Raw genomic sequence first — 57,671 nt, 5'->3', positions numbered from 1 at the left:
GGTAACACATGCGGGACAGCGTACAGTACGCAAATACGTCCTGAACGAAATCGCGCGTCGTTTTCGCCAGTCCGCCAATCTCGAATACCTTCTCCCACAGCTCGTCAAAGCTGCGGCAGTTCAGCTTCGCGCACAGGCGCTGAATAAAGGCCGATCCGGCCAGCAGCGTCTCATCCTGCGTGGATGCCTCAAGCTTCTCCGTATTCTCCGGCTCAGCATGGCAGCTTGCCAGGTGATGGTAGTCCAGATCGATGAACTGCGCCGGAATGCCTCGCTTGGCCGCTTCCTTAAGGGCCACGTATTCCGGCGAACATGCGAGCATCGGATAATAACAGGCATCCCTTCCCGCCTCGTGCTCGTACGTGTAATAGAGGGCGACCGGGGGGATCGTGGCTTCGTCGGCAAGCACCCCGATCAGCGGATTCCCGCTCTCCGGCCCTTCGATAAGGATCGACTCGGGCCGGTATTCATGGATCAGCTTTACCAGGTGGTGGCAGCAGGCCGGGCTATGGTGCCGGACCGGAAAGTAGACCGTGCCGCTGCCCAGATCGTGCACCTTGGCGTCAAACAGGCCTTTTAATGACGCGACATCCGCATCCGTCACCTGGCTTAACCAATCCATTTTTGCTCCTCATAATACCGGTTCCAGATGCCTTCATCCTTAGACCGCATCTTCACGACCTTCGAGAAATACGTTTTGAGAATCGACAGGTCCTTCTCGTTCTCCTTGGCGATTGTGCCGAGCATGTTCTGCACAAGCCGATCCAGCGCGATGTCCTTCCCTTCATAGTAGTACGAGGTCATCGCGCTCTGGACATACACGGACACGGCTTCCGCCGTGCTCATCGTTGCCTGCGGCGAATCCAGCCTATAACCCTCGCGGGTCATTCCGGTGCGGAGTTCCATGAAGGTCGTGGCCAGCAGCTCCACCACCTCCGTATCGATTTCGGCCTCGATGCCGCTATGCTGCAGCAGGCTGCGGGCCTGGGATTCGATGATTTTGGCCTCCAGCTTCACATTGCCGATCGGTTGATCGTCTCGAAGTTGAACCGGCGCTTCAGGGCGCCGCTCATCTCGTTGACCCCCTTGTCCCGGATGTTCGCCGTAGCAATGACGTTGAATCCGGGCTGCGCGAACAGCACGCCCCCTTCAAGCTCGGGAATGCTCATCACTTTATCGCTCAGGATGCTGATCAGGCTGTCCTGCGCCTCCGACGGACTCCGCGTAATCTCTTCGAACCGCGTCAGGATGCCCTTCTTCATGCCGGTATATAGCGGGGACGGCACCAGTGCCGCTTCGGAGGGGCCTTTATCGAGCAGCATCGCATAGTTCCACGAATATTTGATCATGTCCTCCGTCGTGCCGGCCGTCCCTTGGATCGTGTTCAGGCTGGTGCCCGATACGGCCGCCGCCAATAGCTCGCTGAGCATCGTTTTGGCGGTGCCCGGCTCTCCCACCAACATCAGGCCGCGGTTGCCCGCCAGCGTCACGACCGCGCGCTCGATCAGCACGTCATTGCCATAAAATTTGCGCGTGATTTCGATCGGCTCGCCATCAAGCATGGCAGGCTCGTCCCGCCCAATTATGAAGTCCCGTACATATGCAGGGGACAACAGCCAGTTCGGTGGACGTTTGCCCGTGTCCTCCTCGCGCAGCGCCCGCAGCTGCTTTTCGTATAATGTCTCGGCGGGTGGTTTCAGCATCTCCATCGTCAGGATGTCTCCTCTCGAATTAACAGATCGTACGTTCTTATTTGTTCCATGTTAACACAAGCCCTCTTTTTCTTTGTTAAAAACGCCAAAAAATAGTTGAAATGTCCTTCTTCCCGCAACAAGTCTAAGTCTAAGGAAATAGCTTGTAGCGTATTTTTATGAAATGCTGTTTTTCCATCAAATGGGATCATGATAATCTTTGAAGCGGAGATCATAATGCGGCTGTTATCCGAAGTATTGCAACTTGGCCAAAGTTTTGGACGAAAGACTTCCCCTCGGGTATGAGCAAAATGAATATCACGGATAGCGCTGGCCTGCATGCCCATTTAATGACGTATGATGCTGACTAACATAATCAACAAAAATAGCCTTAGCCGTTAGTCGGCCAAGGCTATGTGCATCCGGGCGAGCCGGAGCCGATTCGCGATTAATGATCCGTTGAGGCTAGTGATACGAAGAAACATTAGACATTATCTAATCGGTTATGAATGTGAATTATTATCCATTATGGCTAACGATGCAAGTTCTTGTCTCGAGCCAAGGACAAGAACTTGCATCGATAAAACAAAAAAGCCGCGGATTTCGCGACTTCGTATGCGTACATGTTAACCAGCGGCATTCCTGGACTGCGGACTGCCGCTGGTTTAAATTGAACTAACGTGTCCGTTAGCGTCAAGACATACTTGCCAGATGCTCCTTAAGACGATCCATGGTCTGTTCGGCACCTGGGACGGCATATGTTTTCACCTTATCGAATACAGCGGCACTTTCTTCAAAAACCGTGCTATAAGTGAGTTCGGTCTTACCATTGAGATCCTCAAAGATGGCTGTCGCCAGAAAATGGGGAAACACAGCATGTTTGATGACGATTCGCTCGGGTTTAACGACTTCGACAAAGACGTTGGTGTTGGGATAATCGACGCCATCAGGACCGTGCATGATAAACTCCCATGTACCGCCCGGTTTCATGTCAAACTTATGAAAAGTCGTCGTAAAACCTCGAGGTCCCCACCACTTCGACAGGTGCTCCTCTTTCGTCCAAGCATCAAACACAAGATCGCGTGGAGCATCAAATACGCGGGTGATCACAATCTTTCGTTCACCTACTTGCGTTGCGATTTTGTTTGTTGCGCTGTTTTGGTTCATGTCCATCCCTCCCAAATGAATTTGACTTTGACTTGTTGAAACCTATATCACTATGTAGCTTCCCTTGCGTTCCTTCCCATGTTTAAATAAGGGGTAAGTTTTACAGTCATCATTTTTTCAATCATAGCAAATAAACAATGCATTGAGTTCTTCCAGATTGCTCTCTTGAAGAGCCCAATCACTACATCGAAAACGCCCGTCAGGCCGCCTGAGAATTTCATTCTTGGGCGGCCTGCTTTTCGATCCGATGGATCTATGAATATTATATATTTTTGACATTTAACATTCTGATCGCATTAAGTATAGCGAGCACGGATACGCCCACGTCTGCAAATACTGCTGACCACATGCTCGCGATTCCAAATGCTCCTAGAATAAGAACAGCAAATTTTACGGTTAAAGCAAACGTAATATTTTGCTTGACAATTCTTAATGTTTTACGTGATATTTTTACGACTGTGGCGATTTTCGAAGGTTCGTCCGTCATGATGACGACATCTGCCGCTTCAATTGCGGCATCAGAACCGAGCCCGCCCATGGCAATACCGACATCGGCTCTTGCTAGCACAGGAGCATCGTTAATACCGTCACCGACAAAGGCAAGTGTGCCTTTTGCTGATTTTTCGCTAAGCAATTCCTCCAATTTATCGACCTTGTCGCCTGGAAGCAGTTCGGTATATGCTGCATCCAATCCAAGCTGGTTCGCTACTTTGATACCTGCTGCTTTACTATCGCCTGTCAGCATTACTGTTTTGCGAATTTTATTTGCTTTCAAATCTCCGATCGCTTGCTTAGCATCTTCTTTGATCTCATCCGATATCGTAATAAAACCTGCATAAGCGCCATTGACAGCGACATGAACTACAGTGCCTACGATTTCCCCTCTATTGTAAGGAATGTTTTCTCGCTGCATCAGTTTGGCATTACCCGCCATAACGGAGCGGCCATCAAAAAGCGCCTTGACACCATGTCCTGAAATTTCTTCAGCATCAGCTAATCTTGCGTTATCAATCGGTCGTCCGTAAGCTTGCTTAAGCGACATTGAAATAGGGTGATTGGAATAACTTTCTGCATAAGCAGTAATTTCCAACAGTTCGTCTTTGGACATTCCATTTGGTTGAATATCGGTTACATTGAATGTTCCTTTTGTTAAGGTACCTGTTTTATCAAATACAATAATTTCGGTATCGGCTAAGGCTTGAAGATAATTTCCGCCCTTAACCAATACACCCATTTTGGAGGCGCCGCCAATACCGCCGAAAAAGCTTAATGGAACGGAAATAACTAATGCACATGGACAGGAAATAACCAAAAATACTAATGCTCTGTATACCCAGTCGCTAAAGGTGGCTCCGTCAACAAAAAGTGGTGGAATAACGGCGATCAACGCGGCAACGATGACTACAATCGGAGTGTAGTATTTAGCAAACTTCGTAATGAAGTTCTCCGTGGTTGCTTTTTCACTGCTGGCATTTTCGACCAGATCCAATATTTTGGCAACGGTGGATTCTCCGTATTCCTTGGTTACTTTTATCGTTAAAACGCCATTTAAATTGATAAACCCACTTAAAATATCATTGCCTTTGGATATCTCTCGCGGTACGGATTCGCCTGTTAATGCAGATGTATCTACCATCGATGCACCGTCAATGATTTTACCATCGAGCGGGACCTTCTCACCGGCCTTTACAACAATAATATCGCCTATAGCCACTTCTTCAGGGTCGACCTTTACCAGTTTTCCGTTTCGTTGAACATTGGCATAATCAGGACGAATGTCCATTAACCCAGCGATCGATTTGCGCGATTTATCAACAGCGTATGATTGGAACAATTCTCCAACTTGGTAAAACAGCATAACTGCAACGCCTTCAGGATATTCTCCAATAATAAATGCACCAATAGTTGCAATGCTCATTAAGAAGTTTTCATCAAATACTTTTCCGCGCAAAATATTCTTTAGAGCTTTAAGCACAACATCGCCGCCGGCAATCAGGTAGATACCGAGATACGCCCAAAGCCTCCACGAATCAGCAACAGGGAATATCACCACAGTTAAAAATAAAACCAAGGCTGTGATTGTACGGATTAACCGTTGTTTCTCTCTCATGATTTAATCTTCACTCCATCTCCTTGCATACTATGAATGGCCATGATGATTCCTCACGGCCATTCATAGTACCGCTGGTTATTAAGCTTTCACTACAACGCCTGGTTCGACTTTTTTAATCGTTGCTTTAGCTTGTTCCACAACGCTATCAAATTTGTCGTCAGCTGCTTCAAGCACCAGCTTGCTGGTCATGAAGCTTACAGTTGCTTTGCTGACATCTTCTATTTTTGATACCGCTCTTTCCAATTTAGCTGCACAGTTAGCGCAATCGAGTCCTTCTAATTTAAAAGCTTTTCTCATAATAACTACCTCCCTTTTTATATTTATGCATGAACAATTGCTCATATTTAAATATATTGTATAATTTCGTTTTATTCAAGTGCAAAATGAATATTGTTTTAAAATCTGCTTGATGCAACATGCCTTCTTGCGGCCGATATGCTTCTTCCATCATGGTTTTTACTGACAGCGTGGCCAAGGATACCGGCAAGCTATCCGGTTCTAGGTAGCCCTATGAATCTGTAAGAGGCGATTACTTTCGTCAACAAAAAGAGAACGCCGAGTTAAGGACGTTCTCTTGGATATTCAGGTATATTGATTAAAATCTTAGGAAAATCCCTAGCGTGCTCCACCTCCATTCAAGTATGCCATATAGATGTCACAGTTGATAGATTATGCTTAATACGTATTCAAAACCCACCCATTAGGAGGCATCACAAAATGAACAATTTCAAGATTGAAAAGAAGCAAGCCTTTCGTGTCATCGGTTTTAAAACCATCCTAAACGATGGGACAAACATCCACTCTCCACAGTTTTCAAGCCAAAAGACATCTTTTTTCAAGAGCGTGATGGATAATGGTCAAATCGCCAGCCTTCGCCCTTATGCAGAAAGCCCTTATGGTTACGCCGCAGTAGCCAAGGAGAATGGTTATGTCAATTATTATGCGGGTGTTCAATCTTCCAAACCTCTGCCTGAACATGCTGTTGAAGTCCACTTCCCGGAAAGTGAATATTTAATTTTATCAGGAAGCGGCGGATTATCGCGCTTCGCATTTGATAAGTTGCAAGATCAAGCATTTGGCTCCCTTTTAACCGATGAGTACGAATATGAATATTCTGGGGCACCGATCGCCGAAGTTTTGCTTAATGGAAATCCGACGGACGCTGAAGTTGAAGTATGGGTGCCTGTGCAAAAACGGAATGTCAGATAAGGCAGCGCAACAGGCTTATTGACTTGCGTTAGCAAAAACATGCTAATGGCCACGTTTGGCGACGTCTACATGAATTTCCTCCCCGTTAACGTGCCGGCCGATCTTCTGATCGAGCAATGCTTGCGGGAACCCGGACAAAACCAATGATCGCACATTAAGCCCACCCTTGATAAGGGTGGGCTTAATGTGCGTCCAGAGCGTTATGGAATTTTGATTGTCTTTCAACTCACAAGGAATTCCCTCTGCAAAATCTCATGAGCTGCGTTTCAGCACACTTCTAGCCAATTCGATAAAGACCCTAAGCGATGGTGAAATCCATTTCTCTTGATGCCATAACATTTGAGTAGTAAATCGTATTTCAGATAAATCCCAGGGCAAAACGATCAGTTCCCCCCGCTCCACTTCTCCCTTGATCACCATTTCAGGCAGCAAGGCAATGCCGAGCCCCGTCATTGAGCATTGTTTAATGGCTTCTGCACTGTTAAACTCCAGCTCGGTCAAGCTGTCGGCCCCTTTTCTCAACAATGTGCGATAGAAATATAACCGATAAGAGCAGCCCTTTTCGCTTAATAGAATATGCTCTCCGTGAAAGTCCTCTATGCTTAATGTTGACCGTGAAGCCAACGGGTGGTCAGGGGAAACAACCATAAGAAAGGGTTCGTCTAGCAAAAGCTCCGTATGAAGGTCCGTAGATACGGCAGGTTCATCCAGCATAAAGACCACATCCGCATTTCCTTCTCGCAGGCTCTGTTTCAAATTGTGGCTGGACAAGGGCCGGAACAAAAGACGAACGCGCGGATAGCGCTCGCGAAAAAGCCGGAGCAATGCGGGCAACCGGTACGTACAGAGCACCTCGTCTGCACCGATTATAACGGTACCGGTCAACTCCCCCCTCTGGCTTGAGACATGCCGAGCCTCTTCAATATCATTTAAAATTTTGTTGGCATAGGGCAAGAACTGGTAGCCTGCGTCTGTTAACACTACAGTCTTGCCCAGGCGATCCAGCAGCTTGACCCCCAATTCTTCCTCTAAAGCTTTGATTTGCATCGTTACAGTGGACGGAACATAGTTCAGTGATTCCGCAGTGCGGCTAAAACTGCGGGTGGAAGCAAGCGTCCAAAATGTTTTAAGTTGGCGGATTTCCATTGGGAAAGCACCTCTTCATTCAAAATAAATGAACATAACAATCAAAAACGTTTCGTTGATTTGATGGTAATCCTATCGTAGAGTAAAAATCAAGCTTCACCCCCTAAAAACTTGTATTGTAAAGGAGGCTAAGGAAATAAAGATCCTGAACATTCTGGTTCGGCGTAACTGAAGCTGGAGGATTACGATGAAACGCTTGCCTTTCATGAGGCACTGTTCGGACAATAAGCGCGACTTGACTTACCCATACTTCGAAAAAAATATTATACGGGGAGAATCGGATCATGAAAGATTACGAAATTTATCCGCTCGGAGATGTCGAACTGCAATCGGGCCACATGCTGCCACAAGCCTTTCTTGCCTATAAAACCTACGGAACTTTAAACGCCGCCAAAAGCAATGCGATTGTCTATCCGACCTGGTTCGCGGGCCTGCATACCGATAATGAGTGGTTGATTGGGCCAGACAAAGCGCTCAATCCCGACAAATATTTTATTATTGTGCCCAATATGTTGGGGAACGGTCTGTCGTCCTCCCCTAGCAATACACCGGCCCCTTTTGACAGAGCGAATTTCCCGCTCGTCACGATTTACGATAATGTCCGGCTACAACACCAGCTCGTAACCGAGAAGTTCGGCATTTCGAAGCTTGCTTTAGTCGTAGGCTGGTCGCTCGGGGCGCTGCAAACTTTTCAATGGGGGGCAAGCTATCCGGAGATGGTTGAGCGAATTGCGCCGTTTGGCGGAACAGCAAAGACCAGACCGCATGCTCAAGTTGTTTTTGAGGCGTTGATCGCCGCATTGCAAGCCGATACCAATTGGAAGGATGGCTTTTATATCCGTCAACCTGCAGCTGGACTCGCCGCAATGGGGCGCGCTTATGCCCCTTGGGGGTTTTCTCAGGCCTATTATTTGGACCAACTTTATCAGGCGGAGGGATACCCAACGTTGAAGTCTTATCTGGAAGACTACTGGGATCAAGTGTTCTTTTCTTTCGATGCCAACGACTTGATTGCCATGCTCCGCACAGGGATACACGGGGATATTAGCGCCACTCCTGCAGACAACGGAAATTTTGAACAGGCGTTGAACCGAATCACCGCACATGCCCTTGTTATGCCGGGTTCGACCGATCTGTTCTTTCCTCTCGAAGACAACGCGTATGAAGTAGAGCATATGCCGAATGCTGTTTTCCGGCCTGTTGAATCCAAGTGGGGCCATTGCTTCGGAATCGGAGCCAACGAACCGGATTCGTTCGTAATCGACAACCATCTGAAACAATTTTTGCAGTAAATCATGACTTTCAAAATTTCACAACATTTTAACTGAACTCAGTTTGATTGACTGAGCTCTTTTGCCGCTTAGCGGAAAAGAAGTCATTTGCGCTATGCCCGGCGATAAAAAAGCGTTCGTCCCGAAAAAATAGTCGCAGGATACCGGCGGTCATGCCGATGCCCTGCGACTTTTCAGCGCGTCTTAGTTCATTTGCCTTCCTCGTCTGCCGAGGGACCGTAGAGGCCCGGCACCGGAATATCAAGTAGCCGCAAATAAACCCCGAGCTGCGCACGGTGGTGGACCATGTGGCTTAATCCAAAGGTGCGCAGCGCGATCGCCCGCGGTTGGCGCATGATGATATGGTCGCCGTTCCGCAAGGTCCATTCCTCGCCGAGCGTTTTCTCGTCGCATTCGGCTAACAGCTTTTCAAGCTTGACGACGTTCGCGTCGAATTCCGCCAGCACGTCTTCGCGTCTTTCCAAAGGTTCCCGCCGAAGCGGCACGGTTGAAAGATCGAATTCCGGGTAAAGAAAAATCGCGACTTGCCAGTTCAGCAGGTTGATCAGGTGCGTGGCCAGCCCGCTGAGCGTCATCGATTTCACGTGCGGCTTCCATGTCATATGCTCCTCGGGCAAGCGCTCCAGGATGCGGCGCGTCGCGGCCAGCTCATGCATGGCGTCTCCGATGATCAGTTGTTTCACCATAGATTCCCTCTCCTCCCTTATTTGGCGTTCTCCTTGCGGATAACGATACGCTCATTATAATCAATACATACCCGCTGCTCAAATTCTATTAGCTGACAAATCGACAATCTTCGACCATACATTTTACCAATTAGATAATCTTGTTATTCCTACCATTCAGTTTGGGTTTTGTTTTTAGATGCTGCAATTATCTACCATTACCACGCAGCAGTCTTTATCGTAACCAATCTGCAGCAGTTCATCAGCCTTAGAAGCAGATCTCAAACGTTATAGAGCCCCTGAGACATCGTAGATTCTATATGCAAAAGAAGGGTCCTCAACGGAGTTGTCAGATATTTATCTCGATGATGAACTGCAAACAATTCATTTTTCAACAAGAGGTCTTTGACAGACAGTGAAATCAATTTCCCCTGCGATAGGGGCTCGCTTACAAGAACATCCGGCAAAATCGTTATGCCGAATCCAGCCTTGGCAGCTTCGATCAATGCTAGGGAATTTACGCTTGTCCATGCAGGTTGCGCGGTATGTCCGGACAAATAAAGAACGCTGTCTAAAGTATCGCGGATGGCACTGCCCTTTTCACGCAATAATAGTTTTTCGGAGCAAAAATCTTGCAGAGTCAACTCCCTGCGAGTGATAGGATAGTCGGGAGAACACACAATATATAACGGATAGGAAGCAAAAGGGGTACATATAAAAGGCCCTTGGGGAGCCGTACCTTCAATCAAAGCGATGTCAGCTTTGCCGTTCCTCAATATTTCGATGGCATTTGCTGCGCTGACCACATCGACATTGATCGATATATCAGGCCAATCTTTTTGAAAGGCTTTCAATATTTTCGGTAACCAGAACGCTGCAATTGTAATACTGGAAACAATGTGCAGGGGGGCTTGTTTTTCCAAACAGTTGATACGTGCATCCAAGGCTTCGCACGTAGATAAAATCGGTATAATTTCCTCCAGCAAAAGCCGGCCGCTTTTTGTAAGCTGAACGCTTTTTGACAGTCGGTCAAACAATGCTGTCCCTGCCTTTTCTTCCAGTTCTCGTATTGCATGAGAAACTGCCGATTGCGTGATATATAACCTTTCCGCAGCCCTTGTAAAATTTCCCGTTTCTGCAACTGCCCGCAATATTTCAAAATGCCGAAGCGTCATCATAGATGCTTCTCCTCCCATGAATAAAACTAATCGTTATTGCGAAATATTATCATTTTACTAATCGATCAACAACCTCCATAATAACAGGGTGACAAGGAGGCGATCAGATGATAAGCGAAAAAACCAAACTATATATCTGGCTTCTGGGCATAAATTTGTTTATCAGCACATTTACATTTGGCGGTGGGTATGTTGTTGTTCCGATGATTCGGAAGTATTTTGTATCCGGAAAAAAACTACTCAGCGAAGATGAACTCGTCGATATGGCTGCCATTGCACAGTCTTCACCAGGAGCAATCGCAATCAACTTGTCAACTCTCGCAGGATTTCGGGTAGCGGGGATGATGGGCGCTGTAATCAGCTGTATTGCTGCTGTCATTCCATCCCTCGTCATATTGGCATTCATCTCCATCTTCTATGTTGCTTTTGCGGCGGATCCGTCAATCTCCGCAGTATTGAGAGGAATGCAGGCAGGCGCGGCAGCCCTTATCGTTGATTTCGTTGTTGATATGTGCAGTGCGATGATCAAAGAACGTTCTTTATTTCTTTCTCTGATGATTCCGGCGGCATTTTTGGCAAATTTTATCTTTGAAATCAATGTGGCAATTATCCTCATAGTGTGTTGTTTTATATGCATTGTGCGCGTGTGGCTTAACGAAAGGCGGCAGAAATAATGGGGGAATTATTGAAACTGTTATTGGTCTTTTTTCAGATCGGTTTGTTCAGTATCGGGGGTGGGTACGCAATCATCCCGTTCATTCAGGAACTGGCAGTTGAAAAATACGCATGGGTATCGCAAAGGGTTTTTACCGATATCATTGCCATTTCGCAAATGACGCCCGGCCCGTTAGCGGTAAACACCTCCACGTTCGTTGGCTTACAGATTGCGGGGATGCCGGGCGCAATTATCGCTACTTTCGGCTGCGTGATTTCAGGAGTCGGCATTTCTATTTTGCTGTATCGTTTTTTTCAAAGATTCAATAAATCCATCTATGTGTTTGAAGCTTTGAACGGCTTGAGGTCGGCTTCACTGGGGCTTATTATTTCCGCTGCTGCAACAATATTGCTATTGACGTTTCTTGGGACATCAGCAATAAGCGTGGCTGCTAATGTGGATTGGATTGCTTTAGGTCTATTTACAGGATCTTTGTTTGTATTGAGAAAATGGAAGATGAACCCGATCCTTCTCATGGTTCTGACGGGGATACTAGGAGGCATTATTCATTAAAAATCGTACTGTTAAAGGAAATAACAAGGAACGCTGTTTCTACCTTCATGAACCTTCAGAATATCAGCCTCGGATTTCGCGACTTCGCATGCGTATATGTTCTTGTCCCCCGACAGATGCCGTGATCTGGACGAACGCCAAGAGTGTTCCAGGTGCTCACACCGCTGTAAAGGGGCCACGCCTCTAATCTTTACGGGGTAGGCCCGATGTTGTGCGCGAATTCAGCAGCTCGGCAGCAATTTGCGTACGGTTCTTGAGTCCCGTCTTTTGCAGCATGGCGTTCAGATGCTTCTTGACAGCCGCTTCGCTAATAAACAACGATCCGGCGATTTCCTTGTTGGTGGACCCGCTGGCAATTCGTTCGGCCACTTCAAGCTCCCGCGGGGTCAACCGGCTCAGCAGAGAGTCCTCCGCCTTTCGCTGATCCGTATGATGATGTTCTTTCATCGAGCCATTTTCCGTTCTTAAACTCGCCGCCTTCTTCAAAAACGCGTGCAACTTGCTCCCACGGGTATCCAAGCGGTACGCTGCAGCCTGGATGCCGCTGCTGTAGATGTACGGGTTCTCTATGCCGATTACGGGTTCAAAGCCCATACCGATATGGGAATCCCGGAAAAAGGGCAGTGCCGGAGGGCAAGCGATAAGCAAAGCCCCCGATAAAACGTGCTCCATGATCAGATTAACGCTGTCCGAACGCAAATCGCGGCTTTCAGGGTCCATCACATCCACGGCATAAATGAATTTGCATGACTCGTTCCCCTGCGGACTGTGGTCTTCCGTCAACAACCGGAAGCAAGGAGCCGAAAGCGGGTTCCGTAGTAAATATGGCAGTGTATCGGCCCGAACGGACAGCATCGCCGCCAGCCCGAGAACGTCGCCGTCCGGCCCCCGCAGCAGGCGGAATGAATCCAGCCCCAATGCGGCCAATTCGGCCGTATTCCATCCGGCCAGTCGAAGCAGGCTCTCTTGTCCCGTTAACTCATAACGGAACCACTCATCGCTGTCCGGATCGGAGCATACGATTCTGGCCGTCTTGGCCGACGACTTCCGCCGTTCGATATACTTCTCCATCTCCGACAGCGTTTTCTTCATCACCGGCTCCCAATAATTTGCCGAGCTGCGATTGTACCGAAAATGCGCGCGCAGGATCGGATGGCCTGAATGGCTGATCAGCTCGTATATATCCGGAGCGGCGCTGGACCCTCCCGCCATTTTCAAGCTGATCCGTTCGTTAGAACCGCAGTCAGTCGCTCAAGGTACTGTGTAAACGTATCCGGCTGCCGTTCCCGAAAAGTCTGCCGGGCAGCGTCCCGGACAAGGTCATGCAGCTGCCATCCCCTCGCAGAGCTTCCGACAAAGGAAAGCTTGATCAATCGTTCGAATACTCCGTCGGATAACTCTGCCTCCATCATCCGCTGCAGCATTTCGAGATCGAAGCTTCGGGGAATGGATGCCGCATATACCAAGGATCGGAGCATTTCGTCAGGTACCTCCTCAAGCCAGTATTGCAGCAGTTCCGCGTGCGTTTCCCGCTTATCGCTGCCGCGGAATTGGCCGCTACCCGCGTTGACGGCGAGCAGCGACAAGGAAAGCGGATGCCCCGATGAGATCAGCCACAGCCGGTCGATCAACGACTCGTCCGTAACTCCCTGCCGCCGGAGATAGGTTCTCGCCTCCTCATACTGCAATTCGGACAGCGGAAGGGCGACGATCAGTCTTCTCCATAACGAAGACATCTTCCAGGGGCCGCCCAGCGGGTACCTCCCTGAAATAACGATCAGCAGATCGGACCGGAGACGGGGAAAAAAGGTTTCACGGAGCCATGGGTCAATGCTTCCGGCTTCCTCGTATTGATCCAATGCCAATACGACCTTTTTTCCCTCTGCGCTGCTGTTGAGGCGCTCCGTAATCCGTTCTGCAAGCACTGTATCCATAAGGCTTTTCCCAATATCGAAGTCCAGTTTCGACGCCAAGTCCTGCATAAAAAGGTTCGGGTTGCCCATACAGTCCTGCATGTCCATCAGCACAAACCCGGCCCCCGCAGTCTCCGCCAAGCGGCTAAAGCGCGTCAACAGCGTAGTTTTGCCTATTCCGCCTGTGCCGTGCACATTTAATATTTGCGCCGTTCCTTCGCTTCCGGCTTCCAGCATCCTGCTATAATATTGGCATTCAAAGGTTCTTCCCGTAAATTCCTCGGCGCCAAGCCTGATCATTACATCTCTTATCGTTTCCATGTTCGGTACGCTCCCGGTAAAATTCTTAGCCAAAAGTATACTATCAAAGTAACAGGATGGGTAGTATTCCCTTCCGTTCCTGCATGTTACCGTGTAGAGGAAGGGAGTGAATGTCCATGAATCCAACGGATCGTGAACGTCTGTTAAAGAAAGACCGAATCAGTGGATCGGAGATTCTGCTGCGTACCCTGCTCCTCGAAGGGGTCGAATGCGTCTTCGGATATCCTGGGGGTGCCGTGCTGTATATCTACGATGCGATGCATGGAAATCCGGATTTCAAGCATATCCTGACCCGGCATGAACAAGGAGCCATTCACGCCGCAGACGGATACGCCCGCTCCACCGGCAGGACAGGCGTTTGTCTGGCCACATCGGGGCCCGGTGCCACCAATCTGATCACCGGTATTGCAACCGCGCATATGGACAGCGTTCCGCTGGTCGTTATCACCGGCAATGTGGCTACGTCGCTGCTCGGCACCGACGCATTTCAAGAAGCCGATATCGTCGGCATGACCCAGCCGGTGACCAAACACAGCTATATGGTTCGTACGGCAGATGAACTGCCGCGAGTGCTTCGTGAAGCATTTCATTTGGCAAATTCCGGGCGTAAAGGACCGGTGCTGGTTGATATCCCGAAAGATGTGTCCGCTGAGATGACGGAATTTATATATCCGGAGGAAATATCCATAAGGGGCTACAAGCCGGTTCCCGACGTCCGACCGGATCAAGTCGGCAAGCTGGCCGCAGCCCTTCGGGGTGCCAAGAAACCGCTCATTCTGGCGGGAGCAGGCATTATCCATGCCGGAGCTGAACAGGCGCTGGCGGAGCTGGCTCAACACTTTGGCATCCCCGTGACGACAACGCTGCTGGGAATCGGGGGATTTCCTTCCGATGATCCTCTTTCGCTCGGCATGGCAGGCATGCATGGAACTTATGCCGCCAACCGGGCGTTACTGGAGTGCGACTTGCTTGTCGCTGTCGGTTCCCGGTTCGATGACCGGGTGACCATGCGGCTTGACGGATTCGCGCCGCAGGCGGTCATTGCCCACATCGACATTGATCCCGCCGAGATTGGCAAGCTGGTGCCTTCGTCCATCCCGGTTACCGGAGATGCCTGCACGGTACTTCGTGCGCTGCTCGATGAGCTTCGGGCAGATTCAGCTACGCACGGTTCCTTTCATGCCAGCCAAACCGCATCGTGGATTGCCGAACTGAACCGGATGAAAATGCTTCACCCTCTCCGCTACCGCGAGGATCAGCAGGAACTCAAGCCTCAGCATGTGATCGAGATGATTGCCGCCACAACCGGAGGGGAAGCCATTATTACGACGGACGTCGGGCAGCATCAAATGTGGACCGCGCAGTTCGGCCGGTTTAACCACCCCCGTACCCTGATCACTTCAGGCGGTCTCGGTACGATGGGATTCGGTTTCCCCGCAGCCATCGGCGCCCAAATCGGCAATCCCGGACGAACCGTCATATCGATCAATGGTGACGGCGGAATGCAGATGTGCGCACAGGAGCTGGCGGTGTGCGCCATCCATCGAATCCCCGTGAAGATCGTTGTGATCAACAATCGTACGCTGGGCATGATTAAACAATGGCAGGAGCTTGTCTATGAGGGGCGCCACAGCCATATCGATTTGTCCGGCAGTCCGGATTTTGTCAAGCTCGCGGAAGCTTATGGCATAACGGGGCTGAGGGCGCAGAACCCGGCGGAAGCACAGCGGGCGTGGCAGCTTGCCATGGATACGGAAGAGCCCGTTCTGATCGATTTTGTGGTCGATCGGGATGAGCTTGTTTTCCCTATGGTGCCGCAGGGGATGGCACTAAGCGATATGATAACGGGGGAAGAGATAACGAATGGATAGGCATACCATTTCTGTATTGACCAATGATCATCCGGGCGTACTGCAGCGGATCGCCAATTTATTCAGCCGCAGAGGCTATAATATCGAGAGCATTACGGTAGGCGGCTGCGAAATCGAAGATTTGTCGCGGATGACGATCATCGCCGCGGGCAACCGTCAAATGCGCGATCAGTTGATCCTTCAGTTGAGCAAGCTTATCGACGTAATCCAAGTCATTCCGCTTGATCTCGCTCCCAAGCTGTCGCTGAATTAATGCTCGTGAAGCTGAAGGCGGCACCTGGTCAGAGGCAGGAAATTATATCGATTGCGGAAACGTTTCGATGCACCATTGCCGATGTCGGTCTGGACGCGCTCGTCGTACAGGTTGTCGGCGAGACAGCACAAAACAACGCTTTGCTTCAGCTCCTGAAGCCGTATGGACTGCTTGAGCTGACACGAACCGGCGAAACCGCGATGAGCCGGCCATAGAGGGTATGACAAAAGGCAGCCATGGACGAAACATTCGTCCTTGACTGCCCTATGTTGTCATGAGTACAAACACAGAACCGTGCTTATGCCCTTTATTCTATGCTTTTCAAGGATTCAATCATATTGATTCGTGACACTTTTCGCCGCAGCAGTAAGTTCGAGAGAATCGTGAGCACGAATGCAAGAATAACAGCCATCAGCATGACAAACAGATTTAACTGATTCGGTATTTGCTGATGAGTGCTTGACAATGCCTTAACAACTAAGGAATACATATAGCCGCTAATCGGTAACGCTACAAGAACCGCAAAGGCGGTGAGGATGATATTCTCAAAGAAGATAAGCCGGTTTATTTTCTGCTTCGGATAGCCTAATACCTTCAATGTGGCCAGCTCACGATTTCTTTCATAAATGTTAATGGAGGATATCGTATAGATGGCGCCAAAGGAAAGAACGACGGCACTTATAATAAACATGATGAAGATAAAACTATTTTGCTTCAAAATATATTGCGCGGATTTCTTTAAATCATTGTTATCTGAGATCGTATCCGCCTGTTGATCTTGTTCGAAGAAATGACGAACGCTTGCAAGGTCAGTGGCGCTGCTGGCTTCTACTAATAGCGACGATGGTTTGTAGTCGATGCCAAAGCTCTGCAGATACGCTGGCGTAACATAAAACGACGGATTCGAATACTGAGTGGATATTTGCAATACCTTCATTTCGACCGTTTTATTGGAAAACTCCGGCGCAGTGAACTTGATTTGGATGCTATCCCCTTCTGCTATCCGATAGTTGTCGGCATACGATTGGGGTACTAGCACGCCGCCGTCCTTCAGAGAGACCTGATTGCCTTTTTCGTCGAAGAAACGAATAAGATTGTTTTCTTTCTCCGTAACAACTAACGTGGCTTTTTCGTTATCATCCCCTTTGATGAATTCCACGGGAAAGGTGGATAAATCATAACTGCTTGTAATGCCGATGGGTAACTGTAACGTCTCCGGAGCACTGTCTCTCGCATAATCGACTCTTAAATCATAGGTGTTCACCTTTTCAATTTGGTCGGCTACTTTTTGCAAGGATGTCATCGTACCAAAAGCTGTAATCAATAAAACCGTGCTCACCACAACACCAACGGAGCTCGCTAATGCTTTTGGTTTATTTAAGAATATATTTCTCATAATGAGCTTGTAGCTGTAGGAAATATGACTCCAGATCCCCGGAATTCTTTCGATGAGCAGCTTCTTCATCTTCTTGGGTGGTTTGGGACGCATCGCCTGAGCTGCACGTTCTTGTAGGATGGCTCTGCCGCTCAAGTAACAGGACAGGATTCCGAACGCACTTGAGAAAAGGATGGGTGGAATCACAGAAGTTAAAGATAGGGAGAAGGAAATGTCAGGCAGCGAGTAGGCTTTTGCATTCGACGCCTTTACTAATGGAATAAATACACTAGCGGCAGTGACACAACCTAGAATGGAGCCTATGATCCCTACCAGCACCGGGTAACCCATGTAATGAAGCATGATGTTTCTGTTTTTGACGCCCAACGCCTTCATAATGCCTACTTGATTTCTTTGCGAATCAATGATTCGCGACATGGTAAGGAATAGAATAATCGCTTCGATGATAAAGAGAACCAGTGGGATAACCTTGCTCATCAAGTTATTATTATGAATGGTTTGTTGTAGTTGAGAATAGCTGAACGTGCGCTCTTTACTTATTTGGTTTACGTAGGAGAGTTCTGCGGATTGTGCTTTAATAGTTTGGCCCAATTGGTCAATATCGTAGCCTTCCTTAGCATCAATCAAGATTTCATTATAGGTTAAGCCGCCTGCGATTTGAGGAACAGCAGCTTCAGCTATATACGCTACTCCTGAGGTTTTATGATCTTGAATTTTGTTCTTTTTGGCATATTCCACATTCTCGCCCAAGCCGCTAATGGTGAACGTCACATTTTTGTCATTCAAGCTGATCTGAATTTGATCGCCGACTTGGTACTGATGCTCTTTGGCATAATGGGAATCCAGCAAGACCTCATCCTGTTGGGACGGAATCCGGCCCTCAATGATCGTAGGCGTATTGATTTCATTATTTGCAGGGATCGAATGTATCTTTATCGCAGCTTTCAAATCTTCAAAAACCTGCGTCGCCTCCGAGGTGTACCGTTCTTCGATTTTGTTTATACCTTGGATTTCGCTTAATTTAGCAACGTCCTGCTTGGATATTTGGTCGTAGTAAACATTCAAGTCGCTTAAATTATGCTCTTTATAGTAACCCTTTGTATAATCGCTAAGATTATCGCTTAACGTAACCAATCCCGCATAGAAAAAAGCGCCCACTGCAATAACCAACACAAACGCAAGAAATTGTCCGATCGATTGTTTGATATCCCTTAACAATTTTAAAAATAACTTCATCATTACCACTCGATCCCTTCAACATTCTGTTTGTCATGATTGATCGTCACGCTTTCGATCCTTCCGCTCTTTACCTTAATAATTTTATCCGCCATAGGAGCAATCGCGGAGTTATGCGTGACCAAGACAACGCACTTCTTCGTTTCCTTGTTCAAATCTTGAAGAAGCTTTAAGACGGATTTTCCTGTAACATAATCCAAAGCCCCCGTCGGTTCGTCGCACAGTAAAAGCAACGGATTTTTTGCAACGGCTCGCGCGATCGCAACGCGTTGTTGTTCTCCTCCAGAGAGTTGGGAAGGGAAGTTCCTGATGCGGTCCTTTAATCCAACCTTGCATAAAATATCTTTAGCATCCAAATGGTTTTTACATACTTCCGTGGCAAATTCAACATTTTCTAGCGCGTTCAAATTCGGAATCAAGTTATAAAATTGAAATACAAAGCCAACTTTCTCAGCGCGGTATTCGGTTAATTTTTTTTCGCCCAACTTAGTGATTTCTTGATCGCCAACAAACACTTGACCTGTAGTAGCCGTATCCATACCGCCTAGGATATTCAAAATCGTGCTTTTTCCGGCACCGCTAGCCCCCAGTACAACGACGAACTCTCCCTCTGATATGGAAAAATCAACGCCAGCCAAAGCCTTGATCGGCACTTCTCCAACTTTATATTCTTTCGTTACGCTTTTGAATTCGATTAGCTTTTTCACTTCTTACATCTCCTCGTGATATATTGTACCTTCAGCAATCCTCGATCTTACTCGAAAAGGGCTCAACTAACTCGCATCCGTAACAATCTTTCTTGGTTGTCAGAGCCAATACGCAAAGCACCAACCCCTCTTTTTTGAATTGTACGTTTCATCGCCGTGTTACCTATACTTTACTTGGTACTGATTATTGCAAGATGTTGTTAATCCTATGGTACTGAATATAATTCGGTACTGTTTTGCAGATCATACCAAATTATGTTCGAAATAGCAAGCAAAATTAGGTAAACCAGCGTTTTCGGCGTTGGTTTCGTTCTACAAGTTCGACACGTCCCGCTCTTTCTCGTTTCGATTGATTTTCGTAAGCTCGTACCACCAGTTGGGTCCGCCCCCCCACATATTCCATAAGGAAAAAACAAAAATCCCCGTTTCCAGGGGATATCCATAAGATATAAAAAAGTATAAGCTTCGGAGATGCGGCTTCCTTATATCGCAAGAAAAACTTCCGCTAAATGCGGTCTCTCTTCTAAGAAAGTACGTCGATAGACGTTTTTCTTACTAACTGGTACTCACATTTAAGGGTTCGAATAACTGACTAATATCGGTTCTTTGCGCTTCACGAATCCTATCAACTGCCGGCTGCCCTCTAGTCTTTGTTCAACTAATGTTTTCCAATATTTTTGCATAGAACTACTGAATGTTCGTTCTCCTGTAAAGTATAGGCTGCATGTCCTTATTGTCGTAATCTGCCTGTTAGTTGAACATAAGCAGCCGATAACAAGACCGGCTGCCTTCTTCTTTTTGATTGAGCTATCGTTTTTCGCTAGCGTAATGACTTGATCTTCCATACTTAAGCGTAAAATAGCCCCGGCATACATATTACTTACTTGGCGATTCCCTTCCGCATTACGCCAATAGCGATCCCGCCTTAGAAACGGACATCCGGCGCTGCCGCCAACGAGATAGCCCGCTTAGTTCGTGTGTGCGATCGCACTGATTTCGATGAGCTGCTCCGGAAACGCCAAGGATGTCACGCCGATGAGACTGCGGCGGGTCTGTGTTGTCCCATGTATTCCTTGAACAGCCGGATGCACGGCTCGGCATGCTCTTGCGAGTTTGTCAGATAGACCTCTACATAAGCGAGGTTCGACTTCGTGACACCAAATCCCGCCAGCACGCGATCAAGATTTTCCAACGTCTTCCGGGTCTGCGCTTCGATATCACCCTGGCCAACGAACTTCCCTTGCATATCATGGGAAAATTGCCCCGAAATGTAGATGGTGCCGTTAACGCTGTAGCCCTGGGTGATGCCGTGATCCCAAAGATCGTGATTGTAGCTTTTGACATTAGTCATTTTTTTCTCTCCTTCAGTTCAAAGTAAGGTTAATATAAAATGAAAATGAATAAATAAACAGTACGCACTTTATTGATAGCTACTATCAGAAAGGATAGTGAAAAGATGAGTATGGCCGAATACAAAGGCAAAGTTAAAAACATTCAAGATACCCCTTTTGGTTATACATTGTCAGTAATTGGGGGGAAGTGGAAAATGGTTATTATTTATCTCCTCGCAGAAAACGAACCGGTTCGTTTTAATGATCTGAAAAGACAGATTGGAGCCATTACTTATAAAACATTGAGTTCACAACTCAAAGAATTGGAAGCAGATGGTATGGTGAACCGGAAAGAGTATCCTCAAGTTCCCCCAAAAGTCGAGTACCGTTTGACGGATAAAGCGAAAACACTACTTCCCGTTTTGGAAGAGTTATGTGAATGGGGAGTAAAAAACCAAAATAATTAACCCTATACTCTAAAGAATCGATTGGTTATTTCATGGGCGATAAAATCATGGTTATCGAGGATGAACGAAAAAAAACTAACTCATTATCATGATTGCCGTTCCAGCATTGCGTTTAACCATCGTGCATGGAAAAACGAACAGTCCGAACTTGTCCCTATTATTGTTCTAAGCAGGAAGTGATGCGATAGTTTAGCGGTGTACAACTATTGATGTCAATCGCCTCCTTGACTGCATCGTTTTGGAGCTGGTCAGAGCCTTTAAAGTTTTCGAAGGATAAAATGCATCGTTCACCAACATATTCTGATTCATCGCAGTGAACTGCCCTATTGGAAGCGAAAACGCTGCTCTCTAACGTTTCATAATGTCCTTTCGTTAAGCTTCCGGTAAGATTACTACAAGAAAGAAGACTGCCGGCAAGTTTCGCCAACAGTCCTTCTCTTCCAAGCAGTATACTCCTCATCCTATTCGCTGGACAATTCCTTGAGCGATTTGATTTTACCATGGGGATGCTGTTCTTGCTTTCGTGACTTCCAGGCAGCTTCTTTCCTTCTCTTCTGGTGAGCCATGACAGATATCCTCCTTTGGGAAATTGAGTTGTATACCGCTTCCTTATATTGTCATTCTTCGGCTCTGTTCATTCATAAAAAATGATTTCGTTTTTTTGGTAAAGCTGCCATAACGGCCGTTGCTCCGGCTGCTTCCGCAACTTTGGCTTGCTCGGCATTCATCACGTCCACGATGACACCGCCTTTTTGCATTTCCGCCATCCCTCTTTTGACCCGCTCTGTACCTGTATTTATTTTCACGCCTCCTATTGTTTTTGTTCGGCTTGTCGTACCCCACTCGGCCTGTATTGCTTTTTATGAAATTTCCCATGAATCAATAGATGTGCTGCCAAACCCGCGACAAGTCCCCAAAATGCGCCGCCGACGCCAAGCAAGGTCACATTCGCGGCTGTTGCTAAAAACGTAATCAATGCGGTCTCACGTCCCTTGGGATCCGTTAAAGCGCCCGCAAGACTGCCGCCAATTGTGCCAAGCAATGCCAATCCCGCTAACGTTGCGATAAAGGTAGCAGGAAGAATCAAAAACAGAGCAGCCAGCGTCACGCCAAAAATGCCGACAACAATGTAGAAAATGCCGCAGGAAATGCCTGCAATATAACGTTTTGCCGAATCTTCGTGCGCGTCTTTCCCCGTGCAAATCGCTGCTGTAATCGCTGCTACATTAAAAGCGTGCGAGCCGAATGGTGCTGCAAGGAGCGAACCCAAACCCGTTACGGCCAAAATCGGATTCGCGCTCGTCTTGAACCCGTCATTCCGCAATACGAGCATTCCAGGCATGTATTGGCCCGTCAAAGTAATGATAAACAGCGGCAACGCAACGCCCAATAAAGCATGTAACGAAAACTCCGGTACGACAAATACCGGTGATGCGATCGCCAATTGGATCGTGCTGAAATCCGCTTTCCCCATACCAATCAAATAAATCAGACCGATGACCAGTATGCCAACAATCGCATAGCGGGATGTAAACCGTTTTAACACGACATAAGCAGCAAACAGTACAACGACAAGCAATGGGTCAACTTTCGCTCCTTCAAAAGCTGAAATGCCAAACTGCAGTAAAATGCCTGCCAGCAACCCGGAAGCGATGCCAGGAGGAATAAGCCGGACGAAACGTTCAAACATGCCCGATAATCCTAAAACAATAAATCCTATGGCAGAGATCATGTAAGCACCAATAGCTTCCGGATAAGGGGTTACCGCTAAAGCCGAAACGAGAAAAGCCACGCCTGGCGTTGACCAAGCCGTAATAATCGGTTCCCGGTATCGATAACTTAGCCATATCCCGGTTACACCCACACCGATGGAGATGGACCAAATCCATGAAGCGGTCATTTCGGGACTTAAGCCCGCGACTTTTGCTGCCTGAAATACGAGAATAAAGGTGCCCCCGTAGTTGACAATGACAGATATTAGAGCGGCTATGGTCGGCGATATCAAATCGCGGCCGCGAAGCGAAGGGGTCGTTGTGTTCATAAGCGTTCTCCTGCCTCTCTCCTAATCGTCCTGGCGCGCGTTTTCGTTCCAGTAATAGCCTTCCGGCAAGTAACGTTGACCGAATACGCTGGTCCCTACCCTGATGATCGTGCAGCGCATCGTAGGGACGGATGATGGAAATGGGTTCCTCCTCGCTCAACCCTGTTATTTTGGCGACCTCCACATCTTCAGCACGCGTAAGTTGCTGCAATCCAAAATCACTTATGGGATCCGATACCAAAACTTTTTAACATCGTCTTTTCCTCCTTCTCTATGTAAAGACTGTACGGCAGTCGAATTGTGGCCTTGTATGCAGTGATGGATTCAGCCTGTATAACATTGCATGGTTAAAGAGCACTATGCCAGTATATCAATGAATGGATTTGTTATATATATCCAAAAACGATGTATTTGAGCAATCCAAAAAAGTGCGAAACTGGGAGCGGATAAATCGTTTGATTAGGATACGATGACCCTTCAGGCGCATCAAGGCGGATGAGGGACTAATTGAGGAAGGTATGTACCGACTTGCTGAAACGGTCTTATAGAATGTATGGGGATCCATTCATCAAGGCTATGCCGTAATGAACTTCGTTTCCTTGCTCAAAAATCAATAATAAAGCCACAAGTCTGCGATCAGGACTCGTGGCTCTTGGATATTATTTTACTCATGAACCCTTCGATCCTCTCCAGCGCTTCCGTCAGTTTCCGGGTAGAAGCTGCATAGGAGCAGCGGATATAGCCTTCCCCGCCTGTTCCGAAGACATGGCCAGGCACAACGGCAACTCCTGCTTCCTTCATCAGCTGCACGGCAAATTCCGCCGATGTCAGCCCCGTATTGGAAATGGATGGAAAAGCATAGAGAGATCCCGGCGGCTCGTGGCACGATAGTCCGCTGCTTCTGAGTCCGGCAACAAGCAGCTGTCTGCGCTGGTCAAAACAGGCCCTCATCATATCCTTATCCCCAAGCCCGTTCCGCAATGATTCGATGGCTGCGATTTGTCCGAGCACGGGCGCGCACATCGCGGTGTATTGGTGAATTTTCAGCATAGCTGCGATCAGCTCATGGTTGCCGCAAGCGTACCCTACTCTCCAGCCGGTCATGGCAAACGCCTTGGAGAAGCCGCTGATTACGATTGTCCGTTCCTTCATTCCGGGAAGAGAGGCAATGCTGGTGTGTTGCCCCGTATACGTCAGTTCTGCATATACTTCGTCTGAAAGGACAATCAGGTTGTTCGCCTTGGCGATCTCCGCAATAGGCAGCCAATCCTCGCAGGACATTACAGCTCCCGTAGGATTGTTGGGAAAATTCACCATTAGCAGCTTGGAGCGCGGCGTGATAACCTTTTGCAAAGCCTCGGCTGTGAGCTTGAACCCCTGCTCTGCCGCTGCCGGAACCTCTACCAGCACGCCTCCGTTCAGATGGGCAATCGGGGAATAGGCAATATAGCCGGGAGACGGAATAATCACTTCATCCCCAGGAGCAATAAAAGCCCGCAGCGCCAAATCCACCGCCTCACTGCTTCCCACCGTAACCAGGATCTCATCGGCGGGATTATAGCGGAGCCCAAACCCATTATGCAAATAACCGGCGATTTCTTCCCTCAGCTCCGGCAGCCCGGCGTTCGACGTATACATCGTCTCACCCTTGTTCAAGGCCCGGACGCAAGCGGCCCTCACATGCTCCGGCGTGACGAAATCCGGCTCCCCGACTCCAAGGGATATCATATCTTTGTTAGCTGCGCTCAGATCAAAAAAAGCCCGGATGCCCGATGGTTCGATTTCCCGCACACGCGGGGCAATAAGTTCATTCAACATGAACAAGCCCCCCGTTCCGGCTGCTTCGTTCCGCCAGTGAGACAGCGATAATCCGATCCAACAGGGTGCTGAAGGTCAGCCCTGCCGCATGAGCGCTTTTGGGCAACAGACTGGTCTCAGTCATCCCCGGCAGCGTGTTCACTTCCAGCACATACGGAATGCCGTCCAGCAGCATCATATCAATCCGTGCATACACACTGCATTTTAGTGCTTTGTAACTGGCCCATGCACCGGCGCGCACCTGCTCCAGGGTCTCCAACGGCAAGGCTACCACCTGTTCATCCGCCCCGCCTGCCTCGTATTTGGCACTATAATCGAACCAGTCTCCCTGCATCGCTTCAATCCCCAGGATGGGCAGCAGTTCATCATTTACAATGGAACAGGTTATTTCCTGTCCTTTAATGTAGCGTTCGATCATGACCGAAGAATCCTCGGCAAAAGCTTTCTGCACGGCACTCCGCAGTTCCCGGCTTCCGTTCACCTTCTCCACCCCGATGCTGGATCCGCCCGAAACCGGCTTCACCATTACCGGATAATCCAGCTGTTCTACAGCCTCCTCCGAGAAATCCGCCATGCTGCTCCAGCACAGCCAGTCGGGTGTCTGCACACCTTCGCAGCGCAGAATTTTTTTGGACAAATCCTTATCCATGCACAGGCTGCTGGACAGCACCCCGCTCCCGGAATACGGAATACCCAGCGTCTCCAGTGTCCCTTGAACCGTACCATCCTCGCCAAATGGCCCATGTAGAGCGAGCAGAGCAAAATCCAGTCCCTTCACGGCATCAACCAGTTCTTCCCGCTGCGTAATTACAATGGGAATGACTTCGTATTTGTTCGGGTCGAGATGCTTCACCATTTCTCTGCCCGTCATCAGCGACACCTCATATTCAGACGAAACTCCGCCCATTATTACGCCTACCTTCATCTTCAACACCTCTTATCCCATTAGTTGCCGTGCCACATTGCCGATCATCGCGATTCCCTTGCGAATATCCTCATCACTCACCCTGGAGAAACCAAGACGCAGCGTATTCTGTCCCGTACCATCCGTAAAGAAGATGTCTCCTGCGGTAAAAATAACACCACGCTCACGGCAGGCAGCAAGCAGCGCCCGGGTATCAAAACCTTCCGCAAACGTTGCAAAAAGATGCAATCCGCCGTCTCCCGATAATGCCGCAAAAGGAATATGCTCCTTGCAGCACTCCAGAGTCAACTCGTATTTCCGTTTATATTCCGTTCTTGCCCGCTTCAAATATTTCTCGAAATGCCCCCCCAGCAGATATTGATACAGGAGGGACTGATCTAAGGTCGAAGTGTGAATGCTGCGTGCCCGTTTGATGCTCTCCAGAACCGAGACTAGCTCCCGATCGGCCAGAACCCAGCCAACCCTCAGACCGGGAAACAGCACCTTGGAAAAGCTTCCGAGATAGACTACACTGTTCCCGCTGCCCGCCGCAGCAATAAGCGGCGCAACATGCGCACCAGAATAGCGCAATTCTTCGTTAAAGCCATCTTCAATCACCGGGATTTCATACTGTGTCATGAGCTTCATCAAGTGATGTCTTTTCTCAGGAGACATGACAATGCCTGTCGGATTATGATAGGAAGGCACAAAGTAGGCGCAGTCGTAGTCCCCCTCCTCCAATGCCCGTTTCAGTTCTCCCAGCTGAATGCCGTCCCGCTCCATGGCAATCCCCTTGATCTCAAAACCATGCAGCTTCAGATTCTTGATCGCCGTGTGATGTGTCGGATTCTCGCAGATCACAGCTCCGTTTTTCTTGTTCAATGCCGACAATACAATATCGAATCCTTCCGTAAAGCCATTGGTAATCAAGATATCTTTTCCGTGCATATCCACGCCCTTGTGCTCCATATACTGTCGCAAATAGTCTATTAAAGGTTTATAGCCTTTGGCGTATCCGTAATTCAGGAGCACGTTTCCCTCAACCGACATCCGCTCCATAAAGGCTCTTTTCACATGATTCAGATCGAACAAATTTTCATCCGGAGCGATGCTGGTAAAAGAAATCGTTCCTTTCTCCGCGCGAATGCCCCGCTTCATAATATCCATGTCCTCCGCCATTTCCGCATGTCCATTCAGCCGCGTTCTCCAGTCCAGCGTCCATGAGGGGGCACTGCCACTGCCGGCTGCAGCAATGGCTACATAGCTCCCCTGACCTTGCACCGCATAAGTAAACCCTTCATCCTCAAGACTCTCATAGGCGGAAATCACGGAGTTGCGGCTGACCTGAAGCAGCAGGCTGAGCTCCCGGGTAGAGGGCAGCTTCTGGTTGCCCTGCAAGGCACCCTTAATAATCAAATGCTTCATGTAATCCTTGACTTGGATATATACCGGACGTCCGGCAATGAGCTTGAAATCGTTGAACATCCTTCAATCGCCCCCCATAGCTATCATGGCACAGACGGTACATAATAAAAAGAACCACCGTCCCGGATTTTTCATCCGGTTGTGGTTCTTGGATGGGAGATGTATGAAGTACGGCTAAATATTGTGGACCGCACCGTGAGCTCCCGTAGAAAAACCTGCCTTCCAGTATGCATCGCATCCGGTTCGGCAGGTTCTCTCCGGGGGCCTTTTTCAGCCTTCGAGCAGCGTAATCAGTTTTTGCAGGAGAACAGGCTCTTCATTTCGGAATTGGTTGAACCGGAGCCTCAGTCGTTCAAACACTTCCTTATCTTCGCGAATTTCATGACGAATGTACTGATCCCTCAGCTTCAGCGCCCTTTGGGTTATATCCTTGTAGCCATCCGCAAGCTCTTCGTCGTACGGGATGATCCCCTCATCTACCAAGTACCCGATCCGCTCGCTCATCATTTTTTTGTGCTCCCAGAGCACATGAAGGTGCCTCACATCGCTACGGTCACCGAGCCGGGTATCGTTGCTCTCTATGGCATCATAGTACATTCGCAAATAATCGTATACTTTAATTCCGAAAGCTTCCTCGTTGTCAGGATTGTAATTGATCCGGTTTAAATGGGTCTCTCCGTTTAGGTAATCGCGCAGCTGATCGATTGCGGCCGTTTTATCGAAAGGATAAGGAGAATGCGGTTCGTATTTGTAAAAATACGTATGATGATCGGCCGTGAGCTTCTCCTTCAGAAGATGTTTCATGGACTGGACAGCATCCAGAAACTCCCGGAACGGGATCTGCAGATTACGGTATACCCCCGTATGGTCGAACATGGAAGCATAGAAGACGCTTTTGTCCCAGTCGAAGCCGTATAGGAAAAGATGATGAGGGAACGGCTCTTTCTGATAGGAGGCTGCCGTCGATAACATGGCTTCGTCCAAAAAAACAACGCAATAATAGCCGTTTGCGATCTGATCCGCGAAAAATTTGGGCCAGGCGTCCCATGCCAAACTTTCCAGAATCGTATAATTGACGGAGCAGGTAAGAAGAAACGGGTTGTTGAAATTCAGCTCATTGGGCTTGCCCCGGAAAAAATCGATATAGTACTGCCTGCCGTTCTCCAGAAATTTTTTGTTGCAGTGCAGCTGGATAAAGTTGCTGTAATACCATGGAATCGTTTCTTCGTGAATGCTCGTGATCGAAAGCGTGTAAGCCCACCGCAAAAATCCTTTAAGTGGCGGATGCAGCACCGGAAGCTGAACTGCGTTCATCTATTCTCCTCCTTCAGGCTAGTAATCGGGAATCGTGACCGGCAATGCATCCTGCGACCGAGCCCGACGCCCCTACTCTTTCTCCGAATGAGGGCTCGGCGTGCATTACCCCCAGCAGCCGGCTGACTTATATGTCAGAAAAGCCGTATCAACTGCTCGCGCTGCTGTATCCCTTCACGGCATGTTTCCAGAGCAGCCGTACAGCAGCAAAGAGCAGAAACGAACCGGCCAGCGCCAGTCCCGCATCGAGCCAGCTGAGCTGTCCCAGCAGGAACATCGGCCCGAAATTGGTAATAAGGAACAATGGAATGACGAAGGTCCCGATCCTGCGGACCCAGGCCGGGTAAATAGCCATGGGAAAATTGTTGGCGTCCCAGACGGAATGGGCGATCTCCGACACGGAGCCTGTCTGGACGAACCAGAATGAAAGCAGCGCCGGGATAATCATCAGGCAGTACGTGATAACAACGGAGACAAACAGCAGCAGGATAAACCCCGCGAGTTCCAGGAACGTCAGCGGAATATCCATGGCAAGCCAGCCGATACCGATCATGACGAAACCTACGAGAATATCGGGGATCGGCAGCGCCAGATCGACGTAACGCAAGGAAGCCATAAACTGGAGGGAAACCGGCTTCGTCAGCATCAGATCAAGCGAGCCGTCTTTGATATACTCCGGAATTTTCGTGAAATTTGTAAAAAACAGGCCTACATATATTCCGGTTACCACGGTGTGCATGCCTATAAATAGAAGCAGTCCTTCGGGCGGTATGCCGTCTATGTGAAGATCGGTCCGGAATACGACGAGCACATACAACAGCTTGGCGAGCAGGTAGACGGATTCCACCAGCAGACTCATCATAAAATTGCCCCGAAACTCCATCTGGGCGATAAGACAATTTTTGACGAACATGCCGTACAGGCGCGCGTATTTTCTCATGATTTTAAACATATGGAATGTCCGCTACCCCCCAACCGCCGAATATTTCTTCATGGAAACTCGCCACGTCAGACGGGAGAGCCAGAAGAACAGCAGAATCCATCCGCATTGAATGAGCAGCCCCTGGTACATCGCCACCGCTTCCGTTTTTCCGCTGAGAACATTGACTGGAAAATAAATCGTATACGGGAACGGCGTAAACTGAAGAGCTTTCACAACCGACTCCCCGAAAATCTCCAACGGAAACATGCCTCCGCTCAAAATATTGACGAGCAGACTTGTAATGACGAAAAAATAAGAGATTTCATGGAGATAAAAAGCACTCGCGCAGATGCAGTAGGCGATCAGGAAATTGAGCAAAAGCGCCCCCCAAAGCGTGACGGCAAACAAAATCAGCCGTACAGCCTGGAGCTCAAGCACGCCCCCGGCAGATGCGAACCAGATAATCCCGACTAGCAGCAAAGCCGTAATCCCGTAATAGATCGACTTCTGGCCGAAAAAGGAGACCAGCCGATACCCGAAGTAGCTAACCGGTTTGATCAAATACTTGTTAAGGCCGCCATTTTTGATATCGTCGGCAATCTGGTGCTCGAACTGGGTAGCGATCAGCTTGGACACCAATCCCGCTAAGATCGTATACAATATAATTTGACCGTAAGAATACGAGAACAGCGCCGTCTGGCCGGAATGCCGGTACACCGCCGTCCAGATGAAATACTGGACAAGAATCGGAAAGGCGGCCCCGAGAAGACCGAGAAAAAAGTGAAACCGGTATTCCATCGAATGCTGGACGCCCATCGAAAAAACAGCCCTGTACAATTTGCGCCTGTTCATCCGACGGATTCCTTGCGGTAGAGCATCGAAATGCTCTCCTCGATCGGCACGTCCTCGATCGTCCAGTCAACGATCGGAAACGAATCAAGCACAGCACGCGATACTTCCTTCAAGCGGTACTTAGGCAGCTCCAGAACAGCGTTGTAGTCGTCTGCGCTGACGATTTTCCCGAATTTGGCCAACCGCTGCTCGGCAACGGGTTCGGAGAACTGCAACCTTATAATTTTCTGCTCGTCAAAAAGATCGTTGATTTTGTGAAGCTCCCCGTCATACAGAAGATTTCCTTCGTTAATGATGATCGTCCGTTTGCACAGATCCTCGACATCCTTCATGTAGTGGCTCGTAAGCAGGATCGTCGCGCCGAACTGCTCATTGTAGTATTTCAGAAACTCCCTGACCTTCTTCTGGGAGGGGAAATCGAGGCCGATCGTCGGCTCGTCGAGATAAAGCAGCCGGGGCCGGTGGATAAGAGCGGCGATCAGCTCCATCTTCATTCGTTCGCCCAGGGACAGCCGGCGTACCTGCACGTCCAGAAGCTCCTGCACCTCGAGCATTTCCGATAGTTCGGCAAGACTCCGGCGGTAGAGATCATCGTCCACGTCATAAATACATTTGTTCAAATAAATCGACTCGCTGGCGGGAAGGTCCCACCAAAGCTGGTTTTTCTGGCCCATCACAATGGAGAAAAGCCGTTTGAACTCGTTCTTTCGCTCCCACGGCACATAGCCGAGCACGTCGGCCTCCCCGCTTGTGGGATATAGAATGCCCGATAACATTTTGAGCGTCGTGGTCTTCCCCGCCCCGTTGGGACCAAGAAATCCGACGCACTCGCCGGGGCCGATGTCGAAGGAAACGGATTTAACCGCTTCCTTCACCAATGACTTGCGGGCAAACAAATTTTTCAGTGAATTTTTGAGCCCGGCTTGTTTCCGGTAATAAACGAACGATTTGTGCAGCTCCCGCACACGGATAAAGTCCATCCCCGCTCCTCCTGATCGATGGCCTGTTTTGCCTGATTGGACGGCATAAAGTTTAAACGCTTAAACTCCATTGTTATAAAGAAGCACGCATTTCGAGCAAATCGGCATCAGACCACAGGCCAGAACCTCTCGCTGTTTCCGGAGATCTTCGCCGTGGAAAATATCCGCCACGCTTTCTTCGTACAAATTGCCGACACTGAATTCCGGGAAAAATTTGCACGGATTCACTTTGCCGTCCGGCATTACGTCCATTCGGTTCGAGATCGAAAAACACTTCGTCCGGTTCATGGCCGGCTTCTCGCTGCCCCGGATAAATCCTTCCACCTCTTCGGGCTCCAGCGCAGGTTGATAACGGATGCGCACATTCCATACGCGGGAATTGACTCTTTTAAACTCTTCGATCAGTGTGTCGAAATTGTCCGGCGAGATGTGGAACGTGAAGGAGTGCCAGCTGTTCTTGTGGTCGTCCGCAAAGCGGGAGGCAAGATGCGGGAAATGGGCATCGAAGTAGGTGTCCATTTTCTCAGCGGTTTCGGAAGGGATGTACCAAGGGAAGCAAAAGTAGACGGAATCTACGCCCATCTCTTCGAAGAATTCCATAAAGCTGTACAGCTGGCCGACCATCTGGTCGTTTACCGTCAAGGCCACGGAAACCTTGCCTTTATATAGGCCTTGTTTTTGCAGATCCAGCAGCAGCTGTATGGCGTGGATCACTTTTTTGAACGTGCCTTTACCCCGGATCGCGTCGTTCTCCTTCTCGAAGCCTTCCAGGCTGACCAGCATGACCAGATTCTCCGACATTTTCAGAATAGAATCCAGCTTCTTTTCAATGAGAATCGCGTTCGTACAGATCGTCGTGTACCGGTCTTCTCTGGCCAGCAGCTCCGCCAGTTCATCGAACTTGGAATAGAACAGCGGCTCCCCGCCCCACAGGAATACGCGCGATTTGCGTTCTCTCGTTTCGGCCAGAAGCTTCTCCACGACGGGAATCTCGATCTCGTCGTTCTTCACTTCTTTGGCAAAGCCGTGATGGAAGCCGTCCGGATTCCATTCGAAGCAGTGCTTGCAGCGCAGATTGCAGCCGTTATTAAGCTTGATCCCGATCTCGTAAGGCACCGGGGCGGCATAAGTCGGATCTTCCCTGCGTTTTCTTCCCGTTTCCGCCAGCGGAACCAGGGTTCTTTTCATATTGCGGAATGTCAGTTTATCAAACGTAACGGCTGTTTTCGGCTGCATACGTATTCCTCCCAAAATGGTTGATTTTTGAACGCTGCTTCAGCAAACGTCTGCAAATCCCCTCCAGATGATGTTCAGAAAAATCCAGGGCCTTCCATTCCTCAAACCGGATACCGAAACCGCACGATTCCCAATAGGTTGAATTATGAAGCTCATGGTCACCGAAAGGCTCCAACATGACAAACGGGACTCCGTACGACAGCGAGTCGTTTAGCGTCGCGCCTCCCGGCTTGCTGATGATCGCCGCGCTATCGCGCATCAGGTCCGTGTAAGCGGAGTAATCCGGGAGCGGGAACTCCCGAAGGACGCCGTCCTCGCGGACATAACGGACCATCGGCGGAAACGTGTGCCGCCCCTGCGCGTCCCGGCTCCACGGATCCCAGGAGGCCTCCGTACCGAAGTAGCGCGTAACCCCGTCGTCCTCCTCCACCTCGGAGGGATCGTAGACGATCACATCAAGGCTGCGGCCAAGCTTTCGAAGCTCTGAGATCGTGGCGGCGTAAGTCCCGATTCCCCACCCGCCGCCATGGATCAGAATGCGGCCGGCACGCTGCGCGTAAAGCAGAGGCTCCGTTTCGTCCGAAGCAATGTAGCTGCCGGGAGACAGTTTCGAAGGCTCGTAGAACCAGACGTTGTCGTAGCCGGGACACAACTGTTTGTGTACTTTAAACGACGGCGTATCCCACGCATCCAACCGAATCAGCCGGATGTCCAGGGAGCTGCCGGCAGCGGCCTTATAGCGCTCCAGGATCGGCAGCCAGAAGCCGGTAAACACGGCAAAGCGGGAGACACCGGCCCGTTTCCAGCCGTCCAGCAGTCTCTGGACCGCTTCTTCGTCCAGAGAAGAGTCAACAGGCTTGGCCAGCTTATGTCCCATACGGGCAACGGAGAAATCTGCATGGAATGCTTTTTTAGTGGACCGGATCTTGTGCCGGACTTCTTCGCGATACAAGTTCTCGAGAACGTGAACTTCCGTTTCGACTCCTCTGCCTTGCAGGTATGTGTGCAGATGCATAGCCGGAATGTATGCGCCGAGCGAATTCCCCGACGCCAGTAAGGTAACCGAAGATGAATTCATGCGCACCTCCCGAGTTCCAGATTTAGTTGTACACTTTAACGGACAAGTCGGCGAGTACCTGCCGCAGGCTTTCGACCAGTTCGCTGCGGTGTCCGTCGTCACGGCCTACCACCGATACATACAGCCGTCCTTTCGGCATGCCTCGTTTGATTTGCGTTCCGTCAGCGATACGGCGTCGGGTCAGAATCTCGTTCACCATAACGGTATTGGATGATAGCGGTACGATCCCGTAATCCCCGGGTGCTGTCAACAAAAGACCGGATTCGCGTAAAGCTTGCAGGAGTTTCCCGAATGTGAAGCCCTCCGGAAGACCGAGAGAGAAAAACGTAAGCCAGCCGGTATGGTCATATGGTTCCCACCATTTATCGAGATAGGCGTTAATCAGTCCCATGGACTTACGGGCATTGATCTCCACAATGGATACGACTTCTCCGTCCTCCAGTATCATGGAGTCGAAACAGACGAAGCCGTGGTAGCCATCCTCGACCATAGCCTGGAGCGCTTTCTCCATCACGATATAATAACCGGCATTTTCCAACATGCCGTTAAAAGCTTCATCGGCTTTGATAGACCCGCTGTAGTTTTGCTGGTGATTCATCATCCGCTGAACGGAGATGAACTCCTTCTCACCGCTTTCCCGGATGAACCAGTGAGAACTGAAGTCGGTCTCTTTCATCAGCAGAGGCTCCAGCAGGAACTGAGAGCGCAATCCGCTTCCCTCCTGCTTATGCAGGTGGTCCGCTATCCTTCGCTGCATGGCTTCGCTATCGATGAGCAGGTTGCCCTTGCCCGATACACCGAAGGGATCTTTCAGCAGATATGGCCCTCGCTTCAGAAGCGTAGTTCCGGTGGTCTCCATTTCCGCTGCGCTGTTCGCCTCCGATCCGTAACACTTCTCATCGATTCTAGCCAGGAGTCGGTTGGAGTACATCTTGGAGTTAACACGCACTACCGTCTCAAGGTCAGGCAAAGGACAAAAAGGTCCGGCAGCATGTAAGTAAGCCTCCGTATCTGCCGTAATGGCGTAGGGAGACAGATTTTTTGCGGCCAAAGGGAACGCCGCTTGATCCGGCGATTGAGTATGCCGCAAATCATCGGCGGCATTCATGGGAGAAATCGATTTCGGTACGACCGCACCTTCGCGATAACCGGAACCGGCTGCCTGCAGTACCCTGTTTGCCGGTTTAAGAAGCTGGGATTGGTCAGCCGCAAGCTTGAATATGCACTGTTTGAAAACGTCGGGTCCAGGCAAGGCCTCCTTCTCATCGTTCAAATCATAGTGATAACGGGTGCGAAAAGAAAAGCCCAACCCGTTCAGGTACTCGTGCAGCGCTGGATCCATTTTGCAGCGGCTGTAAAGGACATCGTCCGGTCCGCAAAATGGAAAAAGCAGCTCGTCCATACACAGGACAATCGATTCTCGGTCCTTGTCGGGCATAGCGGGCAGCCGGGCCAGATCAGAATCCCTCCAACGCGTTTCGGGATCGAAGGTACCCATAACGATTTTTGGAATTACGCCGGCTTCACTGTTTGACATCTTCGTACAATGGCTGCTCCTGCGGCTGGCAGCTTTTCAGAAAGGTGATAAATGCGTCAATGGACAGGAGATGTTCGTAATCGAATTGGTCATAGTCAATGACCACGTTCAACTGATCCTCCACCTTGAGCATAAACTGGATCATTTGCAGAGAATCGAGGCCAATATCGTTGTTCAGATCCGTTTCGGGGGACAGGGATTGACGGAGTTCCGGTTGGTCTTCTTTAATAGCGCACAAAATGTCTACAATTTTATCGTACATGTCTCCACTCCTTTAAAGGGATAATGTGTGAGGGTACAACCGAATCCTTACGTTTACAAACTCCACTCAAATAGAAACCGGCTTCTCGATCCCTCCCTTTTTCCATAGTTACAATTATTATCTTATTACTGTTAAATACTGTCAACGATAAATATAGTAAAAGGACACCTGATGTTGCACTTAAAACAACTTCCTGCCGAAAAGCCTACCGGTAGATATAACGCGGTTAGCACGGTCGAGAGTGCCTGAGAAAGAAGCATCACAAGAAAGAGAAAAAACAAGTTTCGTTAAGAGCGAATATGACGCTAGTGTATTAAAGAAGCTGTCCTAAAAGTAGACTTTCTACTTTCGGTCCAGCTTTTTCCAGCATCATGTGTTAGCGCAAATGCAAGGGAAAACTTGACTTTCATCCCCCTTGGATAAAGATGCTCATAATAGAAGCAATTATCCGACACGATGCCGATGCGTGCTTAATGTCAACTTCTTGTTTCGGCATATCGCAGCCTAGTATTTTGAGGCTCCCTGAGCAAGACGGATCTTCTTGGCTCTATTCGAAAATCGGTACATATACTTATCACAGCAGTTTGACAACAGCAGCTAGCAAAAAAACCAGTAAAACACATCTTCTTGTGCTTACTGGTTTTTTGAGCGCAGCTTATTTCATTGCTATTTTAAATTCCGAGCCAGGCGCGCCGGCAAATACGATCGTTCCGCTCTTGGGCAGAGTCACTTTGTTGTTTCCGCTGACGATGGTATAGTTGAGGCATAATCCTTGCTCATCATATACCGCGAAAGCACCATTCTTTGGCAGCTTGACCGTCATCGTTTTGCCTGCTGCCGCTGCTGGGACGGTATACCATTGGGCATGCCCGTTCGCTGGCACCGTGATCTTGGACTGATTTCCTGCGTAGATCGGTTTTACATTCGCCTCGCTTACAAGCAAGTACGCGTTTGCCTTCATATAATCGATGCCATCTTCCGTGTAGAACTGGACTTCAGTCGTATCCCGGCCTTCCAATCCTGGGATCTGGATCTGACTCGTCGCCGTGTTCGGACCTGTAATCTTTAGGTCCTCCCAATAACCCGGCAGACCGTCCGCGAGGCTAATTTGGAATACCGGCTGCTCAAAGAAATACTCTTCGGAGCTGAATTTCTGGTTCACGACATAGAACTTAGCACCTTCCCTTTTCGCCCAAGCTTCGACGGTCTCCTTCGGAAGCACGTTGTCTTCCAGCTTCTCGGCCGCATAATGGGACATTGCTAATTGCCCTAATCCCGGCAACGTCACATAGTCTCTCTGCCACAAATAGGTGCGTCCGTTCTTCTCGGTGACGAAGCTGATCTTCGAGGTTCCGTTCTCGTTGATAAAGCTTCCATCCGAAGTATATATGTACTTCGTCTCCGGATCGTTTGCCATGGAAAGTTCTCCGTCCTCGGTGATCTCTACTCGGAACTGCGTTCCACTGCTGGCGTAATAGCCTGCTTGCTTCACTACATCTTGGTGTATCTTGGCCTTAACGGGCTTGCCGAATGATTTGTCCGGCCTGATGTTCTTGATTACGCCCTTTTCCTTGAGCGCTAGCAGCAGCAATTCGTTTGCCAGCAGTTGATTCGTGCTGCTGGTACCGCCGGATGTTAACACGGCAGCTGCCATCTTTTTCTCAGGAAGCACGACGAGAGAAGCAGAATACCCAGAGATGTCCCCGCCCTTGGCCAAGCCCTTTATTCCATATTCATTGAACGGGTATAGCTTCACACTGTCCCAGCCGAGACCGTAATTGTTACTATCATCCGTATCTTCCGGCCAGATGCCTCTCTTGTATTCCTCCTGTTCCATCGTCCGTACCGACTTGTCAGAAAGGATATTGTTCGCCTGTCCCATAAATATTTCCGAGAATCGCACCAAATCTTCTGCCGTGGAATTAATCCCTCCTTCGGCGATCGCATTAACAGAAACATTCGGAAGCCGCCCTTGGTAATCCTTGACATAGAACCCGGCAAACTTGCTGCCTTTCAATTCATCCTGCGGTGTCTTCGTATGATTCATCTGCAAAGGTTCCGTGAAATATTGATGAATAAATGCGGTAAAGCTCATGCCGCTGACTCTTTCAACTAGAATCTCGGCAAGCGAAAAGCCGCTGTTGCAATACACCGAGAATGCTCCAGGGTCTGCCTTCAAGGTCTGGTCGGACAATGTCTGCAGAAATGTATCATAGGCATAGGTGTCATTATCCTCGAACAAACTATCGCTCGTAGACCCAGTACCTCGCAGACCGGAGGAGTGGTTCAACAGCATGCGGGGAGTAATGCGCTTATACCGTTCGTCCTTCATCTTGAAATCGTTTATATACTTGACGACGGGAGTATCCAGATCGATTTTCCCTTCGTCTGCCAATTTCATGACGGCCGCGGCCCCAAATACTTTGCTGACCGAACCGATACCGTACAATGTATCCTTGGTCAGCGGCTTATCGTTCTTGCCGGTCTGGCCAGACACAGTGATTTTTCCATCGTCAATCAGCGCATACTGAACGCTAATCGTATTGGTGGATTCGATTAATAGCGCGGCCTTCTCGGCGGCGGTTTTTCCCAATCTGTGGCTGTCCGCCACCACAGGGGCAACGCTTGAAGCCATCGCTCCGGTTGATGCAATCATGGTCAACGCAAGTGTAGCGGATAGCACCCAAGAAAGCTTCTTTTTCATGAAAATATCCTCCATGTATGTTTGTTATTTCTCTGTAAGGGAAAAGTAGGCTTCGGTTAGAACGGATGTAATATAACAAACAAGCTAAACAAGGACTATGAACGATGTTGGATTTGATGCTGCGGTGAATCCGTTGGACTCTCAGTCAGTGGAGTCGGGAGAAATCACATCCCACTTTCCAAACAGCGTCAAACCCGCCGCTTTAGCCAGCGTCGTCGACGCCTGGTTATCGAGCTGGCATCGGTACTGGGGTTCGTATCCCTGCTCACAAGCATACTTGCAGATTGAACGCACCACTTTGCGAGCGTGACCTTTTCCTCTAAAGGGCGTCAGAGTCAATACGCCGAGATCCGCAATTTGCGCATTGTCCTTCCAGGGATACATGCTGGCTGCGCAGACCAGGCGGTTTTGCTCAAAAGAACCGAAAACCGCCCAGTGATCCAACTCCACGTAAGCGTCATCCAAGTCTTGTTCCGAGGCGGAGGACTCGAACTCGGAGAAGAACGCATCATCTTGCTCTGTTAACCGGCGCAAGACACCTTCCGGATTTTCTTGCAGCAATACGTTCTTATCGGCTTCTGAATAATAAAAAAGATAATCTGCGCCATGCAGAATGACTCCCGCTTCATTCAATTTCCGGCGAAAGGCCTGCTCAGACAGGTCTTGACATTGATCAAGACCTACCTTATCGGCCATCGCAGGCGTCAAGACCGCCATAACCCGGCCATCGGCGGTTTCCAGCACCATGACCCGACGGTCTTCGCTCAGGTCAGGGTTGATGGCGACAGTAAAGACTTCATCGCTATAGAGGACATCTCCGTTCAAAAATGGCGCCCGCCAAAAATCGGTTATCGTTTGTGAAAATAAAGGCATATTGTTTACTCGACTTTGTTGATTTGTCATTATGTTCACTTCCTTATACATTTTTGATTGCTCCAACAGTATCAACATATTTAATAGATAAACTAGAGAATGTTTGAATATAATCGAATGAACCGAGACTTGTTATACTTTTGATTGTACAAAAAAACTTCAAGACGTTATTACAGCTTGAATCAAGTACTCGTCGCCAGCGACAGTTGGTCAAACACCTATTATTTCTGCTAAACTGCTGAACACTATTGGCTTAACCGGAGAAGATTCAATAAGAGCGAGCATGGTGTGTAAAGCATAATTCGTGCTTTTGTAAATTTCACGGTATCACAATCACCTTCATTCAAAGATTTTTTGTATCTATAATATCCTCGATGTTGACAATATGTCAAATTACACCTTTTCTAATATCTAACAGTTTCTTTGATTTTGATCTTAAGCTGGTGGAGATAAGTTGGTGCGTTCTCATGAAATACCCATTATTTGTATGACAATCCAAAATTATAGATGACATCACGTACTTGTATAATTTGTCCCACGAAGAGGGCTAATGACACTTTTCTCTAGCAAATTTACACATAAACTTTCCCTATAAACAAATAGGCTTGCTAGTGAATAATTGGCAGAAGAAAAGCTGGCTTTCCTATAGGAGAATAACGGACTCTATTTTTTACATCTCTCTAGCGATTATGTGTGTTTAGGAAGTTTCTTTAGAAATTGCTCGATTTCATCCATATAGCCCGGTATCGTAATTTGTCTGGGAGCGAAGAGACTAATGAATAATGCCCGCAGGTTCGAATTAGCCGTTTTCTTGTTTAACATGGAGTGATCGGCGTCAGGGAAGACAGCTACGGTCAGCAGCTCAGGTTTTACGATATCGCGATATACCCGTTCCGTATCCTTCACATCGACCTGCATATCTTCTTCGCCCAATATCAATAGCACGGGCGAATTGAAATTACGAAGATCATCAGTGGCATCCGACAAGAAGTTTTTGCTGACAAATGTCCATCTGTCTTTTGACATGAGGCTATTTTCGCGAGCGATTTTTTCATACTCTTCATAGGAAGCATGTTCTTCCAAAAGCTTTCGCACTTGCCGGTCGTACGCCTCTTTGCCTTGAATTTCCGCTTCGGAGTACCCATCGTTTTCCATTTCCTTGCGTATGTAATATTGCCCTTGACTTAACCAATTAATGGCAGGAGATAGAAGAATGCTAAATGCGAGCGGTTCCTTCTTGGCAAGCTTGGGAATAACCCAACCCGCTTGGCTTGCTCCCCAAACTCCAATCTGTTTCTCGTCAATCATTGGCTGCTCTTTTGCCCATGAAATGGCTTGACGGGCTTCTTCCACACGATCATCTATACTCTGATGTAACCAGTTGCCTTCCGACCCGTTAATTCCTCTTTTGTTAAGGGACAAAGAGGCGTAACCATGAGAAGCTAACCGTTCCCAAAGCGGCTTATATCCATCGTCGTGAGAGGCGTCAATGGGGCCATCCCCATGAATGAACAAAACTAACCCCAGCTTGTCCGTGTAGTTTTTAGGCAGCACGAAAGTACCGGTCAACTTGCCCTGGGGCGTCTGGATCTCAACAGCTTGCTCAACCATATCAAAACGGTTTTGCTTCAAAATAAAAAGTCCTGCACCGCCAAATAGCAGGGCTATGATTATAATGGAAATCGTTATTTTCTTTTTCATCTTATTTCTCCTTGTGAGACTTGCGGATTGTACAACACCTGCATAGGTTCAATGGTTATTGGCACCACAGTCATGATTACTACTTTCGATTTTTTCATCAAATTCTATCAAGGCCTGCAATTCATAGTGCAAATCGTTCTTGCTGAATAGGGATAAATAAGATCTTTCAATAAGGATCAGGGGCCCTGATAAGACATAAGAGTGCGCGATAGCATAGTCGTAAAACTCTTCAATCATATGATCCAATTCATCATCTTCACGAACCAGTTTTTGAGTAGAAAGGTACTTACCGCCAGGCAATACAAGATCACCGGGCGCGTGCGTTTCCAGATATAAGGTAATTAAGCTCGAATCATCACAGATATAATGGATGTCCGATTCGAACAAGTTCGTGACGCGCTTTGCCTGTTCTGCCAACAGTTTGGCATTAAGCTTCGTGCCCGTGTCCATTTCCATCCATCGTGCCAAAAACGTGGTTTCTCTCCGCTTTACTTGGTAATGTTTGAGCTGGGAGCTAAAGTTCCGTTGTTCCTGCAGAACTTTTTCGATGAATTGCTGAAGTTCCTTGAGTCGTTGCAGCTCCTTATCCACTTCCCGAAGAGAATGATGAAGAAGCTGTCGATATTGTTCCGCAGAATAAGAAGTCATGCAATCTTTAATGGAATGAACGGGTACTCCCAACTTGCGAAGCAGCAGAATATGCGATAGTTGGTAGATTTGATCCATGCTATACATTCTGTATTGGTTATTGGCTGTGTAGGCGGGCGCAAGAACACCTTTCTCTTCAAAATAACGAATTTGATGAACCGATACGTTCATAAGCTTGGCTAATTCACTAATCGTAATCTCACTCTTCATAGGTTCGTCGCTCCTAAGGATGAATTGCGGCTTGGAATATCTCAACAATACACCTTAGGTCAGACCTAAGGTCAAGTGTTTTGCATAATAATCATTTATTACATTAAATCACTTCATTCTCACGATAGGCAGATGCAATAAGTGAAGTCTATCATTTGGCAGCAATATACAATAGTTGATCCTAAGTATATCATCCGTTTTTGTCAACCTGATTTGTTTGTATTGTTCGAATGGGATCGGACGCACCGAAGCAGCTCGGGGAGCGAATGAGTGAAGAATAGTAGAATCTCTCAAACGTCGGAGCGATGAAGCCGTCTTACATCCAATAATTGTTTACCTTGCGCAGTGCTAGACTGCATATCGAAAAATAGCAAAATACCGTAACCCGTTTCGGTTGCGGTATTGTATTTTGTATACACAACATTTTTGCTGCATTACTTGAGTAGACCACTCGAATTTCTTATTTCGTCGTACCCATAGCGGCGATGGTCGCTTTAACCTTTACTTTCACCTCCGCCTTTGAGAACGTTTGTCCCCAGCGGTCCTGTACAGGTTTCCAGTGATCATATTCGAAAGCACGGGCATACAATCCAAAGCCGACCGGATCGATTTGCGCTTCTTGAATTTTTGCAATCAACTGGCCAAACTGATTTTCCAGATGCTCTTCAATATCCTTTTCCAGTTTCCCCTTCTCTTTCCTGACATCGAGCGGGAATAAGCGTTCCGTTAAAATGATTCGTATTTTAACGTTAACATCGAACTTGAACTTGTCTTCGGCATAATGTGTCTTCGTCTTAACCGATATCTTTTCGGCGCTAAAGCTGTACGCATTTTCCGGGAAAATCTCTCCCTTCGGTTGATCGAATGATTTAAACGTAAATTGAAAGTTGCCTTGCGTTTCGTTCTGCAATATTCGGAGCAACCTATTCTCGTTGGCACCGATCGAGAGTTTGTATTTCCCTTCCTCGTCCATCAATGCAACTCCCGTAACAAGCAACCTATCATCTTTGCGTACTTCCGATACACTGGCGGTTATCCCCTTTTCATAAGCTGCCCGCCAAAGATCCTGGACCGATGTTTTTAGGGTAAGATTACGTCTGGCGGCGGTATCAATAAGCTGTAACACATAGAGCGGTAGCCGGGGTTTGTCCGTCGGTTTATATTGAACAACCTCGTAGGCGGGTCCGTCCACCATGACAATTCTGGCATTCAACGTATTTTTGGGATCTCGCATATAGGGATCAAGCAATTTAAACCAGCCCTCGTGCTGCATCACCTTTTTTCCAATCAGGATAGCTTGGGTTTTCCCGCCTGTAGTTAAAGCCATAAAAGTTTTATCGTCTTCATCCCTTGATTTTCGAAGCGTCGTGGCAGGCTTCGTAAAGTCCTCCTCCTTCATTTTCGCTTCTTCGCTGAAAACCGGGCTAGATGCTGAAAATATCAAGTTGTTTTCTTCATCTAGATCGATGCCTACCAGTAGCGATAACGATAAGTTTTCGACATTGACCTTGTCTCCACAGCCTGTGGCCAGCCATATTACAACCATAAATACGATGAAAATCTTTTTCACCGTGATTTCCACCTCCTGTACTTTTCCAACCATGTGGCAAAAATCAACAAAAAGAGTGGGAATACATACATCACAACCACCTCGACATCGCTTACAAAGGTTGTCCATTTTTCGGAAAGATTCCACGTCGGCTTCGCGATATAGACACATCCGATAACCAGGAGGAAATACATTAATGCATGCGAGCTGTGATCCTGCTTATTAAAGATGTTACTAGTACTGAACGCCGTACAAAATGCATAGGCGTTCCATGCTGTGGACACCTCGAATAGATAAACAGCCAGAAAAAACATGTCGAACCGCTCCAGAAAACGAAATTCAATGTTCTGAAGAAAGTTGAGCGCCGGTTGGTTAAGGGTCGTGATTCCGTCAGGTGAAAAAAAGACAAAACACATAATGGTAACGAACGTATATATCAGCATCGTTATGGTGTTAGCGATGATCATTCCATGAACGGCATATTGCTTTTTATTCAGGAACGGGTAGATAAAAAAGAGAATTTCATTCCCTGCAAATGCGTAAGCCGTCTCCGACAACCCCCTGACGACGGGTTCCCAACCTTCCTTGAACAGGGGAAGGAGATGCGTCCAATTGGTATCCCCTACTTTAAGCAGAAAAATAAACGGCATCCATAACAACATATAGAAAACGAGCTCTGAGTACCGGGCCATTACTCTTAAGCCATGACGAACGACGAGGAAACTGGGAATGGAAAATAGAAATATTATCAGGTATCCAGGTGTTTTAGGCAAAAACCATGCTTTAATATAGAGCATGGCATTGACCATTGTGATCAATGCCGTAAAAGCAAAATAAGCAACAAAAGGGATGACTAGCAGTCTTCCCAACCATTTTCCGAATAAGTGGTTGAATAAGTCCGGAAGCGTATGGTCCGGATACTTTTTTAAGACCAGCAGCATGATCCAACCTGCCAAACAATTGATAAGCCAAGCCAGCACAATGCTCATCCATCCATCCGTTCCGCTCTTGACAGCGAGCGTCCTCGGTATAGATAATATTCCGGTACCCAATTGTGATCCATGAATCAGAAAAATATACTGCATCAAGGTGATTCCATTCATCGCATATTTTCTCATGAGTAATCCATCCCCGGTGGTTTTGTTTTTAACTGCATAACTTTATGGGTTTGGCTCTTTGGACGCTTAAACATGCTCCATACCGCAAATTACGCAATTCAGGAAATAATCCTCGATATTAGGGTAAAATCATAGTGAAATGAAAGGAATCCAAAAGATTCACGGTTCCTTTATTTCCTTAAGATGGGCATATTGTTCATATTTTAACCACACGATAAAATCACTAATTACAGACTTCAATTTTTTCAAACCTAAAAAAGCACCTGGAAGGAATGACGGTCGCCATGCCTTCCAGGTTGCTTCTTCTTTGGGCACTACGGCCGCTATTGAGGTTATGGTTGCTTGTTGAATCAATAAGTTGTTATGACTCGCTAGCTCTTGAGAACCGACCTCACGCCTTTTGATCTCTCCTATTCCAGACGTTTTATCTGCAGCTGGCCATGCACGGTCCCTCTCTTCGTCAGAACTACAATTCTAATACAGGTTAATTATGCAAATTTCGAACGGTCTCAACCCTGATCCGCATCGACACAGCCCGTTACCTCATACAATCCGCATCTTCTTCATTTATTCAGACCCATTACGTCAATGGAAACGAAGACTGTTTTGCCGGTTTTTCTTTTTGTATACGGAAGGAAATGACAAAACTTATGATGATAAAAAGCAGCTGAATCGACAACGCCAGCATAACCCCCGCAAAAATACCCCACTTAAACGTTTCGCTGATCGCTATTAAAGCTCCGCCGATCCCGATGCTTAGTCCCGGACTAAATGCATCGATGAATTGAATAACGGCCGAAACTTCCCCCTCTTCACCTGCCCGGGCATGCTGCAGCGCGATAGCGCCTGTCGTCGGATTGGCCAGGCCGATACCGAATCCTGTGAATAGCTGCGAAATCAAAGCATATACGAGTCCGCCGTCTGGAAGTCTGATTGAAGCGATAACTAACGCCACTCCAACGATCATGATACCGATACCGGTAATTACTCGTTTTCTCCTGCCGGTGCCGCCGTCTTTTTCATCAAACTGGGATTGCAGCCAAGCTGCGGTCGACCAGCTTAATGCGCCAGCAGCAACAATCAAACCTGCAAGATCTGCAGAATACCCCTTCACTTCGGTTAGCGCCAAAACAACGTAGCTTTCCGTAGCAACGTAGCACGCAACATATAACCCTCTTGTAACGATCGTCGCCGGCAAACCCTTTTTAACGGTAAAGGTACCTTCTGGCAATAGCTTGCGCAAGGGCCGGATCATGATGAGAACTCCTGCAATCGTCAGCACAATTCCTTTCCATTCGGATATCCAACCTAACCCGGTTAGCAGCAATCCCGTACCAGCGGTTAATATAATCGCATACGCTTCTTTGGAGAATCCTTTATTAATCGTTGTGTTATTCACGCTTGCCTGAAGCTGAAGTTTACGGAATGAAGGAAAAGTCAGCATGACCGCTAAAGCGATCAGCGGAAGAACAAACCAGAACACAACTCTCCACGAGAAAAATTCTGCCAGAAGTCCTGCCAAATAAGGACCGACTAATGCCGGCATAATATAAGCGCTTGAAAATGCAGCAAGTATTTTCGTTCTGAGCGCATCGGGATAACTTAATGTAATGCTGTAGTAAACACAAGTTACAATTGCGCCAGCTCCAAACCCTTGAAACGCTCTCCCTGCGATTAACATGGGCATATTCACAGAAGTGCCAGCAACCGTTATACCGATCACAAAGATGAGAATTGATACGATAAATGAGGTATACACGCCTAGTTTGTTAATCTGCTGTCCGATGATCATGGAACCAACGATTTGCGACAATAAAAAAGAGCTGAATATCCATCCATATAAATGCAGACCGTTCAAATGCTGCGCCACATTAGGAGCAATCGTCGTAATGGCCAGCCCTTCAAATGCTACGGTTGTTACGGCAAGAATAATACCGATTGTCAACGCCCGGTACGGAACGTCAAAAATTCCGGCTTTAGTGTGATTTGTTTCCATCGTATCACTCTCCACAACTATTATTATATACTAGCTTTGATCATAATGGTCATGACAACTATATTCCCTGACCTCATCTAGAGATCTTTAACATTGTTGTACATGACAGAAAGTATCCTGCGGAAAGTCTCAACTTCTTCTTCCGTTAATCCTTCAATCGTTTTTTTGTACGCTTCAATCGAAGGTGCAAGAATTTCGTTTTTAATCTCGTGTCCTTTATCGGTTAAATATACGCGTAGAGATCTCCGATCCGTCTCATGCGTCACACGATAAATAAAACCTTTCTTCTCCAGCTTGAACAGCATGCGGGCAATGTTCGTCTGATCCTTGTACAATCTTTCGGCAAGCTCTTTTTGAGTAATTCCCTCCCTTTCCCAAAGGATGACCAGTATTTCCCATTGGTCGACAGTAATGTCAAAGGGGTTAACTACTTTTTGATAATAGTTGTTCAGCTTCAGATCAGCCCGGTGAACAATAACGCCTATATATTTTTCTAATTCCAAGGGAGGCCTCCATGATAATTGACATGATGATAGTTGCTATGATCATTATAATTCCAGCCCTTGCAACGTGTCAATGCGCGCAGGCGCCAATGCTATTAAAGGGAAGGCTACTTCCCTTTTTATTCGTCATCGTCAACTACGCCTAACTGCCGGTTTAATTCACTGAATCGGGTGTTTTCGGACGATATTCTGGCCATCTTCTCTGCATTTGGCTCGATATACAGTTTTCGCACTGTTTAGGGCCAGCACTGCATCATTGAACGCCCCGGCAATAAGCATGACCTTGCTCCCATAATTAACGAAATCCCCCACAGCGAAAATGCCGGGAATCGCCGTTTCCATTTTATCGGTTACGTCAAGATTCCATTTGCCAATGCCGAGTCCCCATTCTCGAATCCGTCCATACTCATATGTCACACCATGGCATACGATCACCGCATCCACATGCAGCTGCTCGCTCTCCCCCGATTCAGCATGGCATATATTTACCTGCTAATCGACACTCCGTCTTCACTATGAAACCCCTCCAACCGATAAGGCGTCCGAATCGAGACGGAAGAAGCTTTCATGTTTGATACGCTTCGCTCAAGTCCCTTGAATTGGTCACGCCGATGAACCAACGTCACGCTCGCCGCAATCGGTTCCAACTCATTCGCCCAATCAACAGCCGAATCGCCGCCTCCAGAGATCAATACCCTCTTACCTCGGAAGTCTTCCAGATTATGTACCGAATAAGATAAATTCGTATTTTCGTAGCGCTCCGCCCCATCGATCTCGATCTTAACCGGCTTGCGCAATCCGCCAAAGCCAATAGCCATAATGATGGTTCGCGTCCAATGCCGATCTCCGGCTGTCGAGGTAAGTACAAAAGTACCGTCATCCCTTCGCTCCAAATCTTCGATTTCTTGCCCCAAAACAATGGTTGGTTCAAATGTATTCACCTGCTGGATCAACTGCATAGTGACATCATATAACTCCAGGTTCTCTGTCATTATCTCACCATTAATCACATTTTTAAACTTTATAGATAATTATGATTATCAAAATGATGACCCTTCATATGCCTGCCGTTCCGGCATAATCATAATCCTTTGCGGCTGCTTCTTGAATAAGCTCAGGTAGATCACCCACGGGCAAATACAATATCCTCATGGAAGCAATCGATTATCAGATCGCGGCCATTCAAATACCATAAATCATTTTCTTCTATAAAAAATGCAATGCCGCCATGAACATTCGATATTGCGGGATAACGCGGATCGTCTCTCGTAATGCCAAATGCGAATGCATCTTCCCCGCCGCCGCTATACCGGACATATATACGTATATAGTCCCCCTCGTGATAATCCCAGTCCTTTTGAAAGCAATCCACTGCGGCATCCGTAACGACAATCTTCAATATGTATTCCTCCTCGATCCCTCTATCCGTTTTTGAAAAAGTCGACTGCTTTTTGAATAGGCTTCTTCTTACGGAACATCGTCAAGCGTCATATCCAACCATCTTTTTCCAGACAATCAATCGCATTTTTTCGCTTTGCCGCGGTAAGTGGCAGTCCGAAAGCTGGCTCCGCAGCCGCATGTAAATTTGGCATTGGGGTTATCGATCGTAAAACCTCCGGTCATGCCCGTTTCTTTGTAATCGATTTGTACACCTTCAAGGAACTGTACGCTAGCATTATCGATAGCAACTTGAAATCCCGTCCATCCAATGACCTGATCACCCTCTTCCAGCGAATCGTCAAAGCTGATATTGTACGACAAGCCGTTGCAACCGTCTTCGTTTACGCCAAGACGCAAAAAATATTGATCCCCGCCGATGTCCTTTAACATATCAGTGATCTTGTCTGTTGCTACGTCGCTAATATGAATCATGGAATACTCCCTCATTTCATTTATATATTTTATATACTATAATGTATATAAATTATGCTGAACGTAGCTGTACTTGTCAACCCATTATATTGTGTTACAATACTTTTCATAGATATAAATATCCTATGTTATGTCCGCAAAATGAAGTTCTAATCAAGGTGGTGATTCCTTTGCAACCTAAAGCCGATTTATCGACTCGTGAAACGATATTGCATCTGCTAAAAACAAATGACGAGCTCAGCGCCAAAGAACTTACGGATCGGCTGAACATTACGTCCATGGCCGTCCGCCGCCATATCGACACACTGGAACGCGACGGATTCATTGAATCGAGAATTATTCGGCAGCCGATGGGGAGACCAACTGCCGCATACCATTTAACAGAACGCGCCAATGTGCTGTTTCCGAATAAATATCACGCCGTTGCCCTCGATTTGCTCGACGAGTTGGTGAAGGAATCGGGCGAAAATATGGTCGAGAGATTGTTTGAACGACGTAAAGAAACGTTATACAAAAAGTATACCGGTTTAATGGAAGACAAAGATTTTCAAGACAAAATATCCGAGCTTGCCAATATTCAGAACGAAAATGGCTACATGGTTGAATTAAAGAAAACAAGCGATGACGAATATGTTTTTATTGAGCACAACTGTCCGATCTCCCAAATCGCCAATCAATACAAACATGCCTGCCAATGTGAATTGCGGTTGTTCGAATCATTACTGGATGCAGACATTACTCGTCCGGAATGCCTAAGCAAAGGCGATAAAAAATGCGTATATCGAATACGGCGACGTGACCTCCAATCCTAGATTGGAGGTCTATTTTTTTTTGATTTGAGTCCCGTTCAAGCCAGATCGGCCGACGATACGAAATCGGACGGGTCGAATATATCTTATACTTTATATAATTATATGTTGAAAATATATCGAATATTGACAACACTTAAATCTGCAGCATCCAACTTCGTGAAGGAGGAATTTTGAATATGGCACACCAATGACCGGCATTGTCTTACCCTGCAAATGTGCTGGAGCCGTACATTGATGAGCAAACGGTGCTCATTCATCATGGCCGCCACCACACCCCTACATAACAAACTTGAATACGGTGCGCTGGTCGAAGCGATCTTATCAACAATTAGGCGGCTTGAAGCCACACATATTCTATTCATAACGCAAGGAGGTTGGGATCCTATGTCATTCGTAATTACCGCTGACTGTATCGATGAAAAAGCTGCTGAATGCATGGAGGTATGTCCGGTAGATTGCATTGAAAAAGGCCATGATCAATATTACATCAATCCCCGTATTTGCATCGATTGCGGCGCGTCCGAGGTGGCATGCCCCGTAGCCGCGATTGTCTGGGAAGATGAATTGAGGGAAGACGAAAAAATATACCTCGAAAAAGCAATCCAGTTTTTTAAGAATCATTAATGCACATATAAAAAATCCCCAGAATTTCATTGGATAAAGATTCAGGAATTTCAGCGCTTCCTGCCTCGTAGTTTAGCAAAAGTAAGCCAGAAGGTCAGGCGGCTTTTCCCTTGCCCATAATCTATTAAAGTAAGCAAGCATAGACCAAAAAGTAAAAATGGTAGCTTGGAATGACCACTAAAGTTACCATTTTTACTCTTATAAGCCTAAAAATTTACCGGTACCGAGCCCGTCAAATTAAAATTTGCAACTTATAAGTCATTGAATAATAGGCTTGCTGCCGATGCCGATCATCATTAGACAATTCATCAAATCGGCTATGGATACATGTTCTTGTTTGAAGTGTCGACCATTCCTGCCCGTTCGCCTCTGTATGTCGTCAAGCGTATCCTTTACTGTCTACTTAGACGGGTTACTATCGGATTATTGCACTGGGGTTTCCGCTACCTCTCTCATACGCCTAATCTGATCGGTCACCTTTCGGGAAAACACCTGGTCAAACGTCTCAACGGGGATCTCTTGCGTTAGCAATGGTCTGAGCACATCCTCTTCAAACTCATCCCAATTATCCTTATTGTAAATAAAGGTGCCAAACCCTTTTTCGGGAGTAAAGTACATATACTCGTGGCTATCGCCGTTCTGGATGCAGCCACGCAACTCCTTTTAGAAGAATATCCTTCCATTCGCACTATGACCCGCCATCGTAAAACAAAGAAGCCGCCTAATTAGCGACTTCTTATGCATATATGATGTTCTAGTCGTCCGACATATGTGTCAAGATTTCGGGAATGTCATCTGAACAGATCTTCGATGATGCTTCGATCGAAATCGTTCACGATTTTATACTCCCAGCCATACCTTTTATGATTGCTCGAACTGTTATAAATTCGCACGTGGTCCGGACTATACAAGAGGACGGCGAAGGTAAGGCCGTTTTGCGATTCGAACCAAATTTCATATTCGTCGCCACCGTAATCCTTTACGCTGTTCTTTCGCAGCTTGACTTCGGAAAAGCTGTTCATGATGCGATCGATCACCGCTGGATCCGTAATTTTCAACACTTGCTCGTTCGGACGGAACCGATTTTTTCCGATGCTCATCTCACTGATGGTCTCAGACTCCTTCAACTGATCGAGCACCAGCTCTTTGAACGATGTTCTGAATTGAATCGACGAGTATACCGTCGCGCTAAGTAGAATCAGGACGCAAATCGCCAAAAAGACATACCATGAGCGCTTGCTCACCTGCCATCTCCTCCCTCGTCATGATTCTAAAAACTCTCCAGGAATTTGACTGTAAAAAACATAGGAGAATTAGTAACAGCCTAATGACTGAACAATGACAGTTATGAGCTGCTAAGATGCAATTATTCTACCACTGCTTTTACGAAATAGGCATGCTCATAGGCATAGTAATCATCTGAACGATTCTGAAAGTATATGTTCTGGATATCCCTCGGACTAAAATGCTCCACAAGGCGTAACCCTATCGCTTGAAGTTCGGAGCCGAGTGTATTCGGATCAAAGCCTGTTACCATAGGTTCGCCCGCTTGGCGCAACATCGCATGCATTATGTTCACGCGTGCCGCAGCTTTTTCAGGAATAAAAGCATCGTTATCCCAATAATCAAAAATGACTATGCTATTCGGGGCTGTATTCTCTGCAATCATTCGGAGTGTATGAAATACCGCTTCGCGAGGTAAGTAATGAACGACACCAAGCCAACTGAATAAAGTAGGAGCGTTATGATTGTATGGAGTGCGTGCCAATTCCGTATCCAGTTTATGTATCGTAAAGTCGAACGGAATAAAATGCAGATGTGATGGAATGTCCCAGCCTAGCTCGGCAAGGCGCTTTCGCTTGAAGGCTTGCGTCGCAGGGTGATCAATCTCGAAGATTTGAAATGGCAGATGCAACTCAGTGTTCCGAAACGCAAACGTATCCATTCCAGCACCGAGAATAACGTATTGGCTCATCCCTTGCTGAATAGCGGCATGAAGGTGATCCTCTGTATATCTTGAACGACTCAGGAACAATGAAGTAGGAAAGTAGGATTGAACCATGGCTGAGACTGCATCTGCCCGATCGGGATTCAGAGACGCACGCTGTGGATCGATTAATGGAAGTGCGTTCGCCATTCCGTCATCGAATGCAGCGAGATCTTCCTTGGTCAGCAGACGTAGCGCCATAAAATCATCAAAGATCTTAGGCGTTGCGTGAACAGCATGGTGGGCTCGAAGGTAGGCGCTCATCAGTGCCGTTCGTTTTATTTGGGTATCGTCCATTCGTATTCCCCCTTAAATTTTGATGAAATCCCTGTAATTATATTATATGAAATAATATACAAATATTTATGGAATCAGCCAGAATATAAAATTATAAAAATGATGTATATAATCGCTCTAGATGGATTTATTTTAAAATTTGAGCGCTTGGCTGTTATAATGAAAACAAATTCTCCTGAAAGGACGTGGACAATGGGCGAAACGACGACAGCAATTTCTAACCCTATAATTGAAAAGCTTCTTTCACCGAAGAACCGGCCTTGGTATAAGAAAAAAAGAAATTTCATTCGCTTCGGCATTGTACTTGCATGGTTAACGGGTGTTATTATCGTTATGGCGAAATATTCCGCCGACGTTCGCGACATTTTTTGGATCGGTATAAGCGGTTATTGCGGCGTTCTGCTCTTATTTACGCTCATCCTTGCCTATATCCTGCAGAGAATGCTCCGATCCAAAGGTAGAATCCATAAAATGGAATACTTCTTTCTGCTGATCCTGTTCGTTATGAGTCTTTATCCGGTATTTCAACTGGGCAATCTTGCGGCAGATATCGTTCAAGGCCCCATCATCTTGGAGAACAAAATCATGGAGCAGTGGAATCCGTCTCGGGGCGGCGACAAGGTCAGAACGTGGGATGGGAAGCAATACGAGATCGTGGATTCAGAGATCAAGCTGAAGGCAGGAAGTCATTACCGATTGCAGGTCTTGGAGCATTCCAAACTTATCTTGGATGCAGCAGAGCTCTAACACGCATTCCATAACTGCGATTATGTCTCACTTAAAGATCTACCGCCATACCTTCTGCCATAGGGGTGTTTGGTAAGCCTGGGCACCAAACGATTCCAACTCGATTAGCATTTCTTGATTCAGTAAAAATAAGTCACCAACAATGTCACCATTAATGCCCGTTAGTTGAGAAAAGGCAGCCGATCAAAAAAAGTCGGCTGCCTCCTTGTATTTATTGAGCTATCTTTTCTTTCCGTTAGCACAACAGTAATTCGTCTAGAAGTTTGCTTTAACCCCTCTAAATCAGATAGTCCATTCCCTGTGGTCTAATCATCAAAACGCAAGGTGAACACGAGTGCCCACTCCGTTCTGCTTAACGATTCCGGCGAAAGATCCGCTGTATAGATTTCATTTGAACTTGTAGCTTGCATGCCAAACACATGCACAGGCTGATCGGTCGTAAACGAATGTGGACCCGTATCCTGAATCAAACCTCGTGCGGTCAACTTTTTATCCCAAGGAATGGTAAAGGTAGATAGGCTTGATCCCGAGTGATCAACGGTACTGACTTTAATCATGCTGAACTCGTTTTGACCCTCAATGGATACCGTTTCAACGGATATTACTACTTCTACTTCGTTGCTACTCTTTTGCTCGTCCGAACTGTAAAACAAATCCCCTATCGACCCTGCTGAGTCAACCTTCTGCCCGTTTTTCCAGATGTCTATATCCAAGCTAGCGTTGGGTTTACTTCCCTCATATTCTAATTTAAAAGCACCTGACATCGCGCCGAGGAATAGCTTAAACTTAGCTGCTTCCCCTTGGAATAAATCAACCGGCGTCAGCTTTATCTTAGCAGATTTCGGATTGTTCCCAGGCGAGATCATCTCCTTTCTTTCTGAAAAACATCCGGTTAGAATGAATAAAACGATCAATATGCACGCTTTTAACCTCAATTGACCACCCCCATTTAACAAATTGCCTGCTATACGTCACGGGTTCATAATTGACAAGGTCTCTTCAATAACCCAAATTATACCATAAGACTTAACAAGGTTTAATTGAAGTTGTTTATGTTTGCTTTGCGGGCGATATTACAGAAGTACCGTATCAACTTCCGATGAACGCCTGGAAAAAGGGTAAAGAAAATATCCATCGTCCGTCGAAGAGGCATCGGGCAAACAATCGCTTCATTTCGCTCAAGACCCTTTAACGCGATTCGTGCAAATTGTTCGGGACTCATCATTTTCTTCTTTTGCACTTGTTCGTATATTTTCGTTTGGTCCATGCTGATTCCTTCGCCTTTTAAGAATATCGGCGTATTCACGAACGTTGGGCATAGCGCGCTTACCTTTACTCCGAACGTTTCCGCCTCATAATGGAGAGATGTAGTCAACCCTACAATGGCGTGTTTGGTTGTCGCGTAAGCAGCTGCAGTTGGCGACGGGCCAAGTCCTGCTACAGAAGCTGTATTGGCAATATGGCCGAAACCTTGTTTTTTCATTAATGGATAGGCCGCCTGAGTGCCATGGATAACACCCCAAAGATTTACGCTGACGATTCTCCCCCAATGCTCTCGCGACATATTGTACAGTTCGCCATACATCGCGATCCCCGCATTATTAAACATATAATCCAATCTCCCGTGTTCCATATGTACATTATTGACCATGGTTTCTACCTGAGCGGCATCCGCGACATCCAGTTTGACGAATTGCGCTCTGCCGCCTTTTTTTTTCGATATCACTTACCGCCAGTTTACCACCCGACTCATCGATATCCACAATCACGACGAATACATGTTTGCTCGCCAACTGGCTAGCAATTGCTTTACCAATACCCGAAGCGCCACCCGTTACAATCGCTACTTGGTACAATGTTTTCAAAATACTCACATCTAAACATCATGAAGTTTTAAAGGCATACAGCTTCGAAATCGTCCGGTCGAGTCTCTCTTTGATTAGGATTGCCTCCGCATATCGGGCAGGAATGCCCTCATAGCCGTAGTAAATGCCTGCCAACCCGCCGGCGATGGCGCCGATCGTATCGGAATCTCCTCCTAGGTTTGCCGCCTGCTGCACGACTCCTGCAAAATCTGTCGTATAGAGCAAAATATGTAGTACCCACCGGAAGGTATGCACCACAAAACCGCTCGGCGGGCAATCCGGCTGCGCTTCAATCATGCCTTCGTATTCGCTTCCCACCACCTCGGCCATGATGGCTGCCCTTAAGTTTTCGCCCTGCAGAAGGCGGTGAGCCATTCGGTTGTACATGACGCAGACTTCGGTGCACCTTGGATCATAATGCGTCATCCGTGACTGCATGACCGTCACTCGGTCCATGTCCGCCGGGTCCTTGTAGGCCAGTGCCGCCGGCAGGCATCGCATGAGGGATCCATTCCCGCCGCTTTGCCCCATATCCATGTGCGCAATAAAAGCCGCTTCGAACCAGTCTCCCTCGTATTTTTGAAAAACATGACGGATGATATTCCCTATGTCTTTGGGCCGTGATTGGTACCATTCCATAAAAAAACGCCCGATCGCCTCCATCGGCTCCCCAGGATTATCGAGTATCCCTTCCGCCACGCAAAGGGTCATCATCGTATCGTCGGTCACTTCCCCCGGTTCCAGGTCCCATATCCCGCCGCCGATGATCTCCGTCAAATAGCCGTACTTCGCCTCAATTTCCCGCGTGCTCATAAACTCCGTCGTTCCGCCAAGAGCGTCGCCTACAGCCACTCCGTACAGCCCACCCTTGATGCGGTCGATTAATTTGTTTTCCATGCAAACACCTCACATTCTGTTCCAGCCTTAATATAAAATCGGCTGCCTTATAGGGCAACCGATTTGTAGTTAAAGCATTATTTGCGAACGGAGAGAATGAACTTCTCCAGTGAACCTGTATCAGTAATACTCTGATTGCATACTTGATTATCCATACATACGTATTGACCAATGGCGGCATAATTATCCGCTGAAGGGATCGATGGCTTGGTCTTCACGAAGAAGAATGCAAGCTCTTGGTGCCGATTGCAGAACAAGCAATACCCTTTCTTGTTAGTAGGCGTAATTCTTCCCTCGATACCGATAAACTTTCCTTCAAACGGATATACAATGAATAATTTGTTCGCGGCAATATCCACCCAGCTGAGGTACGTCAAAAATCGTAAGTCCATGGATCGTAGATCAGGTACTTTCAGTTTCTTGGTTTTAGGAAAAAGCTTCTCAATCTGTTTTGGCGTAATCGGTGGATATGACTCTAGGTATGGTTCTAATTCTCTGAGATATCTTTGGAAATCGTATGCCGTCTCGTAAGTTGATATTTGTTCCAGCATTTGCTGCTGATCTTCTGTCAGGTAAGGAAATGCTTCAATAATCTTCATTACGGATTGATATCTTACGGCTTCCAAGACATTCCGATCCGCTACGTTTCGCAATGTGTTCAGAAGGAAATCCGCTTGTTTCTTAATTACGTTATATTGATGGTTTCTAATAAATGGTGTACTCATAGCTCTTCAGCCCCTTATTTTTCTTAAAGATCATAAGGTGCAAAGCCCGCTATAAGAAACGATGAAATTAAGTTTGGGCGATAAAATCTATCAACCATCCTATCGCACCCCACGCAAAGTATCGCCCTAAATCAGGCTTTGCATGAGGACTTCCTAGCTAATGAGCAATTCAGTATTGCCATCAGTAAAACCCCCAATCAGATTTTATAAGAAAAGTATAACAAAAACTGCCATTAGGCACAATTTATTCGATGGATGAATAACCATACCTTTGTCGCTTGCTCGATATACACAAAATGCTTGTTTGAATGTATTGTGCTGTTATAACAAGCGCATGATTTTATTTTTTGATATCTACAGGAACCGATATTTTCTTATTGTAGGTTTTGATGTAATGGAATCCGTCGATCAGCAGGAATTCTGGTTTGTCTGTGGTGTTAAACGAATATGTCTGCTCCCACATGATGTTACCGTTCTTCAGATCCCAAGGGCGTGATGAGGAAATCTCTGATACGGGAACTACGTTGCCGCCAGCTTGTATGGATATATTGTCCATCTCCAAGACTACAAATTGCTTTCTTGCAATTACGATATCATAGCCTTTATCGGTTTTTGTTACGCTTCGAACCCATAACTTTTCATCACCTATTTTGATGGATCGATCAGATGGTGAGGCAAGGGAGATGGGTTCTTCTATTTTCTGAAATCCTTCGAAATTTTCGAGTACAAGTTCAAGGCTCTCAATCTTGTCTGTTGGAAGCACATCAAATTCAAGTTCAAATTCTGGATTGCTCCCCCTCATTCCCCATGATTTCACTTGTGTTCCATTAACATAAAGCTTTGTTTTGCCAGAAAATCTCGGGTATTCCTCTAATTCATAATGCCCCTTCACGATGGTTGAAGATGGCGAAGCGTAATGGAGTCATAGTGGACAGTCCCCTGATCGACAGCGATGGATTTTGAAATATCCGCTTTAATCATGCTTTTCAT

General features: G+C 47.3%; 51 protein-coding genes and 9 pseudogenes (2 of these 60 only partly in view). 12 read left to right on the top strand and 48 right to left on the bottom strand.

Translation table 11 applies throughout. The annotated features are described in order from the left end of the window. The 5 genes and pseudogenes from XI25_RS31795 to XI25_RS01640 all read right to left on the bottom strand — a co-directional run. Positions 1 to 622: pseudogene (locus tag XI25_RS31795) on the bottom strand (DUF5682 family protein) (it extends 1,789 nt beyond the left edge of the window). Next, positions 610 to 1,709: pseudogene (locus tag XI25_RS01655) on the bottom strand (ATP-binding protein). The pseudogenes XI25_RS31795 and XI25_RS01655 overlap by 13 nt, the downstream one beginning before the upstream one ends. A gap of 2 nt (positions 1,710 to 1,711) precedes the next feature. Continuing rightward, positions 1,712 to 2,038 carry a hypothetical protein gene (locus XI25_RS01650; protein WP_152669046.1) on the bottom strand — a complete coding sequence of 109 codons (327 nt, stop codon included), beginning with the start codon at positions 2,036 to 2,038 and terminating at the stop codon, positions 1,712 to 1,714. 346 nt (positions 2,039 to 2,384) lie between these two features. Beyond that, positions 2,385 to 2,858 carry an SRPBCC family protein gene (locus tag XI25_RS01645; protein WP_046677053.1) on the bottom strand — a complete coding sequence of 158 codons (474 nt, stop codon included), beginning with the start codon at positions 2,856 to 2,858 and terminating at the stop codon, positions 2,385 to 2,387. Positions 2,859 to 3,120: 262 nt separating this feature from the next. Continuing rightward, positions 3,121 to 5,313: pseudogene (locus XI25_RS01640) on the bottom strand (heavy metal translocating P-type ATPase). A gap of 375 nt (positions 5,314 to 5,688) precedes the next feature. Here XI25_RS01640 and XI25_RS01625 point away from each other — a divergent pair. Next, positions 5,689 to 6,180, top strand: a complete 492-nt coding sequence (locus tag XI25_RS01625) for an effector binding domain-containing protein (protein WP_046677049.1) — start codon at positions 5,689 to 5,691, stop codon at positions 6,178 to 6,180. Positions 6,181 to 6,432: 252 nt separating this feature from the next. On the opposite strand, the gene XI25_RS01615 is transcribed toward XI25_RS01625, so the two are convergent. Then, a complete protein-coding gene (locus XI25_RS01615) occupies positions 6,433 to 7,326 on the bottom strand; it encodes a LysR family transcriptional regulator (protein WP_046677047.1) in 894 nt (297 codons plus the stop codon). Between the two features lie 284 nt (positions 7,327 to 7,610). Here XI25_RS01615 and XI25_RS01610 point away from each other — a divergent pair, with 284 nt between their 5' ends. Then, positions 7,611 to 8,618: an alpha/beta fold hydrolase gene (locus XI25_RS01610; RefSeq protein WP_046677046.1), complete on the top strand. Its 1,008-nt coding sequence runs from the start codon at positions 7,611 to 7,613 to the stop codon at positions 8,616 to 8,618. A 188-nt stretch (positions 8,619 to 8,806) separates the two neighbouring features. Here XI25_RS01610 and XI25_RS01605 read toward each other — a convergent pair whose 3' ends face one another. Together XI25_RS01605 and XI25_RS01600 are read right to left on the bottom strand one after the other, a co-directional pair. Beyond that, a complete protein-coding gene (locus tag XI25_RS01605; RefSeq protein WP_046677045.1) occupies positions 8,807 to 9,304 on the bottom strand; it encodes a DinB family protein in 498 nt (165 codons plus the stop codon). A gap of 260 nt (positions 9,305 to 9,564) precedes the next feature. Beyond that, positions 9,565 to 10,461: a LysR family transcriptional regulator gene (locus tag XI25_RS01600; RefSeq protein WP_200901338.1), complete on the bottom strand. Its 897-nt coding sequence runs from the start codon at positions 10,459 to 10,461 to the stop codon at positions 9,565 to 9,567. A 107-nt stretch (positions 10,462 to 10,568) separates the two neighbouring features. Between XI25_RS01600 and XI25_RS01595 the strand changes: the two genes are divergently transcribed. Next, positions 10,569 to 11,135, top strand: coding sequence for a chromate transporter (locus XI25_RS01595; RefSeq protein ID WP_046677044.1), 567 nt, complete (start codon positions 10,569 to 10,571; stop codon positions 11,133 to 11,135). After that, positions 11,135 to 11,689 carry a chromate transporter gene (locus XI25_RS01590; protein WP_046677043.1) on the top strand — a complete coding sequence of 185 codons (555 nt, stop codon included), beginning with the start codon at positions 11,135 to 11,137 and terminating at the stop codon, positions 11,687 to 11,689. The genes XI25_RS01595 and XI25_RS01590 overlap by 1 nt, the downstream gene beginning before the upstream one ends. A gap of 183 nt (positions 11,690 to 11,872) precedes the next feature. Here the strand turns inward: XI25_RS01590 and XI25_RS33975 are convergent, their stop codons facing one another. Together XI25_RS33975 and XI25_RS30935 are read right to left on the bottom strand one after the other, a co-directional pair. Further along, the gene (locus XI25_RS33975; protein ID WP_052759408.1) at positions 11,873 to 12,901 is read right to left on the bottom strand and encodes a helix-turn-helix domain-containing protein; all 1,029 of its coding nucleotides are present in this window, start codon (positions 12,899 to 12,901) and stop codon (positions 11,873 to 11,875) included. Between the two features lie 2 nt (positions 12,902 to 12,903). Next, the gene (locus XI25_RS30935) at positions 12,904 to 13,923 is read right to left on the bottom strand and encodes an AAA family ATPase (protein WP_052759407.1); all 1,020 of its coding nucleotides are present in this window, start codon (positions 13,921 to 13,923) and stop codon (positions 12,904 to 12,906) included. A gap of 116 nt (positions 13,924 to 14,039) precedes the next feature. On the opposite strand from XI25_RS30935, the gene ilvB reads away from it, so the two are divergent. The 3 genes from ilvB to ilvN (XI25_RS36030) are packed head-to-tail and all read left to right on the top strand — an operon-like array spanning position 14,040 to position 16,262. Then, complete coding sequence (gene ilvB, locus XI25_RS01580) at positions 14,040 to 15,794, top strand: biosynthetic-type acetolactate synthase large subunit (RefSeq protein WP_442950346.1); 1,755 nt, start codon at positions 14,040 to 14,042, stop codon at positions 15,792 to 15,794. Beyond that, positions 15,787 to 16,047 (top strand): acetolactate synthase small subunit, encoded by a 261-nt coding sequence (gene ilvN, locus XI25_RS36035; protein WP_327204707.1) that lies wholly within the window; start codon positions 15,787 to 15,789, stop codon positions 16,045 to 16,047. Before ilvB ends, ilvN (XI25_RS36035) begins: the two co-directional genes overlap by 8 nt. Further along, a complete protein-coding gene (ilvN, locus tag XI25_RS36030; RefSeq protein ID WP_327204706.1) occupies positions 16,047 to 16,262 on the top strand; it encodes an acetolactate synthase small subunit in 216 nt (71 codons plus the stop codon). Before ilvN (XI25_RS36035) ends, ilvN (XI25_RS36030) begins: the two co-directional genes overlap by 1 nt. A gap of 92 nt (positions 16,263 to 16,354) precedes the next feature. On the opposite strand, the gene XI25_RS01570 is transcribed toward ilvN (XI25_RS36030), so the two are convergent. The 4 genes and pseudogenes from XI25_RS01570 to XI25_RS01560 all read right to left on the bottom strand — a co-directional run bounded on the left by XI25_RS01570 (position 16,355) and on the right by XI25_RS01560 (position 20,737). Next, the gene (locus XI25_RS01570; RefSeq protein WP_046677085.1) at positions 16,355 to 18,679 is read right to left on the bottom strand and encodes an ABC transporter permease; all 2,325 of its coding nucleotides are present in this window, start codon (positions 18,677 to 18,679) and stop codon (positions 16,355 to 16,357) included. Between the two features lie 2 nt (positions 18,680 to 18,681). Continuing rightward, positions 18,682 to 19,386, bottom strand: a complete 705-nt coding sequence (locus XI25_RS01565) for an ABC transporter ATP-binding protein (RefSeq protein ID WP_046677041.1) — start codon at positions 19,384 to 19,386, stop codon at positions 18,682 to 18,684. Positions 19,387 to 19,404: 18 nt separating this feature from the next. Further along, positions 19,405 to 19,510, bottom strand: a pseudogene (locus XI25_RS33970) (PadR family transcriptional regulator); the annotation flags it as partial. An 844-nt stretch (positions 19,511 to 20,354) separates the two neighbouring features. After that, positions 20,355 to 20,737 (bottom strand): annotated as a pseudogene (locus XI25_RS01560) (RidA family protein). A gap of 105 nt (positions 20,738 to 20,842) precedes the next feature. Here XI25_RS01560 and XI25_RS01555 point away from each other — a divergent pair. After that, positions 20,843 to 21,184 carry a winged helix-turn-helix transcriptional regulator gene (locus tag XI25_RS01555; RefSeq protein ID WP_046677040.1) on the top strand — a complete coding sequence of 114 codons (342 nt, stop codon included), beginning with the start codon at positions 20,843 to 20,845 and terminating at the stop codon, positions 21,182 to 21,184. A 461-nt stretch (positions 21,185 to 21,645) separates the two neighbouring features. Here the strand turns inward: XI25_RS01555 and XI25_RS33965 are convergent, their stop codons facing one another. The 26 genes and pseudogenes from XI25_RS33965 to XI25_RS01440 all read right to left on the bottom strand — a co-directional run bounded on the left by XI25_RS33965 (position 21,646) and on the right by XI25_RS01440 (position 48,727). Then, complete coding sequence (locus XI25_RS33965; protein WP_015735743.1) at positions 21,646 to 21,750, bottom strand: DUF6254 family protein; 105 nt, start codon at positions 21,748 to 21,750, stop codon at positions 21,646 to 21,648. 105 nt (positions 21,751 to 21,855) lie between these two features. Further along, positions 21,856 to 21,984: pseudogene (locus tag XI25_RS31790) on the bottom strand (pyridoxal 5'-phosphate synthase lyase subunit PdxS); the annotation flags it as partial. Between the two features lie 11 nt (positions 21,985 to 21,995). Next, positions 21,996 to 23,225, bottom strand: coding sequence for a benzoate/H(+) symporter BenE family transporter (locus tag XI25_RS01550; protein WP_046677039.1), 1,230 nt, complete (start codon positions 23,223 to 23,225; stop codon positions 21,996 to 21,998). A 21-nt stretch (positions 23,226 to 23,246) separates the two neighbouring features. After that, positions 23,247 to 23,336 (bottom strand): annotated as a pseudogene (locus XI25_RS36025) (YggS family pyridoxal phosphate-dependent enzyme); the annotation flags it as partial. Positions 23,337 to 23,861: 525 nt separating this feature from the next. Next, entirely contained in the window at positions 23,862 to 25,043 is a 1,182-nt protein-coding gene (locus XI25_RS01545; protein WP_046677038.1) for an aminotransferase class I/II-fold pyridoxal phosphate-dependent enzyme, read from the bottom strand. Further along, positions 25,033 to 25,968, bottom strand: coding sequence for a D-alanine--D-alanine ligase (locus tag XI25_RS01540; RefSeq protein WP_046677037.1), 936 nt, complete (start codon positions 25,966 to 25,968; stop codon positions 25,033 to 25,035). Before XI25_RS01540 ends, XI25_RS01545 begins: the two co-directional genes overlap by 11 nt. Positions 25,969 to 25,980: 12 nt before the next feature. Next, the gene (locus XI25_RS01535; protein ID WP_046677036.1) at positions 25,981 to 27,432 is read right to left on the bottom strand and encodes an aminotransferase-like domain-containing protein; all 1,452 of its coding nucleotides are present in this window, start codon (positions 27,430 to 27,432) and stop codon (positions 25,981 to 25,983) included. Positions 27,433 to 27,642: 210 nt separating this feature from the next. Further along, the gene (locus XI25_RS01530) at positions 27,643 to 28,686 is read right to left on the bottom strand and encodes a hypothetical protein (protein WP_046677035.1); all 1,044 of its coding nucleotides are present in this window, start codon (positions 28,684 to 28,686) and stop codon (positions 27,643 to 27,645) included. 148 nt (positions 28,687 to 28,834) lie between these two features. Then, the gene (locus XI25_RS01525; RefSeq protein ID WP_046677034.1) at positions 28,835 to 29,638 is read right to left on the bottom strand and encodes an ABC transporter permease; all 804 of its coding nucleotides are present in this window, start codon (positions 29,636 to 29,638) and stop codon (positions 28,835 to 28,837) included. Between the two features lie 12 nt (positions 29,639 to 29,650). After that, a complete protein-coding gene (locus tag XI25_RS01520; protein ID WP_046677033.1) occupies positions 29,651 to 30,460 on the bottom strand; it encodes an ABC transporter permease in 810 nt (269 codons plus the stop codon). Then, the gene (locus tag XI25_RS01515) at positions 30,457 to 31,440 is read right to left on the bottom strand and encodes an ABC transporter ATP-binding protein (RefSeq protein WP_046677032.1); all 984 of its coding nucleotides are present in this window, start codon (positions 31,438 to 31,440) and stop codon (positions 30,457 to 30,459) included. The genes XI25_RS01520 and XI25_RS01515 overlap by 4 nt, the downstream gene beginning before the upstream one ends. A gap of 60 nt (positions 31,441 to 31,500) precedes the next feature. Further along, positions 31,501 to 32,676 (bottom strand): radical SAM protein, encoded by a 1,176-nt coding sequence (locus XI25_RS01510; RefSeq protein ID WP_046677031.1) that lies wholly within the window; start codon positions 32,674 to 32,676, stop codon positions 31,501 to 31,503. Continuing rightward, on the bottom strand, positions 32,648 to 33,754 hold the full coding sequence (locus XI25_RS01505; RefSeq protein WP_046677030.1) for a hypothetical protein: 1,107 nt from the start codon (positions 33,752 to 33,754) through the stop codon (positions 32,648 to 32,650). The genes XI25_RS01510 and XI25_RS01505 overlap by 29 nt, the downstream gene beginning before the upstream one ends. Before the next feature lie 22 nt (positions 33,755 to 33,776). Beyond that, positions 33,777 to 35,291: a hypothetical protein gene (locus XI25_RS01500; RefSeq protein WP_046677029.1), complete on the bottom strand. Its 1,515-nt coding sequence runs from the start codon at positions 35,289 to 35,291 to the stop codon at positions 33,777 to 33,779. After that, positions 35,278 to 35,553, bottom strand: a complete 276-nt coding sequence (locus tag XI25_RS01495; protein WP_046677028.1) for an acyl carrier protein — start codon at positions 35,551 to 35,553, stop codon at positions 35,278 to 35,280. Before XI25_RS01495 ends, XI25_RS01500 begins: the two co-directional genes overlap by 14 nt. Before the next feature lie 655 nt (positions 35,554 to 36,208). Then, positions 36,209 to 38,257: a serine hydrolase domain-containing protein gene (locus tag XI25_RS01490; protein WP_046677027.1), complete on the bottom strand. Its 2,049-nt coding sequence runs from the start codon at positions 38,255 to 38,257 to the stop codon at positions 36,209 to 36,211. A gap of 141 nt (positions 38,258 to 38,398) precedes the next feature. Further along, positions 38,399 to 39,160: a GNAT family N-acetyltransferase gene (locus XI25_RS01485; RefSeq protein WP_200901336.1), complete on the bottom strand. Its 762-nt coding sequence runs from the start codon at positions 39,158 to 39,160 to the stop codon at positions 38,399 to 38,401. A gap of 657 nt (positions 39,161 to 39,817) precedes the next feature. After that, a complete protein-coding gene (locus tag XI25_RS01480) occupies positions 39,818 to 40,831 on the bottom strand; it encodes an alpha/beta hydrolase family protein (protein ID WP_046677026.1) in 1,014 nt (337 codons plus the stop codon). Positions 40,832 to 40,879: 48 nt separating this feature from the next. Next, positions 40,880 to 41,689, bottom strand: a complete 810-nt coding sequence (locus tag XI25_RS01475; protein WP_046677025.1) for a MerR family transcriptional regulator — start codon at positions 41,687 to 41,689, stop codon at positions 40,880 to 40,882. A gap of 460 nt (positions 41,690 to 42,149) precedes the next feature. Continuing rightward, positions 42,150 to 43,367 carry a Ger(x)C family spore germination protein gene (locus XI25_RS01470; RefSeq protein ID WP_235439611.1) on the bottom strand — a complete coding sequence of 406 codons (1,218 nt, stop codon included), beginning with the start codon at positions 43,365 to 43,367 and terminating at the stop codon, positions 42,150 to 42,152. After that, positions 43,256 to 44,356, bottom strand: coding sequence for a GerAB/ArcD/ProY family transporter (locus XI25_RS01465; RefSeq protein WP_046677024.1), 1,101 nt, complete (start codon positions 44,354 to 44,356; stop codon positions 43,256 to 43,258). The genes XI25_RS01470 and XI25_RS01465 overlap by 112 nt, the downstream gene beginning before the upstream one ends. Before the next feature lie 580 nt (positions 44,357 to 44,936). Then, positions 44,937 to 46,352 carry an MFS transporter gene (locus tag XI25_RS01460; protein ID WP_046677023.1) on the bottom strand — a complete coding sequence of 472 codons (1,416 nt, stop codon included), beginning with the start codon at positions 46,350 to 46,352 and terminating at the stop codon, positions 44,937 to 44,939. A gap of 77 nt (positions 46,353 to 46,429) precedes the next feature. After that, positions 46,430 to 46,855: a MarR family winged helix-turn-helix transcriptional regulator gene (locus XI25_RS01455; RefSeq protein ID WP_046677022.1), complete on the bottom strand. Its 426-nt coding sequence runs from the start codon at positions 46,853 to 46,855 to the stop codon at positions 46,430 to 46,432. 119 nt (positions 46,856 to 46,974) lie between these two features. Beyond that, positions 46,975 to 47,811 (bottom strand): annotated as a pseudogene (locus XI25_RS31785) (NAD(P)/FAD-dependent oxidoreductase); the annotation flags it as partial. Between the two features lie 167 nt (positions 47,812 to 47,978). Next, positions 47,979 to 48,254 carry a HesB/YadR/YfhF family protein gene (locus tag XI25_RS01445; RefSeq protein ID WP_046677021.1) on the bottom strand — a complete coding sequence of 92 codons (276 nt, stop codon included), beginning with the start codon at positions 48,252 to 48,254 and terminating at the stop codon, positions 47,979 to 47,981. A 116-nt stretch (positions 48,255 to 48,370) separates the two neighbouring features. Beyond that, positions 48,371 to 48,727, bottom strand: a complete 357-nt coding sequence (locus tag XI25_RS01440) for a HesB/IscA family protein (RefSeq protein WP_046677020.1) — start codon at positions 48,725 to 48,727, stop codon at positions 48,371 to 48,373. A gap of 170 nt (positions 48,728 to 48,897) precedes the next feature. Here XI25_RS01440 and XI25_RS01435 point away from each other — a divergent pair, with 170 nt between their 5' ends. From XI25_RS01435 to XI25_RS01430, 3 genes are all read left to right on the top strand, one after another. Then, on the top strand, positions 48,898 to 49,539 hold the full coding sequence (locus XI25_RS01435) for a helix-turn-helix transcriptional regulator (protein ID WP_152669045.1): 642 nt from the start codon (positions 48,898 to 48,900) through the stop codon (positions 49,537 to 49,539). A gap of 215 nt (positions 49,540 to 49,754) precedes the next feature. After that, positions 49,755 to 49,823, top strand: coding sequence for a hypothetical protein (locus XI25_RS32725; RefSeq protein WP_442950348.1), 69 nt, complete (start codon positions 49,755 to 49,757; stop codon positions 49,821 to 49,823). A 100-nt stretch (positions 49,824 to 49,923) separates the two neighbouring features. Then, entirely contained in the window at positions 49,924 to 50,163 is a 240-nt protein-coding gene (locus XI25_RS01430; protein ID WP_046677018.1) for an indolepyruvate ferredoxin oxidoreductase subunit alpha, read from the top strand. A 791-nt stretch (positions 50,164 to 50,954) separates the two neighbouring features. On the opposite strand, the gene XI25_RS01420 is transcribed toward XI25_RS01430, so the two are convergent. Beyond that, positions 50,955 to 51,407: a hypothetical protein gene (locus tag XI25_RS01420; protein ID WP_046677016.1), complete on the bottom strand. Its 453-nt coding sequence runs from the start codon at positions 51,405 to 51,407 to the stop codon at positions 50,955 to 50,957. 122 nt (positions 51,408 to 51,529) lie between these two features. Further along, the gene (locus XI25_RS01415; protein WP_046677015.1) at positions 51,530 to 52,447 is read right to left on the bottom strand and encodes a class I SAM-dependent methyltransferase; all 918 of its coding nucleotides are present in this window, start codon (positions 52,445 to 52,447) and stop codon (positions 51,530 to 51,532) included. Positions 52,448 to 52,780: 333 nt separating this feature from the next. Here XI25_RS01415 and XI25_RS01410 point away from each other — a divergent pair, with 333 nt between their 5' ends. Continuing rightward, the gene (locus tag XI25_RS01410; protein ID WP_152669044.1) at positions 52,781 to 53,194 is read left to right on the top strand and encodes a hypothetical protein; all 414 of its coding nucleotides are present in this window, start codon (positions 52,781 to 52,783) and stop codon (positions 53,192 to 53,194) included. Positions 53,195 to 53,499: 305 nt separating this feature from the next. Here the strand turns inward: XI25_RS01410 and XI25_RS01405 are convergent, their stop codons facing one another. From XI25_RS01405 to XI25_RS36015, 6 genes and pseudogenes are all read right to left on the bottom strand, one after another. Beyond that, positions 53,500 to 54,129 carry a hypothetical protein gene (locus tag XI25_RS01405; protein WP_046677013.1) on the bottom strand — a complete coding sequence of 210 codons (630 nt, stop codon included), beginning with the start codon at positions 54,127 to 54,129 and terminating at the stop codon, positions 53,500 to 53,502. A gap of 101 nt (positions 54,130 to 54,230) precedes the next feature. Then, a pseudogene (locus XI25_RS01400) lies at positions 54,231 to 55,050 on the bottom strand (SDR family NAD(P)-dependent oxidoreductase). Between the two features lie 27 nt (positions 55,051 to 55,077). Next, the gene (locus tag XI25_RS01395) at positions 55,078 to 55,956 is read right to left on the bottom strand and encodes an ADP-ribosylglycohydrolase family protein (protein ID WP_046677012.1); all 879 of its coding nucleotides are present in this window, start codon (positions 55,954 to 55,956) and stop codon (positions 55,078 to 55,080) included. 77 nt (positions 55,957 to 56,033) lie between these two features. Continuing rightward, positions 56,034 to 56,681, bottom strand: a complete 648-nt coding sequence (locus tag XI25_RS01390; RefSeq protein WP_046677011.1) for a FusB/FusC family EF-G-binding protein — start codon at positions 56,679 to 56,681, stop codon at positions 56,034 to 56,036. Positions 56,682 to 57,021: 340 nt separating this feature from the next. After that, the gene (locus XI25_RS36020) at positions 57,022 to 57,573 is read right to left on the bottom strand and encodes a hypothetical protein (RefSeq protein ID WP_327204705.1); all 552 of its coding nucleotides are present in this window, start codon (positions 57,571 to 57,573) and stop codon (positions 57,022 to 57,024) included. Continuing rightward, positions 57,570 to 57,671: the end of a DUF4179 domain-containing protein gene (locus tag XI25_RS36015; protein WP_327204704.1), read on the bottom strand. 630 nt of this gene lie beyond the right edge of the window; the window shows 102 of its 732 coding nt (coding positions 631–732); its start codon lies off the right edge, out of view — the gene reads right to left on this strand; its stop codon occupies positions 57,570 to 57,572. Before XI25_RS36015 ends, XI25_RS36020 begins: the two co-directional genes overlap by 4 nt.

Origin of the sequence: Paenibacillus sp. DMB20 (genome assembly GCF_000987955.1) — a bacterium.
Lineage (GTDB): Bacteria > Bacillota > Bacilli > Paenibacillales > Paenibacillaceae > Paenibacillus_AQ.
The sequence above is the reverse complement of the archived record's forward strand: the minus strand, read 5'-3'. Positions and strand labels throughout refer to the sequence as shown.

Bases quoted from the DNA above. Each gene is read 5' to 3' on its own strand.
- XI25_RS01415 (WP_046677015.1), bottom strand. From the start codon at position 52,447: ATGGACGATACCCAAATAAAACGAACGGCACTGATGAGCGCCTACCTT.
- XI25_RS33975 (WP_052759408.1), bottom strand. From the start codon at position 12,901: ATGGCGGGAGGGTCCAGCGCCGCTCCGGATATATACGAGCTGATCAGC.
- XI25_RS30935 (WP_052759407.1), bottom strand. From the start codon at position 13,923: ATGGAAACGATAAGAGATGTAATGATCAGGCTTGGCGCCGAGGAATTT.
- XI25_RS01475 (WP_046677025.1), bottom strand. From the start codon at position 41,689: ATGAAGAGTGAGATTACGATTAGTGAATTAGCCAAGCTTATGAACGTA.
- XI25_RS01520 (WP_046677033.1), bottom strand. From the start codon at position 30,460: ATGAACAGGCGCAAATTGTACAGGGCTGTTTTTTCGATGGGCGTCCAG.
- XI25_RS01600 (WP_200901338.1), bottom strand. From the start codon at position 10,461: ATGATGACGCTTCGGCATTTTGAAATATTGCGGGCAGTTGCAGAAACG.
- XI25_RS01610 (WP_046677046.1), top strand. From the start codon at position 7,611: ATGAAAGATTACGAAATTTATCCGCTCGGAGATGTCGAACTGCAATCG.
- XI25_RS01625 (WP_046677049.1), top strand. From the start codon at position 5,689: ATGAACAATTTCAAGATTGAAAAGAAGCAAGCCTTTCGTGTCATCGGT.
- XI25_RS33965 (WP_015735743.1), bottom strand. From the start codon at position 21,750: ATGGCTCACCAGAAGAGAAGGAAAGAAGCTGCCTGGAAGTCACGAAAG.
- XI25_RS01395 (WP_046677012.1), bottom strand. From the start codon at position 55,956: ATGGAAAACAAATTAATCGACCGCATCAAGGGTGGGCTGTACGGAGTG.
- XI25_RS01545 (WP_046677038.1), bottom strand. From the start codon at position 25,043: ATGTTGAATGAACTTATTGCCCCGCGTGTGCGGGAAATCGAACCATCG.
- XI25_RS01650 (WP_152669046.1), bottom strand. From the start codon at position 2,038: ATGGGCATGCAGGCCAGCGCTATCCGTGATATTCATTTTGCTCATACC.
- XI25_RS01495 (WP_046677028.1), bottom strand. From the start codon at position 35,553: ATGTACGATAAAATTGTAGACATTTTGTGCGCTATTAAAGAAGACCAA.
- XI25_RS01410 (WP_152669044.1), top strand. From the start codon at position 52,781: ATGGCGAAATATTCCGCCGACGTTCGCGACATTTTTTGGATCGGTATA.
- XI25_RS01480 (WP_046677026.1), bottom strand. From the start codon at position 40,831: ATGAAAAAGAAAATAACGATTTCCATTATAATCATAGCCCTGCTATTT.
- XI25_RS01530 (WP_046677035.1), bottom strand. From the start codon at position 28,686: ATGAACGCAGTTCAGCTTCCGGTGCTGCATCCGCCACTTAAAGGATTT.
- XI25_RS01590 (WP_046677043.1), top strand. From the start codon at position 11,135: ATGGGGGAATTATTGAAACTGTTATTGGTCTTTTTTCAGATCGGTTTG.
- ilvB (WP_442950346.1), top strand. From the start codon at position 14,040: ATGAATCCAACGGATCGTGAACGTCTGTTAAAGAAAGACCGAATCAGT.
- XI25_RS01525 (WP_046677034.1), bottom strand. From the start codon at position 29,638: ATGTTTAAAATCATGAGAAAATACGCGCGCCTGTACGGCATGTTCGTC.
- XI25_RS01555 (WP_046677040.1), top strand. From the start codon at position 20,843: ATGAGTATGGCCGAATACAAAGGCAAAGTTAAAAACATTCAAGATACC.
- ilvN (WP_327204707.1), top strand. From the start codon at position 15,787: ATGGATAGGCATACCATTTCTGTATTGACCAATGATCATCCGGGCGTA.
- XI25_RS01615 (WP_046677047.1), bottom strand. From the start codon at position 7,326: ATGGAAATCCGCCAACTTAAAACATTTTGGACGCTTGCTTCCACCCGC.
- XI25_RS01500 (WP_046677029.1), bottom strand. From the start codon at position 35,291: ATGTCAAACAGTGAAGCCGGCGTAATTCCAAAAATCGTTATGGGTACC.
- XI25_RS01595 (WP_046677044.1), top strand. From the start codon at position 10,569: ATGATAAGCGAAAAAACCAAACTATATATCTGGCTTCTGGGCATAAAT.
- XI25_RS01515 (WP_046677032.1), bottom strand. From the start codon at position 31,440: ATGGACTTTATCCGTGTGCGGGAGCTGCACAAATCGTTCGTTTATTAC.
- XI25_RS01390 (WP_046677011.1), bottom strand. From the start codon at position 56,681: ATGAGTACACCATTTATTAGAAACCATCAATATAACGTAATTAAGAAA.
- XI25_RS01550 (WP_046677039.1), bottom strand. From the start codon at position 23,225: ATGAACACAACGACCCCTTCGCTTCGCGGCCGCGATTTGATATCGCCG.
- XI25_RS01430 (WP_046677018.1), top strand. From the start codon at position 49,924: ATGTCATTCGTAATTACCGCTGACTGTATCGATGAAAAAGCTGCTGAA.
- XI25_RS01510 (WP_046677031.1), bottom strand. From the start codon at position 32,676: ATGCAGCCGAAAACAGCCGTTACGTTTGATAAACTGACATTCCGCAAT.
- XI25_RS01605 (WP_046677045.1), bottom strand. From the start codon at position 9,304: ATGGTGAAACAACTGATCATCGGAGACGCCATGCATGAGCTGGCCGCG.
- XI25_RS01440 (WP_046677020.1), bottom strand. From the start codon at position 48,727: ATGATTCATATTAGCGACGTAGCAACAGACAAGATCACTGATATGTTA.
- XI25_RS01570 (WP_046677085.1), bottom strand. From the start codon at position 18,679: ATGAAGTTATTTTTAAAATTGTTAAGGGATATCAAACAATCGATCGGA.
- XI25_RS01505 (WP_046677030.1), bottom strand. From the start codon at position 33,754: ATGAATTCATCTTCGGTTACCTTACTGGCGTCGGGGAATTCGCTCGGC.
- XI25_RS01540 (WP_046677037.1), bottom strand. From the start codon at position 25,968: ATGAAGGTAGGCGTAATAATGGGCGGAGTTTCGTCTGAATATGAGGTG.
- XI25_RS01490 (WP_046677027.1), bottom strand. From the start codon at position 38,257: ATGAAAAAGAAGCTTTCTTGGGTGCTATCCGCTACACTTGCGTTGACC.
- XI25_RS01470 (WP_235439611.1), bottom strand. From the start codon at position 43,367: ATGGACAACCTTTGTAAGCGATGTCGAGGTGGTTGTGATGTATGTATT.
- ilvN (WP_327204706.1), top strand. From the start codon at position 16,047: ATGCTCGTGAAGCTGAAGGCGGCACCTGGTCAGAGGCAGGAAATTATA.
- XI25_RS01645 (WP_046677053.1), bottom strand. From the start codon at position 2,858: ATGAACCAAAACAGCGCAACAAACAAAATCGCAACGCAAGTAGGTGAA.
- XI25_RS01535 (WP_046677036.1), bottom strand. From the start codon at position 27,432: ATGTTCAACGATTTCAAGCTCATTGCCGGACGTCCGGTATATATCCAA.
- XI25_RS01465 (WP_046677024.1), bottom strand. From the start codon at position 44,356: ATGAGAAAATATGCGATGAATGGAATCACCTTGATGCAGTATATTTTT.
- XI25_RS01460 (WP_046677023.1), bottom strand. From the start codon at position 46,352: ATGGAAACAAATCACACTAAAGCCGGAATTTTTGACGTTCCGTACCGG.
- XI25_RS01485 (WP_200901336.1), bottom strand. From the start codon at position 39,160: ATGACAAATCAACAAAGTCGAGTAAACAATATGCCTTTATTTTCACAA.